The sequence below is a fragment of the Streptomyces lincolnensis genome, assembly GCF_021173675.1.
GTDB classification, from domain to species: domain Bacteria; phylum Actinomycetota; class Actinomycetes; order Streptomycetales; family Streptomycetaceae; genus Streptomyces; species Streptomyces lincolnensis_B.
On sequence record NZ_JAIHON010000009.1, the window covers coordinates 228586 to 286256 of the forward strand.

Genomic DNA, 57671 nt, shown 5'->3' on the forward strand with positions numbered 1-57671 from the left:
CAGGGGGGTCCGGGGGGACCGGCTCCTCGGTGGTGATGGGGATGTCCGACGACGTCCTGGCCACCGATCCCGCGTCCGGCTACGACCCCGGCTCCTGGCTGTTGTTCAACAACGTCTTCCAGTCCCTGCTCAGCTTCCCCAAGGGGAGCACCGAACCACAGCCCGAGCTGGCGAAGAAGTGCTCCTTCACGGACGCGCGGACCCAGGTCTACCAGTGCACCCTGAACGACGGCCTCAAGTTCAGCAACGGTGACACGCTCACCTCGAAGGACGTCAAGTTCTCCTTCGACCGCATGCTGAAGATCAACGACGACGCCGGTCCCGCGATCATGTTCCCGATGCTCGACAAGGTCGAGACACCGGACGCGAAGACGGTGGTCTTCCGCCTCAACACGCCCGACGCCACCTTCCCGAGCAAGATCGCCTCCGGTGCCGGCTCCATCGTGAACCACACCCAGTACGACGAGGACGGACTGCGCGAGGACGGCAGGGCGATCGGATCCGGCCCGTACAAGCTGGACTCCTTCGGCGACGACGAGGCCGTCTTCTCGGTCAACGAGAACTACGAGGGCACCGCCGACGTCCGCAACTCCGGCGTGACGCTGAAGTTCTTCCACGGCGACCAGAGCGCCCTGAAGAAGGCCCTGGTCGACAGCGAGGTCGACATCGCCTACCGCGGTCTCAGCGCGAACGACATCTCCGAGATCGAGAAGGGCGACACCAGCGCGGGCGTCGAACTCGTCGAGGGCAGCAGCGCCGAGGTCCAGCACCTCGTCTTCAACATGAAGGACCCGGTCGCAGGCCGGCTCGGCGTCCGCAAGGCCATGGCCTACCTGGTCGACCGCGACGCGCTGATCCACGAGGTCTACCAGGGCACCGCCACCGCGCTGTACTCGATCATCCCGGCCGGCATCTCCGGCCACAACACGGCCTTCTTCGACACCTACGGCGCCCGGCCCTCCAAGGCCAAGGCCGCCGAGGCCCTCCAGGCCGACGGCATCACCGACAAGGTGAAGCTGACCCTCTGGTCGACCCCGGCACGCTACGGCCCGGCCACCGACGCCCTGCTGAAGGGGATAGCCGAACAGCTCAACGCCAGCGGCCTGTTCGACGCCGACGTGAAGTCCGTGGCCTTCCCCGAGTACGAGAAGGACATCGCCACCGGCAAGTACGGCGTCTACGTCAAGGGCTGGGTGCCCGACTACCCGGACGCCGACAACTTCACGGCCCCCTTCTTCGGCGAGGGCAACGTGCTGGGCAACAACTACACCAACAGCGCGATCACCGGCACGCTGATCCCGCAGACCGCCGCCCAGTCCGACCGCTCCGCCACCGACGAGGACTACGGCAAGCTCCAGGACATCGTCGCCGACGACCTGCCCGTCCTGCCGCTCTGGCAGGCCAAGCAGTACGCGGTCACCCGCGAGGGTGTCTACGGCCTGGAGTACTGCCTGGACGCCTCGACCGTGTTCCGGTTCTGGGAGCTCAGCAAGGCCTGAGCGAGAACCCCGCACACGCGAGGAGGGCGCCCCCCGAAGGCAGGGGACGCCCTCCTCGTCGTAGCACGGCGTGCGCTGCGCCATAGCACGGCGTGCGCTGCGCTCACTGGGCGCCGGGGCGCACCAGACCGCTCTCGTACGCGTACACCGCGGCCTGCACCCGGTCGCGCAGCCCCAGTTTGGTCAGCACATGTCCCACGTGCGTCTTGACCGTGGTCTCGCTGACGAAGAGGTCGGCGGCGATCTCGGCGTTGGACAGCCCGCGCGCCACCAGCTTCAGCACCTCGACCTCGCGGTCGGTGAGCGTGTGCAGCGTGTCCGGGACCGGCTCGTCGCCGGACGGCAGATGCGTGGCGTACTTGTCCAGCAGCCGGCGCGTGATGCTCGGCGCGAGCATCGCCTCGCCCGCGGCCACCACCCGGATCGCCTGCACCAGCTCGTTGGCCGGGGCGTCCTTGAGCAGGAAGCCGCTGGCGCCCGCCCGCAGCGCCTCCACCACGTACTCGTCGAGATCGAAGGTGGTCAGCACCAGTACCTTGGCCGGGCCGTCCCGCCCGGGACCGGTGATCTGCCGGGTCGCCTCCACACCGTCCATCCGCGGCATACGGATGTCCATCAGAACCACATCGGGCTGAAGGGCCCGCACCTGGTCGAGAGCCTGAAGGCCGTCTCCGGCCTCGCCCACGACCGCGATGTCCTGCTCGGCCTCCAGAATCATCCGGAAGCCGGTGCGCAGCAGCGGCTGGTCGTCGACCAGTAGGACGCGGATGGCCACGTAAGTCTCCTTCGCTAGTCCGGCCCCATTCTGCCCTGCGGTACGCCGCCGGACTCGGCCGCCCTCACGGGAACCGCCTGTTCCGCACGGGGAACGACCCCCGGACCGCCCACCGGGTCCGGGCCGGCGCCCCGGACGGGCAGCGGATAGGGCGGGGGAGTGCCGCCGAACTCCGGGCAGTGCGCCTGGTGGTCGCACCAGCCGCACAGCTTGGTGGGCCGGGGCCGCCAGTCCCCGGTCTCGGTGGCTTCCCGGATCGCCTCCCACAGCGCGTGCAGCTTGCGCTCGACGCGCTCCAGGTCGGCGAGGACGGGGTCGTAGGTGAGGACGTCACCGCTGCCGAGATAGACGAGCTGGAGCCGGCGCGGGACCACGTTCTTCAGGCGCCACACGACCAGGGCGTAGAACTTCATCTGGAACAGGGCGCCCTCGGCGTACTCCGGGCGGGGCGCCTTGCCGGTCTTGTAGTCGACGATCCGTACCTCGCCGGTCGGCGCCACGTCGACGCGGTCGATGATCCCGCGCAGCTTCAGCCCCGAGTCCAGCACCGCCTCGACGAACAGCTCGCGCTCGACCGGCTCCAGCCGGGTCGGGTCCTCCAGTGTGAACCAGCGCTCCACGAGCTGCTCCGCCTCACCCAGCCAGCGCGCCAGCCGCTCGCCCTCCGGATCGTCCGCGAACAGGTCGACGACCTCGGGCCGCGTCTCCCTGAGCCGGTCCCACTGGCCCGGGACGAGCGACTTGGCGCGGGGCGCGGTCCGCTCGGCGGCCGGGGCGTCGAACAGCCGCTCCAGCACCGCGTGCACCAGCGTGCCCCGCGTCGCCGCCTCGCTCGGTTTCTCCGGCAGCCGGTCGATCACCCGGAACCGGTACAGCAACGGGCACTGCATGAAATCGCCCGCACGGGAGGGGGAGAGGGAGGCGGGCGGTATGGCGACGGGGCGCGGGGCTTCGGCCTCGGGCTTGGTCTCGGTCCCGGGCTGGGGGTCGGTCTCTGTCTCGGGCGCGGGTGTGGCTGGCGCGGCCCCCGCCGTGGTCGTGGGCCGCTCCGCCGTCGCCGGTTCGGCCGTGGTCGTCGGCTCGGCGGCGGACGGTGGATCCGCCTGCGCGGCGTCCGCGTCGGCAGGCTGTGCGACGCCCTCGGTGCTCGTCTCCATGACCACAGACCATACGGCCCGCCACTGACAGTGACCCAGCCACCGTCGTGACGGGTGCGACGGCTGTGGAAACACAGGGGGTGCCGGGGCGGAACGCGTCGCGACGGCCGCATACCATCGACCCGAGACCCTTCCGCCCGGCAGGCGCGGAAGACGCTTCGAACGAGGGGAAACCGTGGACGAGAGCGGCGGGAGCGGGCAGCCGCGGTCCGGCAACGACGAGCCGACCGAGCGCCACGCAGCACCTGCGACCCCGGCCACCGGCTCCGCACGCCCCGACCCGGCCCCCCGGGGCACCGACGAACCGACCATGGTCGTACGGAGGTTGGACGCTCCGTCGGATCCCCCGGACGACGGAACGAACGGGGGAGGGACGAGCGGACAGGAACCCTCCGAGGAGAAGACCGCACCCAAGGACTCCGAGGAGAAGGCCGCCCCCAAGGACAAGGCCGTGGAGGAGCCCACCGGGGAGAACACCCCGGCCACGAAACCCGACGTGACGAAGCCGGACGCCACGAAGCCCCCCGCCACCGGCCGGCACAGGCACGAAGCCCACACGGGCCACCCCGAGCACAACCCCGCCGACCCCCAGCACGCCGGCGACCGGACCCTCGCCCACAGCGGCCTCTCCAAGGGCCGTCCGCCCCGCAGGGAGCGCGGCCCCGGCGGCGGCCTGCTGATGGGCCGGCCCTTCGGCGTGCCCGTGTACGTCGCGCCCAGCTGGTTCCTCGTCGCGGCCCTGATCACCTGGGTGTTCGGCGGTCAGCTCGACCGGGTCCTGCCCGAGCTGGGTGCCGCCCGCTATCTCGTCTCCCTCTTCTTCGCGGTCGCCTTCTACGCCTCCGTCCTGGTCCACGAACTGGCCCACACGGTCGCCGCCCTCCGCTTCAAACTCCCGGTCCGCCGCATCCAGCTCCAGTTCTTCGGCGGCGTCTCCGAGATCGAGAAGGAGGCCGAGACCCCGGGCCGGGAGTTCTGGCTCGCCTTCGTCGGCCCGCTGCTCTCCCTGGCCCTCTCCGGCCTCTTCTACCTGGCCATGCAGCCGGTCGAGCCCGGCACGGTCCCCGGCGTCCTGCTGGCCGGTCTGATGATCTCCAACCTGATCGTCGCCGCCTTCAACCTGCTGCCCGGCCTGCCCCTCGACGGCGGCCGCATGCTCCGCGCGGTCATCTGGAAGATCACCGGCAAGCCCATGAGCGGCACCGTCGCCGCCGCCTGGGTCGGCCGCGCCCTCGCCGTCTCCGTCCTGATCGGCCTGCCGCTGCTCACCCAGTCCGGGGCGCTCGGCTCCAACGCCGAGGACAACGTCGGCATGGACACCGTCATGGACGCCCTGCTCGCCGCGATCCTCGCCGCGATCATCTGGACCGGCGCCGGGAACAGCCTGCGCATGGCCCGCCTGCGCGAACACCTGCCCGAGCTGCGCGCCCGCACGCTCACCCGCCGCGCGGTCCCCGTCGAGACCGACACCCCCCTCTCGGAGGCCCTGCGCCGCGCCAACGCCGCCGGGGCCCGCGCCCTGGTCGTCGTGGACGCCGACGGCCATCCCCTCTCCCTGGTCCGCGAGGCCGCCATCGTCGGCGTACCGGAACACCGCCGCCCCTGGGTCGCCGTCAGCGGCCTCGCCCAGGACCTGACCGACGGGATGCGCGTCTCGGCGGAACTGGCGGGGGAGGACCTTCTGGACGCCCTGCGCGCCACTCCGGCGACGGAGTACCTGGTGGTGGAGGAGACCGGCGAGATCTACGGCGTCCTGTCCGCGGCCGACGTGGAGCGCGCCTTCGTGAAGGCCATGGCCAGGCCGAACTGACACCCGCTCTCCCAAAGCGGTGCTCCTCCGGGTGGTCGGCGGCCCCCTCCGGGACCGGTAGGCTGGTCACATGTCCGAACCGACCGGTGCCGCCCGCAGGCGCGGGCCCTTCAAGGTCGGGGACCAGGTTCAGCTGACCGACCCCAAGGGCCGCCACTACACGTTCACGCTCGAAGCCGGGAAGAACTTCCACACCCACAAGGGTTCCTTCCCGCACGACGAACTGATCGGTGCTCCCGAGGGCAGCGTTGTCCGCACCACCGGGAACGTCGCCTACCTCGCGCTGCGCCCCCTGCTCCCCGACTACGTCCTGTCCATGCCCCGCGGGGCAGCCGTCGTGTACCCGAAGGACGCGGGGCACATCCTGGCCTTCGCCGACATCTTCCCCGGCGCCCGTGTCGTGGAGGCCGGCGTCGGCTCCGGCTCGCTCAGCAGCTTCCTGCTGCGGGCCATCGGCGACCAGGGCATGCTGCACAGCTACGAGCGCCGCGAGGACTTCGCCGACATCGCCCGGCAGAACGTGGAGCGCTACTTCGGCGGCCCGCACCCCGCCTGGCAGCTCACCGTCGGTGATCTCCAGGACAACCTGTCCGACGCCGACGTCGACCGCGTCATCCTCGACATGCTCGCCCCCTGGGAGTGCCTGGAGGCCGTCTCCAAGGCGCTCGTGCCCGGCGGCATCCTGTGCTGCTACGTCGCGACCACCACCCAGCTCGCGCGGACCGTGGAGTCCATCCGTGAGATCGGCTGCTTCAACGAGCCGACCTCCTGGGAGACGATGATCCGCAACTGGCACGTCGAGGGCCTGGCCGTCCGCCCGGACCACCGGATGATCGGCCACACCGGCTTCCTGCTCACCGCCCGCCGCCTCGCGGACGGCGTCGAGCCGCCCATGCGCCGCCGCCGCCCCGCCAAGGGCGCCTACGGCGAGGACTACACCGGCCCCAACGCCGACGGAGGATCCGGCCGCTGACGTCGGCTCTCCCCGGCTCTCCCTCTCCTCAACGCGGCGGCGCCGTGGCCGAGTTCCCCTCACCACCCGGAACTCGGCCACGGCGCCTTCTTGTTGAGAGCGGCCCGGCAGTCCTTGACACCCCGCCGGACTCCGTAAGCCTCCGCCCCCGGAACCCCACCCCGCCGTTCCGTCCCGGCCGTGACGTGTGGCACCATGCAGGCCATCCCACCGGCACAGCCCTCACAGGAGACACTTCCTAGTGCAGCACTCCGCCGTCCCGGAACTGGCACACACGCAGCCCCGCCCGATCCACTGGGTCGCCACCGCGACGGCCGTCGCGGGCGTGGTGGCCCTGTCCTCGGTGCTCCAGCCCGATCCGGCGACGGCGGCCCAGGCGGCCGGCCCGCAGAGCAGAACGGCTCCCGCCCCGGCCTTCACCACGCCCCCGGACCCCGCGAGTGCCGCGTTCCCGATCGACTGCGGCCCGGTCAAGGCCCTCGTCGTGAAGAAGGCCACCGGGGACCTCGACGGCGACGGCCGGCCGGAGACGGTGGCGGTGGTGCACTGCGACGCGCCGATGGGCACCCCGCCCGACGGCGTGTACGTCCTCACCCGGGCCAAGGAGACCGGCGCCCCGCGTGTGGTCGCCACCCTCGTCGACCCCAAGGACCGCCGTACGGTCACGGACTTCGCGCTGCGTGACGGAGCCGTCCTCGCGACACTCCTCGGCTACTCGACCTCCGACGTGCCCAGTTGCTGCCCCGACGTGAAGCAGAGCGCGAAGTGGCGCTGGAAGAACGGCTCGTTCATCCGCTCGGCACCGGCAGGCACCGGCAACGCCTGAGCCGGGTCACCGGCATCTGTGAGAAATCAGACAGTAGTGACGCCTCGTACCATCGTGGTCACTCGGCGTCAGGGCCGTAGACCTCGACCCTGTCCGAAACCCGACGTACGTGGATGCAGTCGCCCGGACATTCCTTGGCCGAGTCGACGACGTCCGTGAGAAGCGGCAGGGGCACGGGCGTTGTGGCGCCCTTGTCCTGGAGCAACTCGTCGTCCGAGCCCTTCACATAGGCGAGGCCGTCGATGTCCAGCTCGAACACCTCGGGCGCGTACTGGGCGCAGATGCCGTCACCGGTGCAGAGGTCCTGGTCGATCCAGACCTCCAGTGCCTCGCCGCCGGCCTCGGCCTCCTGCTGCACGGTCATGTCTCCTGCCGTTTGAACACAGAGCGTTCCGGGAATCCGGCCAGCTCTGACGGGTGTTGAACAGTTCGACCCTACCTCCGACGGCTTTCCAATCATGTTCGGTGGGTATTCCCCTGGCGTGAGGGAGAGCGCAAGGGTGAAGATCGGACACACCCCGACCGTCTTTGTGATCTAGGGGTTTCAATCGACACCCACCCAGGTAGGGTCTGGAAGCGTCCAGCTCCCCTTGGAGGAGGTGAGGACCGTGGCAGCCCACGACGACGACATGAACCGCGGCATCCGCCCGGGACGAGGGTCCGACGACCCTGCCGGGCAGATTGCCTACCTTGAGCAGGAGATCGCCGTCCTGCGACGCAAGCTCGCCGACTCTCCGCGACACACGAGGATTCTCGAAGAGCGGATCGTCGAGCTGCAGACCAATCTGGCCGGCGTGTCCGCGCAGAACGAGCGACTGGCGAACACGCTCCGTGAGGCCCGCGACCAGATCGTGGCCCTCAAGGAGGAGGTCGACCGGCTCGCACAGCCGCCGGCCGGCTTCGGTGTCTTCCTCGAAGCGAACGAGGACGGCACGGCCGACATCTTCACCGGCGGCCGCAAACTGCGGGTGAACGTCAGCCCGAGCGTCGAGCTCGAAGAGCTCAGGCGCGGCCAGGAAGTGATGCTCAACGAAGCTCTCAACGTGGTCGAGGCCATGGAGTACGAGAGCGTCGGCGACATCGTCACCCTCAAGGAGATCCTCGAGGACGGCGAGCGCGCCCTCGTGGTGGGGCACACCGACGAGGAGCGGGTGGTACGGCTCGCCGAGCCGCTGATGGACGTCACCATCCGCCCCGGCGACGCCCTGCTGCTCGAACCACGCTCCGGGTACGTCTACGAGGTCGTTCCCAAGAGCGAGGTCGAGGAGCTCGTCCTCGAAGAGGTACCCGACATCGGGTACGAGCAGATCGGTGGACTCGGTGGCCAGATCGAGGCCATCCGCGACGCCGTGGAGCTTCCGTACCTCTACCCCGACCTGTTCAAGGAGCACGAACTGCGGCCGCCCAAGGGCGTGCTGCTGTACGGGCCCCCCGGATGCGGCAAGACGCTCATCGCCAAGGCCGTCGCCAACTCGCTGGCCAAGAAGGTCGCCGAGGTCACCGGTCAGGCCACCGGCAAGAGCTTCTTCCTCAACATCAAGGGTCCCGAGCTCCTCAACAAGTACGTCGGCGAGACCGAGCGGCAGATCCGCCTGGTCTTCCAGCGTGCACGTGAGAAGGCCTCCGAGGGCACTCCGGTCATCGTCTTCTTCGACGAGATGGAGTCCCTGTTCCGCACCCGTGGCTCCGGTGTCAGCTCGGACGTGGAGAACACCATCGTCCCGCAGCTGCTCGCCGAGATCGACGGTGTGGAGGGCCTGCAGAACGTGGTCGTGATCGGCGCCTCCAACCGCGAGGACATGATCGACCCCGCCATCCTGCGCCCCGGCCGCCTGGACGTGAAGATCAAGATCGAGCGTCCCGACGCCGAGGCCGCCAAGGACATCTTCGGCAAGTACCTGACCGAGCGCCTCCCGCTGCACTCCGACGACCTCGGCGAGCACGGCGGCAGCAAGGCCACCACCGTCCAGAGCATGATCCAGACGGCCGTGGAACACATGTACGCCGAGTCCGAGGAGAACCGCTTCCTGGAAGTCACCTACGCCAACGGCGACAAGGAAGTCCTCTACTTCAAGGACTTCAATTCCGGTGCCATGATCGAGAACATCGTGGGCCGCGCCAAGAAGATGGCGATCAAGGACTTCCTCGACCACAACCAGAAGGGTCTGCGCGTCTCCCACCTCCTCCAGGCCTGCGTGGACGAGTTCAAGGAGAACGAGGACCTGCCGAACACCACCAACCCGGACGACTGGGCCCGCATCTCCGGAAAGAAGGGCGAGCGGATCGTCTACATCCGTACCCTGATCACCGGAAAGCAGGGCGCGGACACCGGACGCTCCATCGACACGGTGGCGAACACCGGTCAGTACCTGTAAGAAACAGGGCGGCTGCGGGTGCCCTCAGCGGGTACCCGCAGCCGACTGTTTTTCAGGCGAACGCTCGACCCCAAGGCAATGACGCAAATGATCTCCCCACCAGCGCAAAGCCGTTCTAGGCTCTTCGGTACCGCCGAGTCGCGCAGTGCGGGGACGGGCACCGCACACGCACCGGAGCGCCAGCGGTACTTGAGCGCCGCCCCCGACCGAGGGCGCCGCCGGGCAAGGAGGGCCGCATGACCGTACGGCGAGTAATGGGTATCGAGACGGAGTACGGGATCTCCGTCCCCGGCCACCCCAACGCCAATGCCATGCTCACCTCGTCCCAGATCGTCAACGCCTACGCGGCGGCGATGCACCGGGCCCGGCGGGCCCGCTGGGACTTCGAGGAGGAGAACCCGCTGCGGGACGCCCGAGGCTTCGACCTCGCCCGCGAGGCCGCCGACTCCAGCCAGCTCACCGACGAGGACATCGGCCTGGCCAATGTGATCCTCACCAACGGCGCGCGGCTCTACGTCGACCATGCCCACCCCGAGTACAGCGCCCCCGAGGTCACCAACCCGCGGGACGCCGTCCTGTGGGACAAGGCCGGTGAGCGTGTCATGGCGGAGGCGGCGGAGCGGGCGGCCCAGCTCCCCGGTGCCCAGCCGATCCACCTCTACAAGAACAACACCGACAACAAGGGCGCCTCCTACGGCACGCACGAGAACTACCTGATGAAGCGGGAGACCCCCTTCTCGGACATCGTGCGCCACCTGACGCCCTTCTTCGTCTCCCGCCAGGTCGTCACCGGCGCCGGTCGCGTCGGCATCGGCCAGGACGGGCACGAGCACGGCTTCCAGATCAGCCAGCGCGCGGACTACTTCGAGGTCGAGGTCGGCCTGGAGACCACGCTCAAGCGGCCGATCATCAACACCCGCGACGAGCCGCACGCCGACGCCGAGAAGTACCGCCGCCTGCACGTGATCATCGGCGACGCGAACCTCTCGGAGATCTCCACCTACCTCAAGCTGGGCACGACGGCGCTCGTCCTGTCCATGATCGAGGACGGCTTCATCGCCGTGGACCTGGCGGTGGACCAGCCCGTACGCACCCTCCACCAGGTCTCGCACGACCCGTCCCTCCAGCGGCTGATCACGCTCCGCAGCGGCCGCACACTCACCGCGGTCCAGCTTCAGATGGAGTACTACGAGCTGTCGCGCAAGTACGTGGAGGAGCGGTACGGCGCGGACGCCGACGAGCAGACCAAGGACGTCCTGGCCCGCTGGGAGGACACTCTCAACCGCCTGGAGAACGACCCGATGAGCCTGGCCGGCGAGCTGGACTGGGTCGCCAAGCGGGAGCTCATGGAGGGCTACCGGCGCCGGGACGACCTGGACTGGGACGCCGCCAAGCTCCACCTCCTCGACCTCCAGTACGCCGACGTACGCGCCGAGAAGGGCCTCTACAACCGTCTGGCGGCCCGCGGGCGCATCAAGCGGCTCCTGGACGAGGCCGACGTCGAGCGGGCCCGTACGAAGCCGCCGGAGGACACCCGCGCGTACTTCCGCGGCCGCTGCCTGGAGCAGTACGCCGACGACGTGGCGGCGGCCTCCTGGGACTCGGTCATCTTCGACCTGCCGGGGCGCGACTCCCTCCAGCGCGTCCCAACCCTGGAACCGCTACGCGGAACGCGAAATCACGTCAAGGAGCTCCTGGACCGCTGCCGCACGGCGGAAGACCTGGTCAGGGTCCTGTCGGGCGGCTGACGGGGTACTCGGGGCCGACTCGGTCCCACAGGGTGGAAAGCTCGCCGTCCGGGAATCATCGAGGTGGTCCCCGGACGTTGAGGGAACTGCGGGGCCGATGTCGGACCCTGCTTGTAGGGTCTGATCAAGAACGTCGAACCGAGCGGGGTGAGGGTTATGGCGACCAAGGACACCGGCGGCGGACAGCAGAAGGCGACGCGCTCCACGGAGGAGGTCGAGGAAGCGCCCGAGGCGCAGGCCTCCGAGGATCTCAAGGAGCGCCAGGAGAAGCTGAGCGACGACGTGGACTCCGTCCTGGACGAGATCGACGACGTCCTGGAGGAGAACGCCGAGGACTTCGTGCGCTCGTTCGTTCAAAAGGGTGGACAGTAAGTCACACTCGTGAACGACGGGGCAGGGAGAGGTGCTCGACGCGATGCGTCGGCGACCCACGGGCCGCCGACGCATGGCGGGTCCCGCGCGAGGAGTCGTACGCCTGCCAAGTGGGTGCGTGCCGCGGATGATTGTCGGTTCCGCCGCACATGTGGATCACTGCCGCAACACGGGTAGGGTCCGAGGCGTACCGTGCCTCGGCCGCGATGCGGCATCGGGGCAGTTCAAGGATCGGCCCGACGTCTTGGGGCGGGCTGCTGCTTATGTGGAAGGAAACGCGTGGAAGCCAACACTCGTAGCACCGGGCGTCTGCCGGCCGCCTTCCTGACGCCTGGGTCGTCGTCCTTCATGGATTTCCTGTCGGAGCACCAGCCGGACATGCTGCCGGGCAACCGGCAACTGCCGCCCACCCAGGGCGTGATCGAGGCGCCGCACGGCACCACGATCGTGGCCGTGACGTTCCCCGGCGGCGTCGTGCTCGCCGGTGACCGGCGGGCCACGATGGGGAATGTCATCGCGCAGCGGGACATCGAGAAGGTGTTCCCGGCCGACGAGTACTCGGCGGTGGGCATCGCCGGTACCGCCGGTCTGGCCGTGGAGATGGTCAAGCTCTTCCAGCTGGAGCTGGAGCACTTCGAGAAGGTCGAGGGCGCCCAGCTGTCGCTGGAGGGCAAGGCGAACCGGCTGTCGACCATGATCCGTTCCAACCTCGGCATGGCGATGCAGGGCCTGGCCGTGGTCCCGCTCTTCGCCGGCTACGACGTGGACCGCGAGCGGGGCCGGATCTTCTCCTACGACGTCACCGGCGGACGCTCCGAGGAGCACAACTTCGCCGCCACCGGCTCCGGCTCGATCTTCGCGCGCGGGGCCATGAAGAAGCTCTTCCACGACTCCCTGACCGAGGAGCAGGCCACGACGCTCGTGGTGCAGGCCCTCTACGACGCGGCAGACGACGACTCGGCGACCGGTGGTCCCGATGTCGCCCGCCGGATCTACCCGATCGTCACCGTGATCACCGAGGACGGCTTCCGCCGTCTCACCGACGAGGAGTCCTCCGAGATCGCCCGCGCGATCCTGGAGCGGCGCCTGGAGCAGCCCGACGGCCCCCGGGCCGCCCTGCTGTAGCCGACGGCCTCGGTTCTTGTGAAGGTGATCCAGTGACTCCGACAGAAAGGGACGGATAACCGGTGTCGACGCCGTTCTATGTCTCCCCCCAGCAGGCCATGGCCGACCGGGCGGAGTACGCCCGCAAGGGCATCGCCCGTGGCCGCAGCCTGGTCGTGCTGCAGTACGCCGACGGCATCGTCTTCGTCGGCGAGAACCCGTCCCGCGCGCTGCACAAGTTCAGCGAGATCTACGACCGGATCGGCTTCGCGGCCGCCGGCAAGTACAACGAGTACGAGAACCTGCGGATCGGCGGTGTGCGCTACGCGGACCTGCGCGGCTACACCTACGACCGCGACGACGTCACCGCCCGCGGTCTCGCCAACGTCTACGCCCAGACGCTGGGCACCATCTTCTCCTCGGCCGGCGAGAAGCCGTACGAGGTGGAGCTGGTCGTGGCCGAGGTCGGGGAGACGCCGGACGGCGACCAGATCTACCGGCTGCCGCACGACGGTTCGATCGTGGACGAGCACGGCTCGGTCGCGGTCGGCGGCAACGCCGAGTTGATCAGCAGCTATCTGGACCAGCGCCACCAGGACGGCATGAGCCTGGCCGAGGCGCTGCAACTGGCCGTCCAGGCCCTGTCCCGCGAGTCGAACGGCTCGCAGCGGGAGATCCCCGCGGAGCGTCTGGAGGTCGCGGTGCTGGACCGGACGCGTCCGCAGCAGCGCAAGTTCAAGCGCATCGTCGGCCGCCAGCTCGGTCGCCTGCTGGAGGCGGGCGGCGCGACGACCGAGGCGGAGAGCTCCGACGAGGAGTGACCCCGCCCCACCCGGCGAACCCCGCTGTGCCCCGGCCGTCGACTCGGCCGGGGCACAGGGCGTTCAGGAGGCGCTCGGCGGTGCCGTGGAGGCCCGTACGACCAACTCGACGGGAATGTCCCCCGCCTCGGGCGCGCGGCCCTCCAGGACGGCCAGCAGGGCCCGCATGCCGCGTTCGCCGAACAGCTCGGCGTCCAGCCGCACGGTGGTCAGCTCCGGGTCGATGGCGGTGGCCAGGGCCAGATCGTCCAGGCCCGTGACGGAGACGTCGTCGGGCACCCGCAGACCGAGCCGCCGTACGGCCTTGTAGGCGCCGGCCGCGAGCTTGTCGTCGTCGCAGACCAGGGCGGTGGGCCGGGGGCCGGGGGCGGCCAGGGCGGCTTCGGCGGCGGTCAGGGCGCCCTCGATGGAGATCGGCGCGCGGGCGGTGCGCACGGAGGCGCCCGGGACGGCCCCGACGCGGGCCGCCAGCTCGCGCCCGCGGATCTCGAAGGTCCAGGACGGCACGTCCGCCGCGAGGTGCAGGAAACGGCGGTGGCCGAGGCCCAGCAGGTGCTCGGCGACCTGGCGTACGCCGTCGGTGATGTCCAGGTTGACCGTGGCCGCGCCGAGGCTGCCCGAGGGATCGCTGTCGAGCATCACCAGCGGCAGTTGGTCGCCGCGGATCGCGCTGAGGGCGTCGGCGGCCATGGAGGAGGCGATGACGCCGTCCAGGGCGGCCTGGGCGGAGGCGAAGGGGTCGCGGGCGGGGCCGACGCCCTCGGGGGAGGGGTAGAGGACGACTCCGAAGCCGTGGTCGGCGGCGACCCGGGCGGCGCCGGTGTAGACGCCGGCGAAGAACTCGGTGGTCAGGGCCGGGACCACCAGGAGCACCGTGCGGGTGCGGCCCAGGCGCAGGTTGCGGGCGGCGAGGTTGGGCCGGTAGCCGAGGTCGCGCGCGGCCTGCCGTACGCGCTCCACGGTGGCCTCGGACACCCGCCCGCGCCACTTGTCGCCGAGCACCAGGGAGACCGCGGCCTGGGAGACTCCCGCGGCCTGGGCGACGTCACGGCTGGTGGGGCGGGTGCTGCTGCGTGCCACAGCGGATCCGCTCCCCTCTGTCTGGTCGTGCGCATGGACGGGTGAACAGCGCACATGGTACGTATGAGAGCGGACGTTATACGTAACACTTGGAGGCGGGGCATGGCCGTGGGATACCTGGAGATCCTCAGGGCGCGACACGCGGCACGCCTGCTGGCGGGCACGCTGGTGGGGCGGCTGCCGAACGCCACCGCCGCGATCGCGGTCATGCTGTTCGTCCGGGCCGAGGGCGGTTCGTACAGCCTGGCCGGTGCCCTCGTGGCCGCGTACGCCGTGGCCAACGCCGTGGGGCAGCCCGTGCTCGGGCGGCTGGTGGACCTGCACGGGCAGCCGCGGGTCCAGCTGCCCGCGGCGGTGCTGTCGGCCCTGGCGATGGCCGTGTTCGCCTTCACCGGTATCGATCCGCTGCCCCTCGCCTACGTCTCCGTCGCCGCCGCGGGACTCCTCACACCGCCCCTGGAGGGCGGACTGCGGGCGCTGTGGTCCTCCGTCCTGCACAGGGAGGACCAGGTGCACAGGGCGTACGCGATGGACGCCGTGGCGCAGGAAGTCATGTTCGCGGTGGGGCCGTTGCTGGTGACCGCGTGCGTGGCCGTGTGGTCGGAGCAGGCGGCGCTGCTCGTGCTGCACGCCGTCGGCGTGCTGGGCGCGCTCTGGGTGGTCGTCTCGCCGCCCTCGCGCGCGTGGCGCTCGGCACCGCGCGAGGCCCACTGGCTGGGCGCGCTGCGCTCGCCCGGACTGCTCGCCATGCTGAGCGCCTTCCTGTTCGTCGGCATCGCGCTCGGCTCCATCACGGTGGCATCCGTGGCATACGCGGACGACAACGGCGGGGACGCCGTCTACGGCTGGCTGATGGCCGCCCTGGGCATCGGCGCCCTCATCGGCGGCGTGTTGTACGGGGCGCGGCAGTGGGCCGGCGATCCGGCGCGGCGACTGCGGGTCCTGGTGGCGCTTCTGGCGGTGTGTTACCTGCCGCTGACGCTGCTGCCGGGCCCGGTCGCCATGACGCTGCTCACCGTCCTCGCCGGCGTCTTCCTGGCACCTGTCATCGCCTGCTCGTTCGTCCTGGTCGACCGGCACGCCCCGCGCGGGACGGTCACCGAGGCGTTCTCCTGGCTCGTGACGACCTTCACGGTCGGCACGGCCGCCGGAACGGGCCTCACGGGCCCGGTCGTCGAGGCGGGCGGGGCCCAGTGGGGCTTCGTCGTCCCGGGGGCCGCGGGGGCCGTCTCCCTGCTCGTCCTGCTGGCCACGGGAGGGGTCCTGGCGACTTCCGCGCGGGGCGCCGTGGTTGCTTCTTCATCGGAAAATGATCCAAACCGTGCGGCCGAACCCCGTTTCAGCTCGGGGGATCGGGCGTAATGTTCAGTCATGGACCGCCGCATTTTCGGGCTGGAGAACGAGTACGGCGTCACGTGTACGTTCAGGGGACAGCGCCGCCTGTCTCCCGACGAGGTGGCGCGGTACCTCTTCCGCCGTGTCGTGTCATGGGGCCGCAGCAGCAATGTCTTTCTGCGAAACGGCGCCCGCCTCTATCTCGACGTGGGATCGCATCCGGAATACGCGACACCCGAATGTGACAACGTGACCGAACTGGTCACCCACGACAAGGCCGGCGAGCGCATTCTCGAAGGACTCCTGGTGGACGCCGAACGACGCCTGCACGAGGAAGGAATCGCGGGCGACGTCTACCTCTTCAAGAACAACACCGACTCGGCGGGCAACTCCTACGGCTGCCACGAGAACTATCTCGTCGCACGCCACGGCGAGTTCTCCCGTCTCGCGGACATCCTCATTCCGTTCCTCGTCACGAGGCAGCTGCTGTGCGGCGCCGGCAAGGTGCTGCAGACCCCGCGCGGCGCGGTCTACTGCGTCAGCCAGCGCGCCGAGCACATCTGGGAGGGCGTCTCCTCGGCGACGACCCGCTCCCGGCCGATCATCAACACCCGCGACGAACCGCACGCCGACGCCGAGCGCTACCGCCGCCTGCACGTCATCGTGGGCGACTCCAACATGTCCGAGACGACCATGCTGCTCAAGGTCGGCGCCACCGACCTGGTGCTGCGCATGATCGAGGCGGGCACCGTCATGCGCGACCTGACCCTGGAGAACCCGATCCGGGCGATCCGCGAGGTCAGCCACGACATCACCGGCCGGCGCAAGGTGCGCCTGGCCAGCGGCCGCGAGGCCTCCGCGCTGGAGGTGCAGCGCGAGTACTACGAGAAGGCCGTGGACTTCTGCGAGCGCCGCGGCATCCGCACCGGCACCGTCGAGCAGGTCCTGGAGCTGTGGGGCCGCACACTGGACGCGATCGAGGCCGAGGACCTCGACCGGATCGGCACCGAGATCGACTGGGTGATGAAGTACCAGCTCATCGAGCGGTACCGGGCCAAGCACAACATGACCATGTCCCACCCGCGGGTCGCGCAGATAGACCTCGCGTACCACGACATCCACCGCCGTCGTGGCCTGTACTACCTGCTGGAGAAGAAGGGCCAAGCCGCCCGGATCTGCAACGACTTGAAGATCTTCGAGGGCAAGTCGGTTCCCCCGCAGACCACTCGGGCGCGCCTGCGCGGCGACTTCATCCGGCGGGCGCAGGAACAGCGCCGTGACTTCACGGTCGACTGGGTCCATCTCAAGCTCAACGACCAGGCACAACGCACCGTGTTGTGCAAGGACCCGTTCCGTTCGGTGGACGACCGGGTCGAGAAGCTGATCGCCGGAATGTGAGCAGGGGCGTTTCCGGAGAGACATTCGGAACGCAACACGGGCGCCGTACGTTTCACGTACGGCGCCCTTCTCACGCCGTAGAGTTGCGCGCACGCCATCACAAGATCGACCGATTACGAGGCCCCCACCGTGCGCCGACGCTCACTTCTCATCGCCGTGCCCGCAGGACTTGCCACGCTCTCCGCATGCGGTGACGACAAGTCCGACTCGAGTAAGGCGAGCGACAGCGCGTCGCCCTCGCCCTCGGCGTCGGCCGGGGCGTCCGCGGCGCCGCCGAAGATCGTCGACGGGCCGCTGCCGGCCGTCACCGCGGGCGCGAAGTTCGACCAGAAGCCGACCGTCGCCAAGGGCAGCGGCGAGCCCTCGAAGGACCTCGCGGTCAAGACCCTCGTCGCGGGCAGCGGCACCACGGTCGCCGAGAACGACTACATCCAGGCCCACTACCTCGGTCAGATCTGGGACACCGCGAAGGTCTTCGACAACTCCTACGACCGCAAGGCGCCACTGCTCATCCAGCTCGCCGCGGGCAGCATCATCGACGGCTGGCGGTACGCGCTGGCGGGCAAGAAGACGGGCAGCCGCGTCGAGTTCTCCGTGCCGCCCACCTGGGGGTACGGCGAGCAGGGCCAGGCGCAGGCCGGCATCAAGGGCACCGACACGCTGGTCTTCGTCGTGGACCTGAAGGAGACGTTCAACTCCAAGAGCTCCGCCAAGGGCACGGACGTCGCCCAGGACAACGCGGACCTGCCCAAGGTCGGCACCAACACCGACGGCAAGGCGCCCTCCATCGAGGTCCCCAAGGCCGACGCGCCGACGAAGCTGGTGGCGAACTACGTCATCGAGGGCGACGGCGAGGAGGTCGCCGCGACCAGCACCGTGCTCGTGCAGTACAAGGGCGTGCTGTGGGAGGGCGGCAAGGAGTTCGACTCGTCGTACAAGAGCGGCTCGCTGACGTCGTTCTCCCTCCAGCAGGTCGTCAAGGGCTGGGCGCAGGGACTGACCGGCAAGAAGGTGGGCAGCCGTGTCCTCATCACCATCCCGCCGAGCCTCGGCTACGGCGACAACCCGCCCGCCGACAGTGGCATCAAGAAGGACTCGACCCTGGTCTTCTCGGTCGACATCCTGGCGAAGATGTGACCCCGCCGAGATGTAAGACTGTGCCCGTTGCCTTTCCGTACACAAGCAGGAGCTAGAGACGTGAGCATCGACAAGCCCGAGATCGACTTCCCGGGCGGCGAGCCCCCGGCGGACCTGGAGATCAAGGACATCTGGGAGGGCGACGGCGCCGTGGCGCAGGCGGGCCAGACCGTCACCGTCCACTACGTGGGCGTCGCCTTCAGCACCGGCGAGGAGTTCGACGCCAGCTGGAACCGCGGTCAGCCGTTCCGCTTCCCGCTCGGTGGCGGCCGCGTCATCAAGGGCTGGGACCAGGGCGTGCAGGGCATGAAGGTCGGCGGCCGCCGCCAGCTGACCATCCCGGCCCACCTCGCCTACGGCAACCAGAGCCCGACCCCGGCGATCAAGCCCGGCGAGACGCTGATCTTCGTGGTCGACCTTCTCGGCGTCTGATCGTCGGCATCCGACCGGACCCGATCACCTGGGGCCCATGCCTGTCCGGGCATGGGCCCTCGGCTTTTGCCACGCCACTTCGGGGCGGTACGGTCATCGTTCGTAAGCACCATAGGGAGGCGAAGGGCGTCGATGGCCATTGCCAAGGCCGAGCGGCTGATGAACCTGGCGCTGTGTCTGCTGGGTACGCGGCGGCCACTGAGCAAGCGTGAGCTGCGGGAGTCCATCGAGGCCTACCTCGAAGCCAGCTCCGACGACTCCTTCAACCGGATGTTCGAGCGCGACAAGGACGATCTGCGCGAACTCGGCCTGGTCATCGAGACCGTGGAAAACCTCGACGGCGAGGTCGGCTACCTGGCCCGTCGCGACAGCAACCGCCTGCCGCCCATCACCCTGGACGCCGAGGAGGCCGCGGCCCTGGGTCTGGCCGCCAAGGTGTGGCAGCAGGCCCGCCTCGCCGGCGCGGCCAGCGGCGCCCTGCAGAAGCTGCGCGCGGCCGGACTGCCCGAGGACGTCGACCCCTACGAGGCGCACGGCGCGCTGGAGCCGCGCATCCCGGTGCACGAGGCCGCGTTCGAGCCGCTGATGCTGGCCTGCCGGGACCGCCGCCCGGTCGTCTTCGACTACCGCAAGGCCACCGCCGCCCACCCCGAGCCCCGGCATGTCGAGCCGTGGGCGCTGGAGTGCTGGCGGGGCCACTGGTACCTGGCCGGATTCGACCGGGACCGGGGCGCCGAGCGGGTGTTCCGGCTGTCCCGGATCACCGGCCGGGTGCGCTCGCGCGGCAGCCGCTTCACCGCACCGGTGCCCGACGTCGTCACCGTGCGCGAGACCGTCGCGAGCTGGGCCGGCGAGACCGCCGACCGCTCCGCGCTGATCCGGCTGCGCACGGACGCGGGGTACCCCTTGCGGGCGAAGGCCACCGAGGTGCGGGAACTGGGCGACGGCTGGGACGAGTTGGAGATTCCGTACGGCCACGGCCTGGACGCCTGGCTGGTGGAGTTCGGTCCTGACGTGGTGGTCCTGGAACCCGCCGAGCTGCGGGCAGACGTGGTGGACCGGCTGCGTGCCGTGGCCAAGGGCTGAGGGAGAGCGGAAGAGAACTGTGGCAGGCAAACCGGCCAGGCCCGTGAACGCGATCGACCAGACCAGGCGGATGCTCTCCCTGGTGACGTACCTGAAGGAGCGCCCCGGCGCCCGCGTCGAGGACGTCGCCCGCGCCTTCGGGATCACCGAGGACGAACTCGTCTCCGACCTCGACGTACTGCCCATGTGCGGCACCAGCTTCCGCGGCGGTGACCTGCTCGACATCGACACCGACGGCGAGCGGATCTGGTGGCACAATCCCGCCGCCCTCGGCGAGGAGACGGCCGAGCCGCTCCGGCTCGCCGCCGACGAGGCCACCGCGCTGCTGGTCGCCGCCCGTGCCGTGTCCACCCTGCCCGGCCTGCGCGAGAGCGACCGGCAGGCCCTGCTGCGGGCCACGGCCAAGGTGGAGACCGCCGCCGGTGAGCAGGCGGGGGCCAGCGCCCGGCTGTCGGTGACCTTCGAGTCGGAGGGCGGTGTCTTCGCGGACGTCGACCGGGCGATCTCCGAGCGGCGCCGCCTGTGGATCCGCTACTACTCGCCCGCCCGGGACGAGGTCACCGAGCGCGAGATCGACCCCATCCGGCTGGTCAGCGTGGGGCACACCTATGTGGAGGCCTGGTGCCGCCGCTCGGAGGCGCGCCGCACCTTCCGCCTCGACCGGGTCGCCGAGATCAAGATCCTGGACGAGCCGTCCGCGCCGCCCGAGATCGAGCTGCGGGACCTGTCCGAGGGCCTGGTGCAGCCGGCCGCGGAGGACCCCGAGGTCGTCGTCGAGGTCGGTCCCGGCGGGCGCTGGGTGGCGGAGTACTACCCGCACGACAGTGCGGATGAGCTTCCGGACGGGGGCCTGCGTATCACCCTGCGCACCCCGGATCCCACGTCCCTGCGGCGGCTGGCGCTGCGGCTCGGGCGGGACGGCCGGATCGTCTCGCCGCGGGACCTGGCCGACAGCGCCCGTGAGGCCGCCCGTGAGGCCCTGGCGGCGTACGACGGGGTCGAGGCACACGGCGACCACGGGGCGCGCACGGTTCAGGACAGCCGGTACGACGGGCAGCACGACAGGCAGGAGCAGGAGCTTTGAGCGAGTCGTCGACGTCTGATGTGCAGGACAGGGATGTGCGGGACATGACGGTGGCCGCCGCCTTCGCCGGGATGAGAAGCGTGACCCCGGTGACCTTCAGGGCCGGCTGCCCCGACTGCCGGGGCCGCTTCGAGCTGGCCGCGAGCGCCCTGCGTCTGGCCATCGGCGCCACGAGCCGTACCACCTTCTACTCCTTCACCTGCCCCGACTGCGGCACCTCCGTCCGCAAGCCGGCGGGGGAGCGGATCGTCGAGCTGCTGACCGGCGGCGGGGTCCGGACCCTGCGGCTGCACTCCACCCTCTAGGCTCGCCCTCATGTTCTGGCCGATGTTCGCGGTAGCTGTGGGTTTCGTGGGTCTCGCCGTCCTCGGCGTGCTCGCCGTACGGGTCTTCCTGGAGGCGCAGCGGCTGGGCAGGCAGGTCACCGACTCCGCCCGGCGCATCAACCGCGCCGCGGAGGACCTGGAGCGCGCATCCATGAGCGCGGCCCGGGCCGTGGACACGCTGTGAGAGGCCTCGTGCGGCGCCTGTGAGTTCCGCGAGTGGTGCGCTTTGGGTCACTTCGCCCTGTCACTTGGGTGGCCCCGACAGGTACGCTGCTGCTCGCGGTCCGGAGAACGAGGCGCGGATCGCGAACCGGGAGTACGCACAGGGATTGCCAGTCGTTCACCCCTGAGCGTTACGATCGCTGTCAGCACGATCGTTCGGACACCTGTCCGACCGGTCGGACAGCATCCCACTCAAGCCGCCTCGGTGAGAAGGTAAAGACTTATGTTCGGAAGGCTCGGCGCCCCCGAGATCATTCTCATCCTCGTCGTCATCATCCTGCTGTTCGGCGCGAAGAAGCTTCCGGACATGGCGCGCTCGCTCGGCAAGTCCGCGCGCATCCTCAAGAGCGAGGCCAAGGCGATGAAGTCCGAGGGCCAGGACAACGCCTCCGCTCCCGCGGCCCCGCCGCAGGACGACCAGCAGACCCCGGCGCAGCGCACCATCCAGGCCGCCCCGGGCGACGTCACCAGCTCGCGCCCGGTCTCCGAGCCGACGGACACGACCAAGCGCTGACGCAGGGCCGGTGACCTCCGGCCCGCTGCACGAGATGGGAACGTGGGTTGCTGAAGTCTGCCCGCAAAGAGGAGAAGGATCCCGAGGGGCGGATGCCCCTCGCGGAACACCTGCGTGAGCTTCGCAACCGGCTCGCGAAGGCGCTGCTTGCCATCGTCGTCGTGACGGTCGTCGCAGCCTTCTTCTACAACGACATCATCAACTTCCTGACGAAGCCGATCCTGGACTCGATCGGTTGCGATAAGACCTTCGAGCAGCTCGCCAGTTCGTCCGAGGCCTCGGAGAAGTGCGCCCGGATCACCATCAACGGCCTGCTCGCACCCTTCACGCTGGCCCTGCAGGTCTCGCTGACCGCGGGCATCGTGCTGGCCTCGCCGGTCTGGCTGTACCAGCTGTGGGCGTTCATCGCCCCCGGCCTGCACCGGCACGAGAAGAAGTACGCCTACGCCTTCGTCTTCACCGGCGCCCCGTTGTTCATCGGCGGCGCCTACTTCGCGTACTCGGTGCTTCCCACCACCGCGAAGGTGCTGATCGACTTCACACCGAGCGGCAGCATCGACAACCTGCTGCCCCTTGACGATCTGCTCCAGCTCGTCACCCGCATGGTGATCGTCTTCGGTCTCTCCTTCGAACTGCCCCTGCTGCTGGTCATGCTCAACCTCACCGGGATGATCACCGGTAAGCGGATGCTCGGCTGGTGGCGGGCGATGATCATGGGCATCACCGTGTTCGCCGCCGTGGCGACGCCGAGCACGGACCCGCTGAGCATGCTGGCGCTGGCCGGCCCCATCTGGGTGCTGTACTTCGTCGCGACACTCTTCTCCCTGGTCAACGACCGGCGCCGGCGCCGCCGCGAGGCCCTCGGCCCCGACGACGACGAGGCCTCCGAGCTGGACCTCACCCCCGAGGACGTCGGTGAGGTCGAGACCGTCTCCGCCAGCCGGGCGCTGCCCGAGCAGTCGAGCACGGAACGGGTCAACGGGTACGACGACGTGACCTGACCTGCCCTGATCTTCCGCACAGCGTGCGAGGGGCCCGCCGGGACGAACCGGCGGGCCCCTGTCGTCGTTCTGGGATGCGGGACGGTCGATAAAGATCGAGTGGACTGTCAGTGGTGGCGGGTAGTCTCGTAGACAAGATGACAGAGGACCTCTCCCCGGCCGAGCGGTACGCGGCAGCACGCAGGCGCGCTGTCGAGCAGGCCACCGCGCTCGCCTCCTTCCGCGAGATGTACGACTTCGGCCTCGACCCCTTCCAGATCGAGGCCTGTCAGGCACTCGAGGCGGGCAAGGGCGTACTGGTGGCCGCGCCCACCGGCTCCGGCAAGACGATCGTCGGCGAGTTCGCCGTCCACCTCGCCCTCCAGCAGGGCAAGAAGTGTTTCTACACGACACCCATCAAGGCGCTGTCGAACCAGAAGTACGCCGACCTGTGCCGCCGTTACGGCGCCGAGAAGGTGGGCCTGCTCACCGGCGACAACAGCGTCAACTCCGATGCCCCGGTGGTCGTGATGACCACCGAGGTGCTGCGGAACATGCTGTACGCGGGCTCGCAGACCCTGCTCGGCCTCGGATACGTGGTCATGGACGAGGTGCACTACCTCTCCGACCGCTTCCGCGGTGCCGTATGGGAAGAGGTGATCATTCACCTCCCCGAGTCGGTCACCCTGGTCTCGCTCTCGGCGACCGTGTCCAACGCCGAGGAGTTCGGCGACTGGCTCGACACCGTCCGCGGCGACACCCAGGTGATCGTCTCCGAGCACCGGCCCGTGCCGCTGTTCCAGCATGTGCTGGCCGGACGGCGGATGTACGACCTGTTCGAGGAGGGCGAGGGCAGCAAGAAGGCCGTCAACCCCGACCTCACCCGGCTGGCCCGGATGGAGGCCCAGCGTCCGTCGTACCAGGACCGCAGACGCGGCCGGGCGATGCGCGAGGCCGACCGGGAGCGGGAGCGCCGCCAGCGTTCGCGGGTGTGGACGCCGAGCCGGCCCGAGGTCATCGAACGACTCGACGCCGAGGGGCTGCTGCCCGCCATCACGTTCATCTTCAGCCGCGCGGCCTGCGAGGCCGCGGTCCAGCAGTGCCTGTACGCGGGGCTGCGGCTCAACGACGACGAGGCGCGCGAGCGCGTGCGGTCCCTGGTGGAGGAGCGCACCGCCTCCATCCCCACCGAGGACCTGCACGTCCTCGGGTACTACGAATGGCTGGAGGGCCTGGAGCGCGGTATCGCCGCCCACCACGCGGGCATGCTGCCGACGTTCAAGGAGGTCGTCGAGGAACTCTTCGTACGCGGCCTGGTCAAGGCCGTGTTCGCGACCGAGACGCTCGCGCTGGGCATCAACATGCCCGCCCGCTCGGTGGTGTTGGAGAAGCTCGTCAAGTGGAACGGCGAGCAGCACGCCGACATCACGCCCGGTGAGTACACCCAGCTGACGGGGCGCGCGGGCCGGCGCGGCATCGATGTCGAGGGCCACGCCGTCGTGCTGTGGCAGCGCGGCAGCAGCCCCGAGCACCTCGCGGGACTGGCCGGCACACGCACGTATCCGCTGCGGTCCAGCTTCAAGCCGTCGTACAACATGGCCGTCAACCTGGTCGAGCAGTTCGGGCGGCACCGCTCGCGGGAGCTGCTGGAGACGTCCTTCGCGCAGTTCCAGGCGGACAAGTCGGTCGTCGGGATCTCGCGCCAGGTACAGCGCAACGAGGAGGGTCTTGAGGGCTACAAGGACTCCATGACCTGCCACCTCGGTGACTTCGAGGAGTACGCGCGGCTGCGGCGTGAACTGAAGGACCGGGAGACCGAGTTGGCCCGGCAGGGCGCCAACCAGCGGCGCGCCGAGGCCGCCGTGGCGCTGGAGAGGCTCAAGCCGGGTGACGTCATCCATGTGCCGACCGGCAAGTACGCCGGCCTGGCGCTGGTGCTGGACCCCGGGCTGCCGGCCGGGCGGTCCAACGGCCACCGCGGCTTCGAGCACCACGACGGGCCCCGGCCGCTGGTCCTGACCGCCGAGCGGCAGGTCAAGCGGCTCGCCTCGATGGACTTCCCGGTGCCCGTCGAGGCGCTGGAGCGGATGCGGATCCCCAAGTCCTTCAACCCGCGCTCCCCGCAGTCCCGTCGGGATCTCGCCTCCGCGCTGCGCACCAAGGCGGGGCACATTCCGCCCGAGCGGGCCCGCAAGAGGCGGTCGGAGGCCGCCGACGACCGGGAGATCGCCCGGCTGCGCACGGCGATCCGCGCGCACCCGTGCCATGGGTGCGACGACCGGGAGGACCACGCCCGGTGGGCCGAGCGCTATCACCGGCTGCTGCGCGACACCTCGCAGTTGGAGCGGCGCATCGAGGGGCGCACGAACACCATCGCGCGCACCTTCGACCGGATCGTCGCGCTGCTGACCGAGCTGGACTATCTGCGCGGCGACGAGGTCACCGAGCACGGCAAGCGGCTGGCCCGGTTGTACGGCGAGCTCGACCTGTTGGCCAGCGAGTGCCTGCGGGAGGGCGTCTGGGAGGGACTGGCCCCGGCCGAACTGGCCGCCTGTGTCTCGGCGCTGGTGTACGAGTCGCGGGTCGGCGACGACGCGATGGCGCCGAAGCTGCCGTCCGGCAAGGCCAAGGCCGCGCTCAGTGAGATGGTGCGGATCTGGGGGCGGCTGGATGCTCTGGAGGAAGACTTCCGGATCAGCCAGACCGAGGGTGTCGGGCAGCGGGAGCCGGATCTCGGGTTCGCCTGGGCCGCGTACATGTGGGCGTCCGGGAAGGGGCTCGACGAGGTCCTGCGGGAGGCGGAGATGCCGGCGGGGGATTTTGTGCGGTGGTGCAAGCAGGTGATCGATGTGCTGGGGCAGATTTCCGCGGCGGCGCCTGTGTCCGGGGGCGAGGGGTCGACTGTGGCCAAGGCCGCGCGCAAGGCGGTTGATCAGTTGCTGCGGGGGGTTGTGGCCTACTCGTCTGTGGGGTGATCTTGCCGGGTGGCTGCGCGCCGGTCGTGGCTGGTCGCGCAGTTCCCCGCGCCCCTTAGGACGTTGGCCTTTCCCCGTGCTTCAAATAGTTCCGCCAGCCTCTGTGTTCCGTGATGTCCTCGGCCTCCGTCAGGGCGGCCGGCTCGCACAGGAACCCCGGAACCTGGGTGCCGTCCGCCAGTTCCACCCTGCCCAAGGTCATCGGGCGGGGGAGCGAGGCCAGGAGGCGGCCCAGGCCCTCCGCCGGGAGGCGCCAGATCTCCGTCTCGATCTCCGCGCCTCCCTCGCCGACGTGGACCAGGCCCGGCTTGGGCGGCTCCGTCGCCAGGGCGTGCAGGCGGTACACCGGGGCCGTCGTGGTCGTGCGGTCGAGGCGGGCGCCCAGGGACAGGAGTTGGGGGTTCAGGGGCTGGCCCGTGAGGTGGGCGCCGACCACCGCCAGGTAGGTCTCCGGCTGGAGTAGGGCCGCGATCCTGGCCAGGCGTTCGTCCGTGAAGGTTGGACCGATCAGCATGACGCCGAAGGGAAGGCCGTCGACCTCCCCGGCCGGGACGGCGACCGCCGCCAGGTCGAAGAGGTTGGTGGAGTTGGTGAAGCGGCCCAGGCGGGCGTTGGCGCCGAGGGGATCGGCGGCCACGTCGGCGAGAGTGGGGTGGCCGGGGGTGGTCGGCAGCAACAGGGCGTCGGCGTCGGCCAGTTCCGCCAGCGCGCGGGTGCGCAGGGTCGCCAGGTGGGCGGTGTCGGCGTAGAGCTGATGGGCGGGGATGTCACGGGCGCGGGTGATGATGCCGGCCACGGTGGGGTCGAGGGAGTCGTCACCCTCGGCTGTTGCCTTGTCGACAAAGCTTCCCACCGCTGTGTAGCGCTCGGCGACGAACGCGCCCTGGTAAAGCATCGCGGCGGCCTCGACGAACGGGCTGAGGTCGATCTCCCGCACCGACGCGCCCGCCGCGGCCAGCCGGGCGACGGCGTCGTCGTAGGCCTCCGCCCAGCCCTCGTCCAGCTCGCCGAGCTGTTCGTGCGAGGCGACCGCGATGCGCCAGGGGCCCGGGGCGCGCTGGGGGAGGGGCGGGAGGTCGCGGTCGGGCGGGGACGCCATGTACGCGAGGGCCTGCTCGGCCTCCGGCAGGGTGCGGGCGAAGACGGTCACGCAGTCGATCGAGGCGCAGGCCGGGACGACACCCGCCGTGGGGACCAGGCCCCGGGTGGGCTTGAGGCCGACGATGCCGTTGAAGGCGGCCGGGACGCGGCCCGAGCCCGCGGTGTCGGTGCCGAGGGCGAAGTCCACGATGCCGAGGGCCACGGCGACCGCCGACCCGGCACTGGAGCCGCCGCTCACCCGCGAGGGATCGTGGGCGCTGCGGACCGCGCCGTACGGAGACCGGGTTCCCACCAGGCCCGTCGCGAACTGGTCCAGGTTCGTGGTGCCCAGCACGATCGCGCCGGCGGCACGCAGACGGGCGACGACCGGCGCGTCCGCCTCGGGGGCGTAGGCGTAGGACGGGCAGCCCGCGGTGGTGGGCAGGCCGGCCACGTCGATGTTGCCCTTGGCGGCGAACAGGCGGCCGGCGAGGGGGAGGTGCTCGCCCGCGGCGACCCGCTCGTCGACCGTACGGGCCTCCGCCTCGACCTCCGGCGCCGGGCGCAGGTCGATCCAGATCTCGGGGCGGTCCACGGCCTCGATGCGGGCGTAGGCGGCGCGAACGCGGGTGAGGGTGCCGGACATGTGCTGCTCCTGTCTCACTGATCCTGTCTCACTGAGGGGCGGGGGCCAGGACGACCAGGGCCGTTCCCGCCTCGACCTGGTCACCCGGTCCGGCCAGGATCTCCGCGACCACGCCGCCGACCGGCGCGGGCACCCTGGACTCCATCTTCATGGCCTCCAGGGTGAGCAGCGGTTGTCCGGCCGTGACGGTGTCACCGGGCTCGACGTTCACCTGCCATACGGAGGCCGCGAACTCGGCCTCCACCAGGCGTCCGCCCGCGGGGATCTCGATGTCCTTCGGGGGCGTGGCCGGTGCGGCCGCGGCTTCGGCGCGGGTGAACTCGCCCGCGGCCTCCCAGGCGTCCCGTTCCGCCGAGAAGGCGGTCTGCTGGCGGGACCTGAACTCCGCGATGGACCCGGCGTGTTCGGCCAGGAAGGCCTGGTACTCGGCGAGCGAGAAGGTGCCCTCCTCGATGCGCGGGACGAAGCGGCCGGAGATGATGTCGGCGCGCAGCTGAAGGAGTTCGTCCGCGTCCACCGGGTACCACTTGATCCGGTCGAAGAAGCGCAGCAGCCAGGGCGAGCCCGGCTCGAACGCGCCGCGCTGCTGCCAGGGCGACCACACCTGGGTCGTCCGGCCCACGAACTGGTAGCCGCCGGGGCCCTCCATGCCGTAGACGCACAGGTACGCGCCGCCGATGCCGACGGAGTTCTCGGCCGTCCAGGTGCGGGCCGGGTTGTACTTGGTGGTGACCAGGCGGTGCCGCGGGTCGAGCGGGGTGGCCACGGGGGCGCCCAGGTAGACGTCGCCCAGGCCCAGGACGAGGTACTCGGCGTCGAAGACCGTGCGGTGGACGTCGTCGACCGACTCCAGGCCGTTGACGCGGCGGATGAACTCGATGTTCCACGGGCACCAGGGCGCGTCGTCGCGGACGCCGGCCATGTAGCGGGCGATCGCCTCGCGGGTGGCCGGGTCGTCCCAGGAGAGCGGGAGGTGGATGGTGCGGGAGGGGACCACCAGCTGGTCGCTCGGGGGCAGCGAGGCGGTGATCTCCCGGACGGCCGCGAGGAGTTCGGACTGCGGGAGACGGGCCGGGTTCGTCTGGATCTGGAGGGAGCGGATGCCGGGGGTGAGGTCGGTGATGCCGTCCGGGCCCCGCTCGGCCACCGCCTCCATCAGGGCGTGGACGCGCATGCGCAGGGCCAGGTCCAGCTGCATGGGTCCGAACTCGACCAGCAGGTTGTCGTCGCCGCTGCGGCGGTAGGTCACATCGCCGTCGCGGGCGAGGATGCCGCCGTCCACGACGGCCGGGCGGGCCGAGCCGTCGACCCGCACCGGGACGAATCTCACCGTGTCGCCGGGCCGCAGCTGGCCCAGCTTCCAGCGTTCCCACGAAGCGACCGTCGCCGGGCACACGAACCCGCCGAGCGAGGGGCCGTCCGGGCCGAGCAGCACCGGCATGTCGCCCGTGTAGTCGACGGCGCCGACCGAGTAGGGGGTGTCGTGGATGTTGGAGGGGTGCAGGCCCGCCTCGCCGCCGTCGGCGCGCGCCCAGCGCGGCTTCGGGCCGACCAGGCGGACGCCGGTGCGCGCCGAGTTGAAGTGGACCTTCCAGTCGGCGGCGTAGAAGTCGTGGATGTCGTCCTCGGTGAAGAACTCCGGGGCGGCGTGCGGGCCTTCGACGGCGCCGATGTGCCAGGTCGAGTCGAAGGAGGGGATGTGGGAGGGGATGTCGGTGACCGGCGTCCCCTCGGCCATGCCGCCGCCGTGCAACACGTCCCCCGTGCGCAGCGCCCTGCCCCCGTGCCCGCCGAACCGGCCGAGCGTGAAGGTGCTCGCGCTGCCCAGGAAGGCGGGCACGTCGAGTCCGCCGGCGAACAGCACGTAGGTGCGCAGGCCGTGTTCGGTGGGGGCGCCGATCTCCAGCAGGGCTCCCGCCGGAACCGTCACCGGCTCCCACCGCGCGACCGGCGCGCCGTCCACGGCGACCGGGGCCGGGGCGCCCGTCACGCACACGGTCGTCGGGTGCGTGAACCGCAGTGACGGGCCCTGGAGGGTGCATTCGAGGCCCGGTGCGCCCTCGTCGTTGCCGAGCGCGCGGTTGCCGAGCCGGAAAGAGCGGTCGTCCATCGGGCCGCTCGGCGGCACACCGACCTGCCAGTGGCCGACGCGGCCCGGCCAGTCCTGCACGGTGGTGAGCGTGCCCCCGGAGACGACCTCGATCCGGGGCGTCGGGTCGCGCACCTCGTCCAGGGTGGCCGTCGAATGGGTCGCCGAGGCGAAGCGGGAGTCGGCGAGCGCCGCCCGCACCAGACCCAGGTTGGTCTCGATGCCGTCGACGCGGGTGCGCGCCAGGGCCTCGTCCAGCCGCTCCAGCGCGCGCCGCCGGTCCGGGCCGTACGCGATGATCTTCGCGAGCATGGGGTCGTACGACGTCGTCACCTCGGTGCCGGTCTCCACCCAGCCGTCGACCCGGACGCCCTGCGGGAACTCCACCCGGGTCAGCAGGCCGGCGCCGGGACGGTGGTCGCGGGAGGGGTCCTCGGCGTACACGCGGGCCTCGACGGCGTGGCCGCGCGGCGGGCTCGGGGCGCGGACGACGTGCCGCTCGCCGCGGGCGAGGCGGAGCATCCACGCGACCAGGTCGACGCCGTAGATCTCCTCGGTGACCGGATGCTCCACCTGGAGGCGGGTGTTGACCTCCAGGAACCAGGCCTCCTCGCGGGCGGCGTCGTAGACGAACTCGACGGTTCCGGCGGAGCGGTAGTCGACGGACGCGCACAGATCGCGTGCGGCGACGGTCAGTTGTTCGCGGACGTGGGTGGGCAGGCCGGGGGCCGGGGCCTCCTCCAGCACTTTCTGGTTGCGGCGCTGGAGGCTGCAGTCGCGGTCCCCGAAGGTGACCACGGTGCCGTCGCCGTCGCCGAAGACCTGCACCTCGACATGGCGGGCGTGCTCCACCAGCCGCTCCAGGAAGACGCCGGCCGTGGAGAAGGAGGCGGCGGCCACGCGCTGCACGCGCTCCCAGGCGTCCGCGAGCTCGTCGGCGGAGCCGCAGGCCGACATGCCGATGCCGCCGCCCCCGCCGGTCGCCTTCAGCATCACGGGGTAGCCGACGGCCTCCGCTGCGGCCAGTGCCTCGTCCAGCGAGCCCAGCAGCCCGGTCCCCGGTGCCAATGGCACTCCGGCCGCCTCGGCCGCCGCCCGCGCGGTGTGCTTGGCGCCGAACAGCTCCAGCTGGTCCGGCGTGGGGCCCACGAAGACGATCCCGGCCTCCTCGCACCGGCGCGCGAACACGGCGTCCTCGGACAGGAAGCCGTAGCCGGGATGGATGGCGCCCGCGCCCGTGTCCTTGGCCGCCCTCAGCACCAGGTCGGCGTCGAGGTACGACTCCTTCGCGGGCGCCGGGCCGAGCCGCACCGCCTCGTCGGCGAGCCGGACGTGCGGGGCGGAGCGGTCGGCGTCGGAGTACACCGCCACGGTCCTCAGGCCCAGTTCGCGGGCGGTGCGGATGATCCGGACCGCTATCTCGCCCCGGTTGGCCACCAGCAGGGTGTCGAAGCTCATGCGGTGATCCCCCGGTCGTCCGCCCCGGTGATCGTCATCTCCACCGCCGTCGGCTCGAAGCCGTTGCACGGGTTGTTGATCTGGGGGCAGTTGGAGACCAGGACGAGGACGTCCCGTTCGGCGCGCAGGGTCAGGGACAGTCCGGGCGCGGAGATGCCGTCGACGATGCCGAGGGTGCCGTCCTTCTCGACCGGCACGTTCATGTACCAGTTGATGTTGGAGACGAGGTCGCGCTTGCCGAGGCCGTGCTTGGCGCCCTCGGCCAGGAAGTTGTCCACGCAGGCGTGCTGCGACCAGGTGTGGTGACCGTAGCGCAGGGTGTTGGACTCCTTGGAGCAGGCGCCGCCGACCGTGTCGTGCCGGCCCACGTCGTCGGCGACCACCGTCATCAGCGGGGTGTACTCGTTCGACATCAGCACGCTGCCCGTGGTCAGGAAGATCCCGCCCTGGGCGTGGACGGTGTCGGGGGCGCTGTAGCGGACCGCGGTGTCCTGGGCGTCGTAGACGAGGAAGTCGACGGCCTGGTTGCCGTGCAGGTCGGTGATGGTCAGCGTCTGGCCGGTGCGGACGACGGCGGACCAGGCGGCGCGGGCGGGGACGACGGTCTTTGTGGGAGCGGTCGTCGTCACAGGGGTGGTGGTCGTCATGGGAGCCGCGGTGTTCGCGGGAGTGGAGGTGTTCACGCGAGCCCCCTCGCGGCGAGGAATTCGGCGGTGTTGAGGAAGGCGCGGCGGCCTTCGGGGGTGGCGTCCCACAGCGGGTCGCCGGGGCGGGTGGCCTCGGCGCGCCAGGCGAGGACCTCCAGCGGGGTGCTGACGTACTCGGGGCGCGGGTCGGACGGATGCGGGACGTTGGCGATCAGGACCGTGACGTCCTGCTCGGCGCGCAGGGTGACGTGGGCGCCGGGTCCGGCGGAGCCGGTGAAGTCCAGGGCGCCGTCCTCGCGGACCTCCACGCCCTGGAAGAAGGAGAGGGAGGGCGGTAGATCGCGGGGTTCGAGGCCGTTCTTCGCGGCCGCCAGCTTGAACAGCTCGCGGCCCGCGGGGGAGGGGCCCTGGGGCGTGCCGTCGCCGTAGCGTCCGGTGTTGCGGGCCAGGGTGGAGGTGCCGCACAGGGCGTCGTGCCGGCCGGAGCTGTCGGCGACGACCGAGGCGAGGACACGGCCCTGGTCGGAGAGCAGCAGCTGCCCCGCGCCGAGGTAGGCGTTCCACTGGACCTTCACCGTGTCGGCGACGTTCAGCCGCTCCCAGGGGCGGTCGGCCACGTACAGCAGGACGTGGGCGCAGGCGTCGCCGCGCAGGTCGGTCAGGCGCAGCTCGGTGCCGCGGGCCAGCACCCGGTGGGTGTAGTTGCCGCCCGCGACGGTCTCGGCCCACACCAGGCGGTCCGCCTCGCAGGGCGGTTCGGGCCAGTCCCGGGCCGGGACGACGGGCATCGCCTCGGCGCGGGCGCCCTCCTGGGCACGCGCGTGGTCGCGGGCTCCGTACGTGGTCTCTGTCGCCATACCGGCACCTCCGGCTGTCGGTCTGTGGCCTGCTGCGCTGTGGCCTGCGTCTCTGGGGACTGCTTCGCCGCTGTCGCTCCTGGTGCTATTTCTGTCGCTCGACAGAAATTAGGCACAGGGCGCGTCACCTGCGTTGCCGTGGCGTTGCCGCCCCGTTACCGGGCCCTCACGAAGATCGCTCAGAGGGCCGGTGTGCGAGGATCGAACGCATGGGAGCAGCACGGACAGGGGCGGGCCGCCGGGTCGGCAGGCCGCGCGCCGCGCAGCGGCCGGACAGCGGCCTGGAGCCGCGCGAGGAACTCCTCGCCGCCGCCGCGGAGTTGTTCACCACCCTCGGCTACGCGGCCACCTCCACCCGGGCCGTCGCCGAGCGCGCCGGGATGCGCCAGGCGTCCATGTACCACTACGTCTCCGGCAAGGAGGAGCTGCTCGCCCTGCTCCTGGAGTCCACGGTCACCCCCTCGCTGGCCTACGCCCGTGACCTCCTCGCCGACGACACGACCCCGGCCGAGCGGCGGCTGTGGGAGCTGTGCCGGGCGGACGTCGGGGTCCTGTGCGGCGGGGCGCACAACCTCGGCGTGCTGTACCTGCTGCCCGAGGTGCGCGACGAGCGGTTCGCCGGTTTCCATGCCGTGCGGGCCGAACTCAAGGGCGCCTACCGGCAGTTGATCGCCGCGACGGCGGCGGGGGGCGCGCTTCCCGAGGGTGCGCTCGATCTGCGGACGGACCTGGTCTTCGGGCTCATCGAGGGGGTCATCCTGGTCCGCCGGTCCGATCCGGAGCGGTCGGTGTCGGTGTCCGTGTTCGCGGAGGCGACGGCGGATGCCGCGCTGCGCGTCGTGGGGGTCTGAGGCGGGGCGCGAGAGGGCTGAGCTCGGCCGGTGAGGGGGGCTTGCGGCCCCGGCCCGCAGGGGCACGTCGCTCATCGCGGTGACTGTTTTCGCATGCCTGTACGCCGTGACGCACCGTGTTCGAACGAAGCCGCAGCGTGTAAATGGAGTCGAGCGTACTCCTCCCGCATGCCCGTTTTCAGGTGCTTGCTGAATATGACACGGCGATGATCCGGTCGGACTAAGCTCGCCCGCAGCGCACCGAGTTGATGTGTATTCGTGCGCTTGTTCCCTATATGTGCGACTCCCCGTCGATATGTCTCAGAGGGCCCACATGGTGAGTGTTCAATCCCCCCCAGGACGCCGTGAACTGCCGTATGCGCGCGTGCTGTTGCTCCCCGCCATAGTCATGGCCGCGGCGACCGGGGCCGCCGTCGCGGCAGTGCAGCAGCCCGCACGGGTCGCCGTCGGCTTGTGCGGTGCCATCGCCACGCTGCTGGTGATCGCGGTGGCGGCGGAAGCGGTCCGGCGCGGTCGTGAACTGCGGGACCAGCGCCGCGAGCACGAGCGGCGCACCGCTCATCTCCAGCAGCGCGTCGCCGAGCACGACAAGGACCTGATCCGGTTCGCCAAGGAGATCGCGCCCACCGCGCTGGACCTTCTGCGCCGCGGAAGTTCCCCCACAGAGGTGATTCGTCGACTCGGTGACACCGACCCCGCGTGGGGGAGGCTGCCCGACGCGCAGATCCACCTCCTGGAGACGGTGCTCAAGATCGTCGACACCGAGGACATCATGCGCGACGCCGCGCAGCGCTCCTTCGTGAACATCGCCCGCCGCGTCCAGGCCATCGTCCACCAGCAGGCCAACGAACTGCGGGAGATGGAGGAGGACCACGGGCGCAACCCCGAGGTCTTCGACGACCTCCTGCGCATCGACCACGGCACCGCGCTGATCGGCCGCCTCGCCGACTCCATCTCCGTCCTCGGCGGCGGCCGCCCCGGCCGTCAGTGGCCCGAGCCCGTCGCGCTGTACAGCGTGCTGCGCGGCGCCATGTCCCGGATCCTGGAGTACCGGCGCATCGACCTGTCGTCCATCGCCAAGGTCAACGTCAAGGGCACGGCCGTCGAGCCCGTGATCCACGCCGCGGCCGAGCTCCTCGACAACGCCACGCGGTACTCCCCGCCGCAGAGCAAGGTGCACGTCACCGCCACCGAGGTGCAGACCGGCGTCTGCATCGAGATCGAGGACGCCGGCGTCAGCCTCAGCGAGGAGGCGCGCCTGAGGGCCGAGGGCATGCTGGAGCGCGCCAAGGCGGGCGTCGACCTCCAGGACCTCGGCGAGTCCCCGCGCCTCGGCCTCGCCGTCGTGGGCCGGCTCTGCAAGACGTACGACATGCAGGTCTCCCTGCGTGCCTCCGCGTACGGCGGTGTCCGCGCCATCCTCGTCGTGCCCAGCGACATGCTCACCGACGAGCCCGGTGTCGGACTCGCCCACGGCATCGGCGCCACCGCCGTGCCCAAGGCCGAACTCGGTGCCCTGCCCGGCCCCAAGCGCACGGTCAAGAGGCGCCGTCCCACCAGCCCCAAGTTCACGACGCCGATCTCCATGGAGGACGACGTCCCCGAGGTCACCGAGTGGACGGCGGGCGGGCTGCCGCAGCGCCGCAGCCGGGTCAAGACCCCGCTCAGCCAGCGCTACGCCGAGCAGGCCGAGATCGAGCGCGCCGAGCGGGAGGGCCGGCCGACCATCTGGTCGACGGCCGCGCGCGAACCGGAACCCGAGCAGAAGCCGGACGACACCCCGCCGGGCCTGTGGGTCCAGGCGTTCATGGACGGCCTCAAGCGCCCCACCTCTTCCGCAGAAACCCAGCCGACCGACGAACCGGCCCGTACAGAGGCCGAAGACGAGGGGAACCTCAAGTGATCCAGCAGCGAGGCAACTTCGACTGGATGCTCCAGGACCTCGCCAAAGGCGTACCGGGCATCGAGATGATCGTGGTGCTCTCCGCCGACGGCCTGCGCATCGCCCGGCACGGCGGAGACCCCGACACCGCCGACCGTGTCGCCGCCGCCTGTGCCGGGCTCCAGAGCCTGGCGGGCGCCGTCGCCCAGGAGATCCCCGGCAGCGACGGCAAGATGAAGATGGTCCTCATCGAGATCCACGGGGGCTACTTCTACCTGATGGCCGCGGGCCCCAACGCCTACCTCGCGGTGCTCTCCGACATCATCACCGAGCCCGGCCACATGAGCGCCCGCATGAGCGACCTGGTCGTCCGCATCGGCGCGCACCTCACCAGTCCGCCCAGGCGCAACGGGCAGACCGTATGACTCCTCCGCAACGCCGACGGCGATATCCCAAGGCCACTCCGGAACCGACACCACAACCCGCGAAGGAGGGCCAGAACCCACCCGAGGGACCGAAGAAGAACCCCGAGCGCCTGTACGTCATCACCGGCCCCGACGGAGCCGAGCGCTCGGAGCTCGACCTGGTCACGTTAATCGTGGCGCACGCCGACCCACCGCCCTCCGCCACGCCCGAGCAGGCGGCGCTGCTCAGGCTCTGCACGGCCCCCCTCTCCGTGGCCGAGCTGTCCGCCTATCTCAGCCTCCCGTTCAGCGTGGTGACCGTCCTGCTCACCGAGCTGCTGACGGCCGAACTGGTGACGGCGCGCGCCCCGATCATCCGCCAGGCGCTGGCCGACCGTTCCCTCCTCGAAGCGGTGATGCATGGACTTCAAAAGCTCTGACACCATCCCCGGTCCGCGAACCGAGGACCACCTCCCGCACACCGCCGAGGCCGCGGTCAAGATCGTCATCGTCGGCGGCTTCGGCGTCGGCAAGACGACCATGGTCGGCTCGGTCAGCGAGATCAAACCGCTGACCACCGAGGAGACCATGACCCAGGCCGGTGTCGGGGTCGACGACAACTACGGCTCCGAGACCAAGACGGCCACCACCGTGGCCATGGACTTCGGCCGCATCAGCATCACCGAACAGCTGGTGCTCTACCTCTTCGGCACCCCGGGCCAGGAGCGCTTCTGGTTCCTGTGGAACGGCCTGTTCGAAGGCGCGCTCGGCGCGGTGGTCCTGGTGGACACCCGCCGCCTCGAAGTCAGCTTCGACGTCATGGGCCGTCTGGAAGAGCGCGGAGTGCCGTTCGTCGTCGCCGTCAACACCTTCCCCGACGGCCCCCGCCACTCCATCGACGACCTCCGCACCGCGCTCGACCTCAGCGAGGACATCCCCATCGTCGAGTGCGACGCCCGCCGACGGGCCTCCAGCCGGGACGTGCTGATGACGCTGCTGCAGTTCCTCCACTCGCTGGCGGTGGAGAAGGCTCCGGTGTGACCCCCGGACGACCTTTCCGCGCTCCCGGTTCCGCCCGGACCGGGGCAGCCCCCACTTCCCTCAGTACAGATCGACCTCAGCTTCGGAGCGATCATCGTGACGCCTGAATCCTTTTCCCCGGCCGGTACGGAAGACCTGACGGCCGGCCCGCCCCCCGGCTGCCCCGCACACGGCCTCGGCCCCGGCAGGCTGCGACGGCTGTACGGCCCCGACGCGGAGGACCTGGGAGCCGTGTACGAGGAGCTGCGCGCCGAGCACGGACCGGTGGCCCCCGCGCTGCTCCACGACGACGTGCCGATCTGGGTGGTGCTCGGACACAGCGAGAACATGCACATGGTGCGCACTCCCACCCACTTCTGCCGTGACCCCCGGCAGTGGAGCGCACTCCAGGACGGCACGATCAAGCCCGATCACCCCCTTATGCCGCACTTCGCCTGGCAGCCCATCTGCTGCCACGCCGAGGGCGACGAACACCGCCGGCTGCGCGGCGCGGTGACCGGGGCCATGTCGACGATCGACCATCGGGGGATTCGCCGCTACGCCAATCGCGCGACCCAGCTGCTCGTCAACAAGTTCTGCGAGAAGGGCAGTGCCGACCTGGTCAGCCAGTTCGCCGAGCACCTGCCCATGGCGGTGATGTGCGAGATCCTGGGCATGCCCGAGGAGTACAACGAACGCATCGTCGAGGCCGCCCGTGACATGCTCAAGGGCACCGAGACCGCCATCGCCAGCAACGCGTACATCATGGACGCCCTGACGCGGCTCACCGTCCGCCGCCGAGCCGAACCCAAGGAAGACTTCACCAGCCACCTGATCAACCATCCGGCGCGGCTCAGCGACATGGAGATCAGCCAACATCTGCGCGTGGTCCTGATCGCCGCGTACGAGACCACCGCCAACCTTCTCGCCAACGTACTGCGGGTGGTGCTCACCGACCCGCGGTTCCGCGCGCAGCTCAACGGCGGTCAGATGACGGTGCCCGAGGCCGTCGAACAGTCCCTGTGGGACGAACCGCCCTTCAGCACCATCCTGCCCTACGTGGCCAAGCAGGACACCGAGTTGGGTGGTCAGCGGGTCCGCCGGGGCGACGCTCTCCTCTTCGGTATCGCGCCGGGCAACGTCGACCCACGCGTGCGCCCCGAACCGAACGCCAATATGCAGGGCAACCGCTCCCACCTCGCCTTCGGCGGCGGACCCCACGAATGCCCGGGCCAGGACATCGGCCGTGCCATCGCCGATGTCGGCGTCGACGCGCTGCTGACCCGCATCCCGGACGTCCAGCTCGCCTGCGATGAGCACGAACTGAACTGGCGGTCGTTCATCCTGAACCGGCACCTGGTGGAGCTGCCGGTGAGGTTCGAACCGAAGGTCCAGCAGGACGTCTCGCAGCGTCCCGCCCTCAACCCGGAGTCGCCGCAGCGTGCGGACGACTGGCAGGTCGGCACGGTGTACACGCGGTCCGCTGCTCCGCAGCCCCCGGCTGCCGAGCCCGTAGCCGCCGAGACACCTGCGACGGCAGCCGCGCCGACCGCTCGACCGAACGTATTCCGGCGCCTTCTGAGCTGGTGGCGCGGAGAGTGAGCCGACCGGAAGCCGCGGCTACCTCGCCCAGTCGTCGTACGACGACCAGGCCCGCAACACGCGTGGACTGACGAATCGGTGTTCGCGCCCCGTGATCGGATCGGTGAACTCCAGCATCCGCGCCAACAGTTGGAGTGGACGCCGGAAGTCACCGGCCGGCACGGGGCCGGTCACCACCGGATAGAGCGGATCGCCGAGGATCGGCACCCCCAACGCACTCATGTGCACCCTCAGCTGATGCGTCTGCCCGGTACGCGGTGTCAACCGGTACCGGGCACGCCCGTCCCGGTGCTCCAGCAACTCGACCCGGCTGACGGCGTTGGGCTCACCCTCGACCTCGCGAGCCGCCATGACGCCGCGCTCCTTGAGGATGCGGCTGCACACGGTGCGAGGCAGCTCCAGTGCGGGGTCGTACGGGGCCACGGCCTCGTACACCTTCGCGACCTGTCTGTCGCGGAACAGCGACTGGTACGCGCCGCGCTCCTCGGGTCGTCCGACGAACAACACGAGCCCGGCCGTCAGCCGGTCCAGCCGGTGTGCCGCACCCAGCGTCGGGACGCCGAGCTCTCGTCGCAGCCGTGCCAGGGCTGTCTCGGCGACATGGCTGCCGCGCGGGGTGGTGGCCAGAAAATGCGGCTTGTCGGCCACCACCACATGCGCGTCGCGGTAGACGACCTCGACCGCGAAGGGCACCCGCTCCTCGTCGGGCAGGTCTCGATGGAACCACACGAACATTCCCGGGACGTATGCGGTGGCCCGCGACACCGGACGCCCCGTGATGTCCACGAACCGTCCCGCGTCAAGCATGTCGTCGATCTCTCCGGCTGCGGGCGCCAGCCGTGCCACCAGATGATCCCGTACGGTCGCCCAGGTCTCGTCGGCCGGCAGTTTCAGGCGCACTGGATCCACCCCGTCGTGCTGCGGCAGGGGAGAGGGCGGGGGTGGCGTGCGACGTCTCATCACGATCAAGGGTAAGAGGGGACACTGACAGCGTGGCGTGAAGGCCTGAGTGGCCGAGAAGTGCGGCGTGAGGCGCAACCTGATCCTTTTCCACACTTCTACGCGCCGGTCCCGAGCTACGGGCTCCGGCGCTCGGGCTCGTTCAACGGTGCATGAGGTAAACCGGTCGGTCGGCGTGATTGCGTGGTCACTTTCGCACCCCCATACGCCCCCACTCGATCACTTGTAGCCGTGTGACGGTCTTGCGTCTACTGGGAGGCGTCCGCGTAGCCCCATGGCCTGCAGAAGCCGTTGTCCTGATGACGTGGACCTCGTGGGAGCCGCCATGGTCACCGTTCAGCTGCCAGCCTTCCTTCTCGATCTCGAACGGATTCGCCCGGTGCCGTGGGACCTCGGTCGGTACGCGGTCGACGGCAGCGGGGACAGGGGCCGCCACCACGCATCGGACGGATGGTGGCGGTGGCCTGTTCCTTCGCGCCGACTTGACACAGGGCGATGTCGCGGACGCCTTCGCTGCCCGTTCGAGGACCTGCACTGCCGTTGCGTTGTTGACCTGCCACCCCGCCTGACCCCCCATCAGCTGAGCGGGCGTCCTGCCTGACGATCGTTCAGGCGCCCATAGTCCTCGCGACTCGATCGATGGCGCCCACTTCCGGTCAGGATCGAACTGCGATGTGATGAAAGGGCGCACGACCGCACGACCGAAGGAAGCGCGTTCTTCGTGCGCCATCACGGAAGGGGGAGCCCGTGCCGTCGCCTGCCGCGGTCACCGTTGTCCAGGCCGTCTTCAGGAGCGTCCGTGAACCGGCGCGTCCACCGTGCGGACGGAGAAAGCCTCACACGACTCGGTGAGGCACCGCTCGTCCATCAACTCCTCGGTTTCTCGCGGCGAGTGAGGGCCGAAGACCTGCCCACATCCGGCCCGCCTCAGCCGACACCGGGGCCACACACATGGAGGATCCCGTGCTCGCCATGATCCCGACGTATGCGGAGCCCACACCTCCGGCCGTAAGCCCGTACACCCAGAGGATCGAGGAACACGTCCGGTCACTCGGATGGAGCCTCGGACTGACAGAGACACAGGGTGGCCAGGAGCGGCTGGAGGCCGGCTACGGGCGCTTCGTTGCCTGGACCTATCCGGAAGCGTCGTTCCGCGATCTCTGTCTCTGTGCGGAGTGGCTCTTCTTCACCTTCATCCTGGACGACCTGCACACCTTGAAGGTGTATGACGCTCCCGAAGCCTGGATACCGGTCCACCGCCGCCTGATGGACATCATCAACAACGGAAAGGACCCCGCGCCCCCACGAGAACGAACTCCCTTCACCAAGGCGCTCACGAACCTGTCGATCCGTACTCGTGAAAGGCTCTCGCCAGGGCTTCGTGGGCGGCTGAACCGGCACTTGGACCTGTTTTTCCAGGGGTTCGCCGAGGAATCCGCGAACCGGTTCCGCGGCACTCCTCCCGGGATCGACAGTTTTACCCATACCAGGCGATTGTCCGTGGGCATGGAGTTCGGCTTCGACCTTGTTGAACTCAGTCTGGGCGTGGAGGTGCCCGCAGACATATACGAGACGAGCCTGTTCAGGGAGATCGTCGAAGCCGCGAGCGATGTGGTCGCCTGGCAGAATGACCTGCACTCGATTCACCTGGACCAGCAGCGCGGAGATTTCCACAACGTCGTCATCGTGATGCAGCATGCCGATGGAATCTCGCTGGAGGAAGCCATCGACTCGACCGTGGCCAAGGTGCAGGAGCGAGTGGCCGACTTCCTGGAGGCCGAAGAGCGACTCGTGCCCTACCTGGAAAGTCGCGGAGTGCCGCCCGGTACCTGTGAAGAGATTCTGAAGGTCACGGCCGGAATGCGGCAGTGGACGAACGGATGTCTGCATTGGTATCGGAACACCACTCGCTACGCGATCCCCGCCACTCCGGGCGAACTGGATCAGCAGCATGATCACCTGCAGGTACTGCTCCCGAGCCTGGACGGTGCGTCCCGGCAGAGTTGCGGTTGACCAGTGGCCCCACTGCCCCTCCGACGTCCTGGATCGAGAAGAAGGGGAACAACACGCTATGGCGAAGAACCACGGCGGCATCACCCACGCTCCCGGGGCACTGCCGATCATCGGGCATCTGCTTCCCCTGCTCCGTGACCCGCTGCATTTCCTGAGCACCCTTCCCGCATACGGGGATTTAGTGCAGATACGGCTCGGTCCGCAAACAGCCGTCGTGGTCTGCCGGCCTGAACTCGTCCAGCAGGTTCTGCTGAACGACCGAATATACGACAAGGGCGGACCCATTATCGAGCGGGTCGGAAATGCGCTCGGAGACGGCATCGCCTCTTGCCCGCACAGCGCTCACCGGCGGCAACGACGCAGCTTGCAGCCGGCCTTCTCGCGCACTTGCCTGCGTGAATACGCCACGATCATGACCGGCCGGATCGACGCGCTCACCACCGGCTGGAGCGATGGACAGACCGTCGAAGTGGGCGCGCAGATGTACGGTCTCGCGAGCGACACCATTGCCCGAACGTTGTTCACGGCCGAAGCCGCGGCACCCGCGGTGGAAGCCGTGACCGCCAGCCTCCCGGACATCTTCCGCGGCATCTACCAGCAGGCCGTCCTCCCGCCTTTGCTGCGCCGTCTGCCCCTCCCGCCGAACGTGCGTTATGAACGGGCTCGCAACCGGGCGTGGGCTGCGGTCAGCAAGACCATCAGTTCGTACCGGCAGGACGGTGGACCCCACGGCGATGTGCTCTCGATGCTGCTCAAGACGCAGGACGACGCGGGAGAACCTCTCAGTGACGCCGAGATCCACGCTCAGATCATGACTCTGCTCGTGGCCGGCATCGACACCACCGCGGTGGCCCTCACCTGGGCCGTCCACCTCCTGTGCCAATACCCGGATGTCCAGGAGCGGTTGCGTATCGAGACAACCGAGGTCCTCGGCACCCGAACTGCCACGTGGGAGGATCTCCCCCGACTGGACCTGGCGCGCAGGGTCATCACGGAGACACTGCGTCTCTATCCCCCTGGGTGGATCTTCACGCGGACAACAAGCGCCGAAGCCCGGTTGGCGGATGCCGTGATCCCTCCTGACACCACTCTGGTCTACAGCCCCTATCTCATCCACCGCGATCCGCGATTCAATGCGCGGCCCGATGTCTTCGACCCCGATCGATGGCTTCCGGAGCGTGAACACACGCGCGGCACTCTCATCCCGTTCGGGGGAGGCGCGCGCAAGTGCCTCGGCGACAACTATGCGATGACCCTGGCGACCCTGGCCCTGTCCACGATCGTGGCTCAATGGCGACTCTCGCACGGTGGCCTTCCGATCCCGGCCGTCGAACCCCGTATGACCTTGGCGCCTCACAAGGTTCAGGTCCGAGTGGAGAGTCTGGAGAGCGAGCCCTTGGCCGACAGCATCCGACAGTAGGCCAGGGGCCGGGTGACGCGCGGAGCCGTACTTACCGCTGCGGCTAGGGGACCGGCGCCGGGGGTGGCGCGGGGAGCGCCGTCTCCGGCGTGGCATGCCCCCGTCGTGCCCGCCACAGCCGGAACAGGGCCCCGAGCCCCACCGTGCCCCCCAAGAACAACACCGTGAACCACTGGAAGTACCAGTGCCCACCCGCCGGGTCGTACACCGCCGCCCGGGGCCACGCCAGGTTGACGGTCATGAGGAGGCCGTAGAGGAGGGCGAGGGCGTTGACGGGGGTGCCCCAGCGGCCGAGGGAGAAGAGGGGGCGGCCTGTTTCGTCCGTGCCGGTGAGGGTGAAGTCGCCGCGCAGGCGGCGGATCAGGAGGGGGCCGGTGACCATCGCGTACGCCAGGTACAGCATCACGATGCAGGTGGTGCCGATGGCGAGGAAGGCCTCGGGGGAGGCGAAGTTGAGCAGGAGGACGGACGCCGCGAGGGCGCCGACGACCAGGGCGGGGGCGATCGGCATGCCCGTGCGGGGGTTCACGCGGGCGAGACGGCCGGCGAAGGGGAGCTGGCCGTCTCGGGCCATGGAGAAGAGCATGCGGCAGGCCGCCGTCTGGATGGCGAGGGTGGCCACCGTGATCGCCACCACCACGTCGGCCAGCAGGGCCTTGCCCACTCCGTCGCCCAGGCTGCTGGTGAGGACGTAGCTCAGCCCGTCGACGCCCAGGCGGCCGTCGGTGAGGCTGGGCGCGGCGAGGATGCCGCCGAGGACGATCAGTCCGCCGAGCACGCCGGCCGAGCCGAGGGCGGTGAGGATCGTGCGGGGCGCGGTGCGGCGGGGGTCGCGGGTCTCCTCGCTCATCTCGCCCGCGCTGTCGAAACCGATCATGACGTACGCCGCCGTGAACGAGCCCACCAGCAGCGCGCCCAGCAGACCGGACTGGGCGGCGCCCTCGGTGTGGAAGGTGATGCTCGGTGTGCGCTCGGAGTGGGTCAGCAGGAGCACGATGATCAGGACCGCGCCGATGATCTCTGCGGTGACGCCTACGCGGTTGACCACGGACAGCACGCGGTTGTCGAGGATGTTCACCAGGGTCGTCAGCGCCAGCAGGATCACTCCGAGGACGGCCGCGTTGGCCGCGCCGTCCGCCGAGGTGGGCGCCGGGTCGGTGCCGATCAGCTGGAAGCCGGACCAGATCGCGGGGAGCACCATCTGGAGTGCCAGCGCGGCCGCGGCGACCACCACGATCTGCCCGATCACCATGATCCACCCGGCGAACCAGCCGAAGGTGAGGTTCGACAGCCGCGACGACCACTGGTAGATCGCCCCCGAGATCGGGTAGCGCGCCGCCAGTTCGGCGAAGCAGGCGGCCACCAGCAGCTGCCCGACGAGCACCACCGGCCAGGCCCAGAAGAAGACGGGACCGCCGAACGCGTACCCGAAGGCGAAGAACTGGAAGACGGTCGTCAGGACGGAGATGAAGGAGAACCCGGCCGCGAACGACGCGTACCGGCCCAGGCTGCGGTGCAGCTCCTGGCGGTAGCCGAACTCCGCGAGGGAGCCGTCGTCGGAGGAGTGCGGGGGATCGGGGCGTACGTCGGAGGGGGCGGTCGTCGTCACGGCGGCACCTGCCTTGGGCGCGGAATTCCTGTCGGGCGACAGAAATTAGGCAGGGGCTGTTTCGGGTGCATGACACGGGCATGTCTGAGCTGGTCCCAAGTCCTCACGCCCTTGCGTCGGTCCGCCGTACGCGATATATCGTGTCTATTGACGAGTCTCGGGGATCGCGATATGTTCGGTCCCGGATATTCTGATGCAAGGTGGGCGCGAGGCTGAAGCGCGAGGGTGGGTGCGAGGTGGAAATGCAGCGTCGCCGCAAGCTCCGCAACCCCCTGGCGCTCGCCGTGCTGGCGATGCTGTGGCAGAAGCCGATGCATCCCTACGAGATCGCCCAGACCCTGCGCCGCCAGGGCAAGGACTCCAGTACGAAGATCAACTACGGCTCGCTGTACACGGTCGTACAGAGCCTGGAGAAGCACGGCTTCGTCGAGGTCACGGACGTGGAGCGACAGGGCAACCGCCCCGAGCGGACCGTCTACGGCATCACCGCCGACGGCCGGCAGGAGACCACCGAGTGGATGTCGGACCTGGTCGCCTTCCCGGCCAAGGAGTTCCCGGTCTTCGAGACCGCGCTCTCGCTGCTCGCGGTACTGCCCCCCGACGACGTGGCGCGGCTGCTGGAGGAACGGCTCAAGGCCCTCGAAGTGAAGGCGGCGAGCGGGCGAGGAGCACTGGAGAAGCTGTACGAGACACTGCCCCGCCTCTTCCTCGTGGAGAGCGAGTACGAGCTCCACATGGTCGAGGCGGAGGCGGAGTGGGTGCGCGGTTTCCTCGCCGAACTCCGCGAGGGCGCACTGCCCGGCATCGAGGAGTGGAAGGCGTTCCACATGCCGTGACCCGAACAAGAACAGGCCCCGGCGCGGCTGTTGCAGCAGCGGTGCCGGGGCCTCGAACCCCGAGCTGAATCCGCCGTGAGGCACATCCGGGCGATCGAGGTGCGGCACACCCAGAATAGCCCGGTGCTCCTCCAGCGGATCAGTCGTCGTCCGCTCACTCAGGAGGGCACCTGCCATGACCATCTCCGCGCCCGCGATCGAGGCGCGCCACCTGATCAAGACCTACGCCGGTGACGTCACCGCCCTGAACGGCATGGACCTCACCGTCGAGCCCGGCACGGTCTTCGGGCTGCTCGGCCCCAACGGCGCCGGAAAGTCCACCACCGTCAAGATCCTCACCACCCTGGCCCGCCCCGACTCGGGCGAGGCCACCGTGGCCGGTCACGACGTGCTGCGCCACCCGGACCGGGTGCGGCGCGCGATCGGCGTGGTCGCCCAGAACTCCGGCGCCGACCCGGCCGCCACCGGCCGCGAGAACCTCCGCCTGCAGGGCCGGCTGCACGGCCTGAAGGGCGCCGCGCTCGGCCGCCGGGTCGACGAGTTGCTGGAGCGCTTCACGCTCACCGAGGCCGCCGAACGCCCGGTCAAGGGGTACTCCGGCGGCATGCGGCGCCGTCTCGACGTGGCCCTCGGTCTGGTGCACCGGCCGGAGGTGCTCTTCCTCGACGAGCCCACCACCGGCCTCGACCCGCAGGCCCGCAGCGCGATGTGGGAGGAGATCGGCCGGCTCGCCGGAGAGGAGGGCCTCACCATCCTGCTCACCACGCACTACCTCGAAGAGGCCGACCGGCTCGCCGAGCGCGTCGCCATCGTCGACCGCGGCCGGGTCGTCGTGGCGGGCACGCCCGACGCCCTGAAGGGCGAACTCCGCGGCGACGCCGTCCACATGGAGCTGCGCCAGGCGGTCGGCGACGCCGGGCGCACGCTGCTGACCGGCGCCCTGCGCGCCCTTCCGGGGGTGCACGAGGTCCTGGTCGACGGCACCCGGATCAGCGTCCGCTCCGACGACGGGGCGGCCTCGGTGCCCGCGTTGCTGGCGGCTTTGGAGCAGGCCGGCGTCGGTGTCGCCACCGCGACCGTCGCCCGCCCCTCCCTGGACGACGTCTACCTCCGCTACGCCGGCCGCCGTTACTCCGAGGCCGCCGGCCCCGCCCTGGTGGGAGGTGTCCGATGAGCACCGCCGTCTCCCAGACCTGGTACATGACGCAACGTCAACTCATGGTCTTCGTACGGCAGCCCGCGTACGCGATCATCACCCTGATCCAGCCGGTGATCTGGCTGTTCCTGTTCGGGAACCTCTTCAAGGGGGTCGTCGAGCTGGGCGGCTTCGGTACCACCTCGTACCTGGACTACCTGGTCCCGGGCGTGGTCGTGATGAGCGCCCTCAGCGCCAACATGTGGGCGGGGATGACCACGCTGGACGAGATCCAGCGCGGCACGATCGACCGCTTCCTGACCACCCCGGTCAGCCGGGCCGCGCTGATGAACGGCAATGTCGTCAACAACGGCCTGGTCACCGCCCTGCAGTCGGTGATCATCGTGCTGCTCGGACTGCTGGGCGGGGCCGAGTACCCGGGCGGGATCGGAGGCGTCGCCGTCCTGGTCCTGGCCGCGGTGCTGCTCGGCACGGTGTTCGGCGCGCTGTCCAACGCGCTGGGGATGCTGGTGCGCGAGCGGGAGTCGATCATCGGCATCAACACCTTCCTGCTGCTGCCGCTGACCTTCCTCTCCAGTGCCTTCATGGCGCCCGCGCAGATGCCGTCCTGGATGCGGCACATCGCCGACTTCAACCCGCTCGACTGGGCGATGGTGGCGGGGCGTTCGGCGATGGCGGGGGATCCGGACTGGGATGCCGTGCTGGTGCGTGGGGGAGGTTTGCTCGCGCTGGCGGTGGCGGCGGTGTGGCTGTCGATCCGTACCTTCCGCTCCTACCAGCGGTCCGTCTGAGGTCGAGGGGTCCCAGGGATCAGCGAGGGGCTCCAGGGATCAGCGAGGGCTCCAGGGGTCAGGAGGACGACACCGCGCTCTCCTGCTCCGCCTCGATCCGGGCGTTCCACTCCGGCTTGGACGCCTGCCAGCCGTCCTCGTTGTGGCCGAGCCGCCAGTAGCCGGAGATCGACAGGTCCTCGCGCGCGAGACCGCGCTCCACCCGGAGCAGCTGGCGCAGCTCCTTCACGAAGTGCGCCTCGCCGTGCACGAACGCGTGCACCCGGCCCTCGGGGAAGTCCAGCGCGCGGACCGCCTCGGTCAGCGCCTCGCCGACGGGCCGGTCGCCGCGGTGCAGCCAGACCACCTCCACGTCGGAGTCGATCTTCTGCTCCTCCTCGGGACCGGAGACCTCGACGAAGGCGTGGGTCCGGGCGCCGGCCGGCAGTCCCTCCAGGGAACGGGCGATCGCGGGCAGCGCGCTCTCGTCCCCGACGAGCAGATGCCAGTCGGCATCCGCGTCGGGGGCGTAGGCGCCGCCGGGGCCCATGAAGCGCACGGTCTCCCCGGGCTGGACACGCAGCGCCCAGGGGCCCGCGAGGCCCTCGTCGCCGTGGATCACGAAGTCCAGGGTCAGCTCGCGGTGTTCGGCGTCCCAGTAGCGCACGGTGTACGTCCGGGTCACCGGCCACTGCTCGCGCGGCAGTTCCTCGCGGATTCGCTCCAGGTCGAAGGGCTCCGGGTAGGTCACGCCCTCCGCGGGCGGGAAGAGCAGCTTCACATAGTGATCGGTGCAGGTGTCCGCGGCGAATCCGGCCAGGCTGTCACCGCCGAGGACCACGCGCTGCATGTGGGGAGTCAGCCGTTCGGTGCGGATGACCTGCGCGGTGTGGGGCTTCCGTGGCCTGCGTGCCGGTCGTTCTGCCATGACGGCCTCCCTGATCCCTATGGTTAGGCTTGCCTAAGTTAACATCTCCCCCCGGTGAATGTCCCCTGTATGAGAAGTCTTGGACCTCTTGTGGCGAAGTCTGTACTCACTCTCCGGCTGTCCCGCTCATCAGAACGAGACCTTTGCTCACGCCACCAGAGTCGCCAGCAGTCGCTGCAGTGATCCGCCCAGCCCCCAGTGGGAGGCCAGCGCGTCCAGCGCGGCCGAATCGCGCGGGGTGCGCGGCAGCAACGTCTCCACGTCCGGCAGCGGGACGTCGTCGGCGACCTTGACGACCTTCGGCGCCACCTCCACGTACGGCCGGGACTCGTCCAGGCGCTTGCGCTGCGACGGTGTGAGCTTCGCCTTCGGGTCGTCGACCGCCGCCATGATGCCGGCCAGGTCCCCGAACTCGGCGAGCAGCTTGGCGGCCGTCTTCTCGCCGATGCCGGGCACACCCGGCAGGCCGTCGCTCGGGTCGCCGCGCAGCAGCGCGAGATCCGCGTACCCGCGCCCGTCCACCCCATACTTCTCGCGCAGCCACGCCTCGTCCGTCAGCTGGAGCGTGCCGACGCCCTTGAGGGGGTACAGCACGCGCACCCCGCGCGCGTCGTCCACCAGCTGATACAGGTCGCGGTCGCCGGTGACGATGTCGACCGGGCCCTTCGCCCGCGCGGTGAACGTGCCGATCACGTCGTCCGCCTCGTACCCCGCGACGCCCACGCGCGCGATGCCGAGCGCGTCGAGGACGGCCTCGATCACCGGCACCTGCGGGGAGAGGGTGTCCGGTACCTGCTCCTCGTCCGGGCCCGTCTCGTGCTCCTCGGCGACCCGGTGCGCCTTGTAGGAGGGGATCAGATCGACCCGCCACTGGGGGCGCCAGTCGGCGTCCATGCAGGCCACCAGATGGGTGGGCCGGTGGTCCTTGACCAGGCGGTCGATGAACTCCAGCAGGCCGCGCACGGCGTTCACCGGCGTGCCGTCCGGGGCCTTCACGGACTCCGGGACGCCGAAGTAGGCGCGGAAGTAGAGGGAGGCGGTGTCGAGGAGCATCAGTCGTCCGGTCACGCTCGCATCATGCCGTACGCCACCGACAAAGGCCGCCGATGGTAACCCCGTTGGCAGACGCCGGAACAGACGTACGCGCACTGTGAACTGGGCCACGCGTGTGTTTGAGCCACAGGGGTTCGGGCAGGCGCCGCCCCGGAGCGATGCCGGTTGCGTATTCAACTGTCCGTGGCGGCTCGTCTCCCTTTCCGCCGCCGAGACGAGAGGTACGCGTTGTCATCCAGACTTGAGGCCGAAGGGCTCTACAAGGTGTTCGGCAGACGACCGGAGGAGGCCGTCGAACGGCTGCGCTCCGGCGCCGACCGGGAGGAACTGCGCGCCGACGGCACCACCGCCGCCGTGATCGACGCCTCCTTCACCGTGGAACCGGGTCACATCTTCGTCGTCATGGGCCTGTCCGGCTCCGGCAAGTCCACGCTGCTGCGCATGCTCAACGGCCTCCTGGAACCGACCGCCGGGCACGTCCGCTTCGACGGCCAGGACCTGACCGCGCTGAGCGACCGCGAGCTGCGCGAGGTCCGCGCCCGGAAGATCAGCATGGTCTTCCAGCACTTCGCGCTCTTCCCGCACCGCAGCGTCCTGGAGAACGCCGCCTACGGCCTCGCCGTCCAGGGAGTGTCCCGCCCCGAGCGCGAGAAGCGCGCCGCCGAGGCGCTCGCCCTGTGCGGTCTCGCCGGGTGGGAGAAGTCCTGGCCGGACGAGCTGTCCGGCGGTATGCAGCAGCGCGTCGGGCTGGCCCGTGCCCTGGCCACCGACGCCGACCTGCTGCTCATGGACGAGTCGTTCAGCGCGCTCGACCCGCTGATCCGCCGTGACATGCAGGACCAGCTCCTGGATCTCCAGAAGACCCTGAGGAAGACCATCGTCTTCATCACCCACGACCTCAACGAGGCCATGCGCCTGGGCGACCGGATCGCCGTCATGCGCGACGGACGCATCGTCCAGAACGGCACCGCCGAGGACATCCTGGTCCGGCCCGCCGACGACTACGTGGCCTCCTTCATCCAGGACGTCGACCGCTCCCGCGTCCTGACCGCCTCCGCCGTCATGGACACCGACCTCCGCGGCGACGAGGCCGACTGCGGGTGCGAGACCGCGACGCCCGACACGCCGTTCGTCGAGCTCTGCGCGATCAGCGCCCGCCTGACGCACCCCGTGGCGGTGCTCGACGCGGGGCGCCGGCTCGTCGGGGTGGTCCCCAGGCAGCGCCTGGTCGGTCTTCTCGGCGACGAGCCGGCCGACCCCGCGGCCTGCGACTCCCCGCGCGACAAGGGCGGCGACAAGGCGGTGGCCCGTGCCTAGGATTCCGCTCGGCGACTGGGTCAACGACACCGTCGACTGGTTGCTCACCCATCTGACCTGGCTCTTCGACTTCCTCAAGAGTGTCTTCACGGGCACCTTCGACGGCATCGACGCCGTCCTCCAGGCGCCCGAACCCCTGCTGCTCGCCGGGATCTTCGCCGTGATCGCCTTCTGGCTGCGCGGCACGGCGGCCGGGCTGCTCACCTTCGTGGGATTCGCGTTCATCGACTCCCTCGAACTGTGGGAGGACGCGATGACGACCCTGTCGCTCGTCCTCGTCGCCACCATCATCGCGCTGGTGATCTCCGTGCCGGTGGGCATCTGGGCGGCACGCTCGAACCGGGTCAGCGGCCTCGTCCGCCCGGTGCTGGACTTCATGCAGACGCTGCCCGCGATGGTCTACCTCATCCCGGCGATCCTGTTCTTCGGCAGCGGCGCCTCCGCGGGCATCGTCGCCACCCTGATCTTCGCGCTCCCGCCGGGCGTGCGCATGACCGAGCTGGGCATCCGCCAGGTCGACAAGGAACTGGTCGAGGCGGCCGAGGCGTTCGGCACCACCCCGCGCGACACCCTGCTGCGCGTCCAGCTGCCGCTCGCGCTGCCCACCGTCATGGCCGGCGTCAACCAGGTCATCATGCTGGGCCTGTCCATGGCGGCGATCGCCGGCATGGTCGGCACCGGCGGCCTCGGCGGCCGCGTCAACGAGGCCATCGGCCAGCTCGACGTGGGCCTCGGCTCCGAGGCCGGTGTCGCCATCGTGATCCTCGCGATCTACCTGGACCGCATGACCAGCTCCCTGGGCACCCAGGTCTCCCCGCTGGGCCGCCGCGCCGCCGCCAAGGCCCGCGCCGCCACCGGGCTGAGGATCTGGTCGTACCGCCCCCGCCCGCAGATCGCCATGATCGGTGTGGTGGTCCTCGCCCTCGTGGCGGGCGGCATGGGCGTCTTCGGCGGCAACGGCGGCACCACCGCCCCCGTGGCCTCCGGCAACGACGTCGGCCAGGGCAAGAAGGTCACCATCGGCTACATCCCGTGGGACGAGGGCGTCGCCTCCACCTTCCTCTGGAAGGAGCTCCTGGAGGAGCGCGGCTACCAGGTCGACGCCAAGCAGTTCGAGGCCGGCCCGCTCTACACCTCCCTGGCCTCGGGCAGCGTCGACTTCCAGACCGACGCCTGGCTGCCGACCACCCACGAGCAGTACTGGAAGCAGTACGGGAGCAAGCTCGACGACCTCGGCTCCTGGTACGGCCCCACCTCCCTGGAGCTGAGCGTCCCCTCGTACATGAAGGGCGTCGACTCCCTGGCGGACCTCAAGGGCAAGGCGGCCACGTTCGGCGGGAAGATCACCGGCATCGAGCCGAGCGCCGGAATGATGTCCCTGCTCAAGAGCAAGGTCCTCAAGCAGTACGGCCTCGACAAGGAGTACAAGGTCGTCGACAGCTCCACGCCGGCGATGCTGGCCGAGCTCAAGCGCGCCTACGCCAAGAAGGCCCCGATCGTCGTCACGCTCTGGTCGCCGCACTGGGCGTACAGCGACTACGACCTGAAGAAGCTCAAGGACCCCAAGGGCGCCTGGGGCAAGGGCGACGGCGTGCACACCGTGGCCCGCAAGGGCTTCGCGGCCGAGAACCCGGTCGTCGCCCAGTGGCTGAAGGACTTCAAGCTGGACGAGAAGCAGCTCACCGGCCTGGAGTCCGCGATCAACAAGGCGGGCAAGGGCAAGCAGCAGGAAGCCGTGCGCACCTGGCTGAAGGCCGACCCCGGCCTGATCGACAAGCTGGCCCCGGTCCAGGACACCACCGTCCCCGCCGAGGCGAAGCGGCCCGTCGACGTGGCCTGGTTCCCCTGGGACGAGGACATCGCCGTCACCTATCTCTGGAAGAACGTCCTGGAGAGGCGCGGCTACAAGCTGAACCTCAAGCAGATGGACGTGGGCCCGGTCTACACCGGTCTCGCCTCCGGCGACCTCGATCTCAACTTCGACGCCTGGCTGCCGTACGCGCAGGCCAACTACTGGGACAAGAACAAGGACAGACTCACCGACCTCGGCACCTGGTACGAACCGACCTCCCTGGAGGTCGCCGTGCCCTCCTACGTCAAGGGCGTGAAGTCCTACGAGGACCTCAAGGGCAAGGCCGACCTCTTCGACGGGAAGATCATCGGCATCGAACCGGGCACCGGCGAGATGAACCTCCTCAAGACGAAGGTCCTGCCCGGCTACGGCCTCGACAAGGAGTACGACGTCGTCGACGGCTCCACGCCGGCGATGCTGGCCGAGCTCAAGCGCGCCTACGCCAAGAAGCAGCCGGTCGCGGTCGTGCTGTGGTCCCCGCACTGGGCGTACAGCCAGTACGACCTGACCAAGCTGAAGGACGACAAGAAGCTCTTCGGCGAGGGCAACACGATCCGGACCATCGCCAACGAGAAGTTCCCCGCGCAGTATCCGCAGCTCACCAAGTGGATCAAGGGGTTCCGGATGAGCGAGGAGGAGCTCGGCAGCCTGGAGGCCGAGATCAACAAGCGCGGCCAGGGCAAGGAGGAGCAGGCGGTCGCCGCCTGGCTCACGGAGCACCCGGGCATGGTCGACCGCATGACACCGCGGTAGCGGCCGTAGCACCGCCTCCCGAGGGGCGGGTCTCCCCACGCGTCCTGACAGCGTGTGGTGCGGCCCGCCCCTCGGGTCATGTCGGAGCACGCCCCGCGCCCACGGGACGTTTCCGGCCAACCACGGAGGGCTATCTCCTCGCCCGAACTTCGGCGCCGACGGGACGACTTCGGCGGCTGTGGGCCCGGGAGCCCGCCGTGGGACGGCGGCAGGGGCTCTCACCGGGGCGTACGGGGACCGAAACACTGGCGAGAACCGGGAGGTCGGATCGCACGCCGTGTGACAGGGATGTGGCGGGCACATGAAACGGTTTGCCGAACCTGCGTAGGGTGCAGACAACTCATCAGGAGCGGTGCGTGCGCACTGCGACGCGACAGACGGCGGACCGACGAGCCGAGGAGGGAGCCGGAGCGATGGGCGACCACAAAGAACAGCCCCTGCGGGTGGGTGCCGCCGTGCGCCGTCGGCGTCGGGCGCTGGAGCTCACCCTCGCCGTCGTGGCCGAACGCAGCGGTCTGTCGGTGCCCTTCCTGAGCCAGATCGAGAACGACCGGGCCCGGCCCAGCACCGGCTCCCTGGAGAAGGTCGCCGACGCCCTGCGCACCACCGCCGTCGAACTCCTCGCGGCCGCCGACCCGGCGTGCAGCGTCGATGTCGTGCGCGCGGAGGCGCCGGATCCGGCGTACGAACCCCAGGTGCGTTCCCTGGTCCGCGGTCACCACCAGATGCATGCCTCGGAGTTCACCGGGGACCATGACGCGGGCCGTGAGTTCCAGTACCGCAACGACCAGTTGATGTACGTCGCCGACGGCGCCGTGGAGATCGAGGCCGAGGGCCGGGCCTACCGGCTGGGGCGCGGCGACACCCTGTACCTCACCGGCGGTGTGCGGCACCGCTGGCGGGCGACCGTGTCGGACACCCGGGTGGTCGTCGTCGCCGTGGCCGAGCACATCGAGGCGGTCCAGGACCGGCCACGCCGGTGAGGATCGTCTCGCTGGTCCCGTCGCTCACGGAGGCGGTGGCCGCGACGCTCCCCGGTGCGCTGGTCGGCGCGACGGACTGGTGCACCCACCCGGCGGACCTCGCCGTCACTCGTGTCGGCGGCACCAAGAACCCCAAGACCGACCGGATCGTCGCGCTCGCCCCCGACCTGGTGATCGCCAACGAGGAGGAGAACCGGCGGCCGGACCTCGACGCCCTGCGCGCGGCCGGCATCGAGGTGCTCGTGACCGAGGTGCGGGACGTCCCGCAGGCCTTCCGGGAGCTGGACCGGGTGCTGCGGGCCTGCGGCGCGGCGACCCGGCCACGCTGGCTGGACGAGGCGGAGACGGCCTGGGCGTCGCCGGTCGCGGCGATCGGTCCGCGCCGCACGGCCGTCGTACCGATCTGGCGGCGGCCCTGGATGGTCCTCGGGCGCGACACCTTCGCCGGGGACGTGCTGGCCCGGCTGGGCGTCGACCACCTGTACGCCGAGCACGCCGAGCGCTATCCCCGGATCCCGGTCGAGGAGCTCCGGGCCGCGCGCCCCGACCTCGTGGTGCTGCCGGACGAGCCCTACCGCTTCACCGCCGACGACGGCCCCGAGGCGTTTGCCGGCCTGTCCTGCGCGCTGGTCAGCGGCCGGCATCTGACGTGGTACGGCCCGTCCCTCGCCGAGGCGCCCCGGATCCTGGACGAGGCGCTGCGAGCAGCTCGCCGCTGACCAGGCCGCGCACGGTGTGCACGGCCGCGGTGGCCCAGGCGGCGACGAGCACGACGTACAGCCCGATCGCGATCCCGTCGTAGGCGAGCAGTCCGGTGTGCCGGGCCAGCGCCTCGGCACCGGTGACGCAGGTGCCCACCGGGAAGGTGAACGCCCACCAGGTCATCGCGAAGCGCATGCCGTGCCGTCGGGCCCGTACGACATGGGCGGTGGCGAGCCCCAGCCACAGCAGCGCGAAACCCATCACGGGCACGCCGTACAGGACCGCCAGGACGTCGAAGCCCCGGCTGTAGGGGGCCGCCACCACCCCGGGCGCCACGTCCGCGAACTTGCCGACCGCGGTGGTCGACTGACCGAGCGGACCCAGCACCAGGAACAGCGTCGGCGTCAGCGCGAGCGGCAGCGGCCCGGCGGTGAGCAGCCGGCCGAAGACCATCGGCAGCATGACCAGCGTGGCGAGCAGACTCAGCCCGAACATCGCGAAACAGGCCAGCAGCAGGGTCTCGCGCGGCTGCCCGGGCGGCAGGTGCGGCACCAGCGGCGGCCCGAGCGCCGCCGACACCATCGGCGCCACGACCGGCAGCAGCCACACCGGCGACGCCTGCCCGGCCCCGACCCGATGGCGTACGGCCATCAGGTACGGCACGGCCACGGCGACCGTCAGTCCTACGACCGTCCCGGCGCCGAAGAGCACGGCGTCGAGGGCGACGGCCGCGCCCGTGCCGATCCAGTCCGCGCCGACGGTGAGCGCACCGCCGCCGACCGCGAGCAGGGCCATCGCCAGGCAGCCGTAGAAAGGGGCGACGGCCGGGTCGAGGAGGTGGGCGCGGGCCTGGTCGCGGTGGTGCCGCCAGTGCAGGGCCCGGGCGGCGAGCAGAGCGAGCAGCAGGAGCAGGGAGAGCGCCCAGACGGCCGTGCACGCGGTGCGCAGGCCGGGCGGGCGCACCGGGAGCGCGGCGCCGGCGGTGGCGACGATCGCGGTGCCCATGACGGTGGCGTACCAGTTCGGTCCGAGGTGACGGACGGCGGTGGCGCGCGGGAGGTGTGCGGTGGCACGGGGGAGGGGGTGGGGCGGACGGGCTGCGGTGAGCATGTGTCCACCGTCTCGTCCGCGACTGGCCCCTACCAGGGAGTATGACTCTATGAGGGCATAAGCTGTCTTTATGAGCAGCGTGGAGGGGCAGCAGGGGCGGAACGGTTCCCGGGCGGCCGCGGGCGGCGGCTCGGTGGCGCACAGAGTGCCCGATCTCGGGGCGCTGGAGCTGCTGCTGGCGGTGGCCCGGCTCGGGAGTCTGGGCGCGGCGGCGCGCGAGACGGGCATCACCCAGCCCGCGGCCAGCAGCCGGATCCGCTCCATGGAACGGCAGCTGGGCGTCGCGCTGGTCGACCGTTCGCCGCGCGGCTCCCGGCTCACCGACGCCGGTGCCCTGGTCACCGACTGGGCGCGGCGGATCGTCGAGGCGGCGGAGGCCTTCGATGCGGGGGCGCAGGCGCTGCGCGACCGGCGGGACTCGCGGCTGCGGGTGGCGGCGAGCATGACGATCGCCGAGTACCTGCTGCCGGGGTGGCTGCTCGCGCTGCGTGCCCAGCGGCCGGACACGGCGGTCTCGCTGCTCGCGGGGAACTCCGCGGCCGTGGCCGAGCGGCTGCTCGCCGACGAGGCGGATCTCGGGTTCGTGGAGGGGGTGTCCGTGCCGACCGGGCTGGACTCCGTCGTCATCGCCCATGATCGGCTCATCGTGGTGACCGCGCCTCGGCATCCCTGGGCGCGGCGGGGGCGGCCGCTGGAGGGGGCCGAGCTGGCGGCCACGCCGTTGATTCTTCGGGAGAAGGGGTCGGGGACGCGGCAGGTTCTCGATGCGGCGCTGGGTGGGTTGGCTCGGCCGCTGATCGAGTTGTCCTCGACCACGGCGGTGAAGGCGGCTGCGGTGAGTGGGGCCGGGCCTGCGGTGCTCAGTGAGTTGGCGGTGGGGGAGGAGCTTGCTGTGCGGCGGCTTGTGCGGGTGCCGGTGCAAGGGGTGTCGCTGGCGCGGGACTTGCGGGCGGTGTGGCCTACGGGGCACCGGCCGGTGGGGCCTGCTCGGGAGTTGTTGTCGTTGACGCGGGGGTAGGTGGGGGTGGGTGCCTTTGGGGTTCGCCCCCGCCGCCCCTACCCGTCCCATCCCTGGGGGCTGCAGCCCCCAGACCCCCGCTGTCGGCCCTCAAGGGGCCTCGTCCTCAAACGCCGGACGGGCTGAGAGTGCCTGGGCGGTGTTGAGGCGTGCCGCCTCGACCAGTGCCCTCATCACCCGCTCGTCCTCGCCCATCTCCGGATGCCACTGGACTCCCAACACCCAGGAGTCGCCGGGGAGTTCGATGGCCTCTACCGTGCCGTCGGGTGCGTGGGCGGAGGGGAGGAGGCCGGTGCCGAGGTGGTCGACGGACTGGTGGTGGTAGGTGGGGACGGAGGTCTCCTCGGGGACGGCGTCGGCGTAGCGGGTGCCCGGTACCGGCTTGACCGGGTGGTGGCCGAAGACGCCGACCACTTCGGCGTGGCCGTCGAGGTGCTGGACGAGGGTGCCGCCGAGGGCGACGTTCAGGAGCTGCATGCCGCGGCAGATGCCGAGCAGGGGTATGTCCGCGTCGAGGGCCGCAAGGATCAGGGCGAGTTCCCAGGCGTCGCGTTCGCGGGCCGGCGGGCCGGTGCGTGGGTCGCGTTCGGCGCCGTAGTGGACCGGCTCGACGTCCGGGCCGCCCG

At 70.3% G+C, this 57671-nt stretch carries 51 protein-coding genes (2 of these 51 only partly in view); 37 read left to right on the forward strand and 14 right to left on the reverse strand.

Translation table 11 applies throughout. The annotated features are described in order from the left end of the window. Positions 1-1499, forward strand: partial view of an ABC transporter substrate-binding protein gene (locus K4B79_RS27475; RefSeq protein WP_232029616.1) — the 3' portion only. It extends 82 nt beyond the left edge of the window; only the last 1499 of its 1581 coding nucleotides appear in the window; the start codon falls outside the window, past its left edge; its stop codon occupies positions 1497-1499. Positions 1500-1602: 103 nt separating this feature from the next. Here K4B79_RS27475 and K4B79_RS27480 read toward each other — a convergent pair whose 3' ends face one another. Further along, positions 1603-2274 (reverse strand): response regulator, encoded by a 672-nt coding sequence (locus tag K4B79_RS27480; protein ID WP_020141342.1) that lies wholly within the window; start codon positions 2272-2274, stop codon positions 1603-1605. A 14-nt stretch (positions 2275-2288) separates the two neighbouring features. Beyond that, a complete protein-coding gene (locus tag K4B79_RS27485; protein ID WP_232029617.1) occupies positions 2289-3431 on the reverse strand; it encodes a RecB family exonuclease in 1143 nt (380 codons plus the stop codon). Between the two features lie 175 nt (positions 3432-3606). On the opposite strand from K4B79_RS27485, the gene K4B79_RS27490 reads away from it, so the two are divergent. The 3 genes from K4B79_RS27490 (at position 3607) to K4B79_RS27500 (ending at position 7040) form a co-directional block, all read left to right on the forward strand. Continuing rightward, the gene (locus K4B79_RS27490; protein ID WP_232029618.1) at positions 3607-5241 is read left to right on the forward strand and encodes a site-2 protease family protein; all 1635 of its coding nucleotides are present in this window, start codon (positions 3607-3609) and stop codon (positions 5239-5241) included. Between the two features lie 70 nt (positions 5242-5311). Continuing rightward, the gene (locus tag K4B79_RS27495) at positions 5312-6214 is read left to right on the forward strand and encodes a tRNA (adenine-N1)-methyltransferase (protein ID WP_232029619.1); all 903 of its coding nucleotides are present in this window, start codon (positions 5312-5314) and stop codon (positions 6212-6214) included. A gap of 241 nt (positions 6215-6455) precedes the next feature. Then, entirely contained in the window at positions 6456-7040 is a 585-nt protein-coding gene (locus tag K4B79_RS27500; RefSeq protein ID WP_232029620.1) for a hypothetical protein, read from the forward strand. A 58-nt stretch (positions 7041-7098) separates the two neighbouring features. On the opposite strand, the gene K4B79_RS27505 is transcribed toward K4B79_RS27500, so the two are convergent. Further along, entirely contained in the window at positions 7099-7404 is a 306-nt protein-coding gene (locus K4B79_RS27505) for a ferredoxin (RefSeq protein ID WP_232029621.1), read from the reverse strand. A gap of 244 nt (positions 7405-7648) precedes the next feature. On the opposite strand from K4B79_RS27505, the gene arc reads away from it, so the two are divergent. The 6 genes from arc to prcA all read left to right on the forward strand — a co-directional run bounded on the left by arc (position 7649) and on the right by prcA (position 13460). Further along, a complete protein-coding gene (arc, locus tag K4B79_RS27510) occupies positions 7649-9415 on the forward strand; it encodes a proteasome ATPase (RefSeq protein WP_232029622.1) in 1767 nt (588 codons plus the stop codon). A gap of 236 nt (positions 9416-9651) precedes the next feature. Then, a complete protein-coding gene (dop, locus tag K4B79_RS27515; protein ID WP_349256040.1) occupies positions 9652-11163 on the forward strand; it encodes a depupylase/deamidase Dop in 1512 nt (503 codons plus the stop codon). Positions 11164-11319: 156 nt separating this feature from the next. Next, the gene (locus tag K4B79_RS27520) at positions 11320-11535 is read left to right on the forward strand and encodes a ubiquitin-like protein Pup (protein WP_030606474.1); all 216 of its coding nucleotides are present in this window, start codon (positions 11320-11322) and stop codon (positions 11533-11535) included. 127 nt (positions 11536-11662) lie between these two features. After that, positions 11663-11863: an endonuclease domain-containing protein gene (locus K4B79_RS27525; protein ID WP_308280517.1), complete on the forward strand. Its 201-nt coding sequence runs from the start codon at positions 11663-11665 to the stop codon at positions 11861-11863. Beyond that, on the forward strand, positions 11815-12660 hold the full coding sequence (prcB, locus tag K4B79_RS27530) for a proteasome subunit beta (RefSeq protein ID WP_232029623.1): 846 nt from the start codon (positions 11815-11817) through the stop codon (positions 12658-12660). The genes K4B79_RS27525 and prcB overlap by 49 nt, the downstream gene beginning before the upstream one ends. Positions 12661-12722: 62 nt before the next feature. Continuing rightward, positions 12723-13460 carry a proteasome subunit alpha gene (gene prcA / locus K4B79_RS27535; protein ID WP_232029624.1) on the forward strand — a complete coding sequence of 246 codons (738 nt, stop codon included), beginning with the start codon at positions 12723-12725 and terminating at the stop codon, positions 13458-13460. Positions 13461-13523: 63 nt separating this feature from the next. Here the strand turns inward: prcA and K4B79_RS27540 are convergent, their stop codons facing one another. Next, positions 13524-14540 (reverse strand): LacI family DNA-binding transcriptional regulator, encoded by a 1017-nt coding sequence (locus K4B79_RS27540; RefSeq protein WP_232029625.1) that lies wholly within the window; start codon positions 14538-14540, stop codon positions 13524-13526. A 102-nt stretch (positions 14541-14642) separates the two neighbouring features. Here K4B79_RS27540 and K4B79_RS27545 point away from each other — a divergent pair, with 102 nt between their 5' ends. The 11 genes from K4B79_RS27545 (at position 14643) to K4B79_RS27595 (ending at position 26029) form a co-directional block, all read left to right on the forward strand. Then, positions 14643-15902: an MFS transporter gene (locus tag K4B79_RS27545; RefSeq protein WP_232029626.1), complete on the forward strand. Its 1260-nt coding sequence runs from the start codon at positions 14643-14645 to the stop codon at positions 15900-15902. 9 nt (positions 15903-15911) lie between these two features. Beyond that, positions 15912-17273 (forward strand): Pup--protein ligase, encoded by a 1362-nt coding sequence (gene pafA, locus K4B79_RS27550; RefSeq protein ID WP_067429457.1) that lies wholly within the window; start codon positions 15912-15914, stop codon positions 17271-17273. A 129-nt stretch (positions 17274-17402) separates the two neighbouring features. After that, positions 17403-18410, forward strand: coding sequence for an FKBP-type peptidyl-prolyl cis-trans isomerase (locus K4B79_RS27555; RefSeq protein WP_232029627.1), 1008 nt, complete (start codon positions 17403-17405; stop codon positions 18408-18410). A 60-nt stretch (positions 18411-18470) separates the two neighbouring features. After that, complete coding sequence (locus K4B79_RS27560; protein ID WP_030672441.1) at positions 18471-18842, forward strand: FKBP-type peptidyl-prolyl cis-trans isomerase; 372 nt, start codon at positions 18471-18473, stop codon at positions 18840-18842. Positions 18843-18974: 132 nt separating this feature from the next. Continuing rightward, the gene (locus K4B79_RS27565) at positions 18975-19928 is read left to right on the forward strand and encodes a helix-turn-helix transcriptional regulator (RefSeq protein ID WP_232029628.1); all 954 of its coding nucleotides are present in this window, start codon (positions 18975-18977) and stop codon (positions 19926-19928) included. A 19-nt stretch (positions 19929-19947) separates the two neighbouring features. Further along, entirely contained in the window at positions 19948-21012 is a 1065-nt protein-coding gene (locus tag K4B79_RS27570; RefSeq protein WP_232029629.1) for a helix-turn-helix transcriptional regulator, read from the forward strand. Positions 21013-21056: 44 nt separating this feature from the next. Next, complete coding sequence (locus K4B79_RS27575; RefSeq protein WP_232029630.1) at positions 21057-21317, forward strand: phage terminase large subunit family protein; 261 nt, start codon at positions 21057-21059, stop codon at positions 21315-21317. Between the two features lie 10 nt (positions 21318-21327). Next, on the forward strand, positions 21328-21522 hold the full coding sequence (locus tag K4B79_RS27580; RefSeq protein WP_232029631.1) for a hypothetical protein: 195 nt from the start codon (positions 21328-21330) through the stop codon (positions 21520-21522). A gap of 261 nt (positions 21523-21783) precedes the next feature. Then, positions 21784-22074, forward strand: coding sequence for a Sec-independent protein translocase subunit TatA (gene tatA / locus K4B79_RS27585; protein WP_232029632.1), 291 nt, complete (start codon positions 21784-21786; stop codon positions 22072-22074). A gap of 47 nt (positions 22075-22121) precedes the next feature. After that, the gene (gene tatC / locus K4B79_RS27590) at positions 22122-23075 is read left to right on the forward strand and encodes a twin-arginine translocase subunit TatC (protein WP_232029633.1); all 954 of its coding nucleotides are present in this window, start codon (positions 22122-22124) and stop codon (positions 23073-23075) included. A 137-nt stretch (positions 23076-23212) separates the two neighbouring features. Then, positions 23213-26029, forward strand: coding sequence for a DEAD/DEAH box helicase (locus K4B79_RS27595; protein WP_232029634.1), 2817 nt, complete (start codon positions 23213-23215; stop codon positions 26027-26029). A 55-nt stretch (positions 26030-26084) separates the two neighbouring features. Here the strand turns inward: K4B79_RS27595 and atzF are convergent, their stop codons facing one another. From atzF to K4B79_RS27615, 4 genes are read right to left on the reverse strand one after another with little or no spacing between them, the layout of a single operon-like run. Next, entirely contained in the window at positions 26085-27755 is a 1671-nt protein-coding gene (gene atzF, locus K4B79_RS27600; protein ID WP_232029635.1) for an allophanate hydrolase, read from the reverse strand. Positions 27756-27783: 28 nt separating this feature from the next. Continuing rightward, positions 27784-31302 carry a 5-oxoprolinase/urea amidolyase family protein gene (locus K4B79_RS27605; RefSeq protein ID WP_232029636.1) on the reverse strand — a complete coding sequence of 1173 codons (3519 nt, stop codon included), beginning with the start codon at positions 31300-31302 and terminating at the stop codon, positions 27784-27786. Further along, a complete protein-coding gene (locus K4B79_RS27610) occupies positions 31299-31949 on the reverse strand; it encodes an urea amidolyase associated protein UAAP2 (protein WP_232029637.1) in 651 nt (216 codons plus the stop codon). The genes K4B79_RS27605 and K4B79_RS27610 overlap by 4 nt, the downstream gene beginning before the upstream one ends. A 32-nt stretch (positions 31950-31981) precedes the next feature. Beyond that, entirely contained in the window at positions 31982-32806 is an 825-nt protein-coding gene (locus tag K4B79_RS27615) for an urea amidolyase associated protein UAAP1 (protein WP_232029638.1), read from the reverse strand. A 209-nt stretch (positions 32807-33015) separates the two neighbouring features. On the opposite strand from K4B79_RS27615, the gene K4B79_RS27620 reads away from it, so the two are divergent. From K4B79_RS27620 to K4B79_RS27645, 6 genes are all read left to right on the forward strand, one after another. After that, on the forward strand, positions 33016-33657 hold the full coding sequence (locus tag K4B79_RS27620; protein WP_232029639.1) for a TetR/AcrR family transcriptional regulator: 642 nt from the start codon (positions 33016-33018) through the stop codon (positions 33655-33657). A gap of 313 nt (positions 33658-33970) precedes the next feature. Beyond that, positions 33971-35560, forward strand: a complete 1590-nt coding sequence (locus K4B79_RS27625) for a sensor histidine kinase (RefSeq protein ID WP_232029640.1) — start codon at positions 33971-33973, stop codon at positions 35558-35560. Then, on the forward strand, positions 35557-35964 hold the full coding sequence (locus tag K4B79_RS27630; protein WP_067429409.1) for a roadblock/LC7 domain-containing protein: 408 nt from the start codon (positions 35557-35559) through the stop codon (positions 35962-35964). The genes K4B79_RS27625 and K4B79_RS27630 overlap by 4 nt, the downstream gene beginning before the upstream one ends. Continuing rightward, a complete protein-coding gene (locus K4B79_RS27635; protein WP_232029641.1) occupies positions 35961-36383 on the forward strand; it encodes a DUF742 domain-containing protein in 423 nt (140 codons plus the stop codon). Before K4B79_RS27630 ends, K4B79_RS27635 begins: the two co-directional genes overlap by 4 nt. After that, positions 36364-36984: a GTP-binding protein gene (locus K4B79_RS27640; protein ID WP_232029642.1), complete on the forward strand. Its 621-nt coding sequence runs from the start codon at positions 36364-36366 to the stop codon at positions 36982-36984. The genes K4B79_RS27635 and K4B79_RS27640 overlap by 20 nt, the downstream gene beginning before the upstream one ends. Before the next feature lie 96 nt (positions 36985-37080). After that, positions 37081-38565: a cytochrome P450 gene (locus K4B79_RS27645; protein WP_232029643.1), complete on the forward strand. Its 1485-nt coding sequence runs from the start codon at positions 37081-37083 to the stop codon at positions 38563-38565. Between the two features lie 18 nt (positions 38566-38583). On the opposite strand, the gene K4B79_RS27650 is transcribed toward K4B79_RS27645, so the two are convergent. After that, a complete protein-coding gene (locus K4B79_RS27650) occupies positions 38584-39525 on the reverse strand; it encodes an RluA family pseudouridine synthase (protein ID WP_232029644.1) in 942 nt (313 codons plus the stop codon). Between the two features lie 972 nt (positions 39526-40497). Between K4B79_RS27650 and K4B79_RS27655 the strand changes: the two genes are divergently transcribed. Together K4B79_RS27655 and K4B79_RS27660 are read left to right on the forward strand one after the other, a co-directional pair. Then, the gene (locus tag K4B79_RS27655; protein ID WP_232029889.1) at positions 40498-41538 is read left to right on the forward strand and encodes a terpene synthase family protein; all 1041 of its coding nucleotides are present in this window, start codon (positions 40498-40500) and stop codon (positions 41536-41538) included. Positions 41539-41596: 58 nt separating this feature from the next. After that, positions 41597-42958 (forward strand): cytochrome P450, encoded by a 1362-nt coding sequence (locus K4B79_RS27660; protein ID WP_232029645.1) that lies wholly within the window; start codon positions 41597-41599, stop codon positions 42956-42958. A 43-nt stretch (positions 42959-43001) separates the two neighbouring features. Here the strand turns inward: K4B79_RS27660 and K4B79_RS27665 are convergent, their stop codons facing one another. Continuing rightward, positions 43002-44567 carry an amino acid permease gene (locus K4B79_RS27665; protein ID WP_232029646.1) on the reverse strand — a complete coding sequence of 522 codons (1566 nt, stop codon included), beginning with the start codon at positions 44565-44567 and terminating at the stop codon, positions 43002-43004. A 242-nt stretch (positions 44568-44809) separates the two neighbouring features. Here K4B79_RS27665 and K4B79_RS27670 point away from each other — a divergent pair, with 242 nt between their 5' ends. The 3 genes from K4B79_RS27670 (at position 44810) to K4B79_RS27680 (ending at position 47350) form a co-directional block, all read left to right on the forward strand. After that, entirely contained in the window at positions 44810-45403 is a 594-nt protein-coding gene (locus tag K4B79_RS27670; RefSeq protein ID WP_232029890.1) for a PadR family transcriptional regulator, read from the forward strand. Between the two features lie 175 nt (positions 45404-45578). After that, a complete protein-coding gene (locus K4B79_RS27675; protein ID WP_232029647.1) occupies positions 45579-46577 on the forward strand; it encodes an ATP-binding cassette domain-containing protein in 999 nt (332 codons plus the stop codon). Beyond that, on the forward strand, positions 46574-47350 hold the full coding sequence (locus K4B79_RS27680; protein ID WP_232029648.1) for an ABC transporter permease: 777 nt from the start codon (positions 46574-46576) through the stop codon (positions 47348-47350). The genes K4B79_RS27675 and K4B79_RS27680 overlap by 4 nt, the downstream gene beginning before the upstream one ends. Before the next feature lie 58 nt (positions 47351-47408). On the opposite strand, the gene K4B79_RS27685 is transcribed toward K4B79_RS27680, so the two are convergent. Both K4B79_RS27685 and K4B79_RS27690 read right to left on the reverse strand, forming a co-directional pair. Next, on the reverse strand, positions 47409-48257 hold the full coding sequence (locus tag K4B79_RS27685; RefSeq protein WP_232029649.1) for a siderophore-interacting protein: 849 nt from the start codon (positions 48255-48257) through the stop codon (positions 47409-47411). A 147-nt stretch (positions 48258-48404) separates the two neighbouring features. Then, positions 48405-49325, reverse strand: a complete 921-nt coding sequence (locus tag K4B79_RS27690; RefSeq protein WP_232029650.1) for a 5'-3' exonuclease — start codon at positions 49323-49325, stop codon at positions 48405-48407. 213 nt (positions 49326-49538) lie between these two features. Here K4B79_RS27690 and K4B79_RS27695 point away from each other — a divergent pair, with 213 nt between their 5' ends. The 4 genes from K4B79_RS27695 to K4B79_RS27710 all read left to right on the forward strand — a co-directional run bounded on the left by K4B79_RS27695 (position 49539) and on the right by K4B79_RS27710 (position 54934). After that, positions 49539-50627: a quaternary amine ABC transporter ATP-binding protein gene (locus K4B79_RS27695; RefSeq protein ID WP_232029651.1), complete on the forward strand. Its 1089-nt coding sequence runs from the start codon at positions 49539-49541 to the stop codon at positions 50625-50627. Continuing rightward, positions 50620-53232: an ABC transporter permease/substrate binding protein gene (locus K4B79_RS27700; protein WP_232029652.1), complete on the forward strand. Its 2613-nt coding sequence runs from the start codon at positions 50620-50622 to the stop codon at positions 53230-53232. The genes K4B79_RS27695 and K4B79_RS27700 overlap by 8 nt, the downstream gene beginning before the upstream one ends. 413 nt (positions 53233-53645) lie before the next feature. After that, positions 53646-54215 carry a helix-turn-helix domain-containing protein gene (locus tag K4B79_RS27705; protein WP_232029653.1) on the forward strand — a complete coding sequence of 190 codons (570 nt, stop codon included), beginning with the start codon at positions 53646-53648 and terminating at the stop codon, positions 54213-54215. Continuing rightward, positions 54212-54934 carry a helical backbone metal receptor gene (locus K4B79_RS27710; protein WP_232029654.1) on the forward strand — a complete coding sequence of 241 codons (723 nt, stop codon included), beginning with the start codon at positions 54212-54214 and terminating at the stop codon, positions 54932-54934. Before K4B79_RS27705 ends, K4B79_RS27710 begins: the two co-directional genes overlap by 4 nt. On the opposite strand, the gene K4B79_RS27715 is transcribed toward K4B79_RS27710, so the two are convergent. Beyond that, positions 54846-56027 (reverse strand): TDT family transporter, encoded by a 1182-nt coding sequence (locus K4B79_RS27715; protein ID WP_232029655.1) that lies wholly within the window; start codon positions 56025-56027, stop codon positions 54846-54848. The two genes, K4B79_RS27710 and K4B79_RS27715, sit on opposite strands and share 89 nt — an antisense overlap. Before the next feature lie 70 nt (positions 56028-56097). Here K4B79_RS27715 and K4B79_RS27720 point away from each other — a divergent pair, with 70 nt between their 5' ends. Beyond that, the gene (locus K4B79_RS27720; RefSeq protein WP_232029656.1) at positions 56098-57045 is read left to right on the forward strand and encodes a LysR family transcriptional regulator; all 948 of its coding nucleotides are present in this window, start codon (positions 56098-56100) and stop codon (positions 57043-57045) included. Positions 57046-57135: 90 nt separating this feature from the next. Here the strand turns inward: K4B79_RS27720 and K4B79_RS27725 are convergent, their stop codons facing one another. Beyond that, positions 57136-57671 carry the 3' portion of a gamma-glutamyl-gamma-aminobutyrate hydrolase family protein gene (locus K4B79_RS27725; protein ID WP_232029657.1) on the reverse strand. The gene runs 202 nt beyond the window's last position, so the window shows 536 of its 738 coding nt (coding positions 203-738); its start codon lies beyond the right edge, outside the window; it ends in the stop codon at positions 57136-57138.

Bases quoted from the DNA above. Each gene is read 5' to 3' on its own strand.
- K4B79_RS27655 (WP_232029889.1), top strand. From the start codon at position 40,498: ATGATCCCGACGTATGCGGAGCCCACACCTCCGGCCGTAAGCCCGTAC.
- K4B79_RS27685 (WP_232029649.1), bottom strand. From the start codon at position 48,257: ATGGCAGAACGACCGGCACGCAGGCCACGGAAGCCCCACACCGCGCAG.
- K4B79_RS27605 (WP_232029636.1), bottom strand. From the start codon at position 31,302: ATGAGCTTCGACACCCTGCTGGTGGCCAACCGGGGCGAGATAGCGGTC.
- K4B79_RS27620 (WP_232029639.1), top strand. From the start codon at position 33,016: ATGGGAGCAGCACGGACAGGGGCGGGCCGCCGGGTCGGCAGGCCGCGC.
- K4B79_RS27640 (WP_232029642.1), top strand. From the start codon at position 36,364: ATGGACTTCAAAAGCTCTGACACCATCCCCGGTCCGCGAACCGAGGAC.
- K4B79_RS27720 (WP_232029656.1), top strand. From the start codon at position 56,098: ATGAGCAGCGTGGAGGGGCAGCAGGGGCGGAACGGTTCCCGGGCGGCC.
- K4B79_RS27625 (WP_232029640.1), top strand. From the start codon at position 33,971: ATGGTGAGTGTTCAATCCCCCCCAGGACGCCGTGAACTGCCGTATGCG.
- K4B79_RS27520 (WP_030606474.1), top strand. From the start codon at position 11,320: ATGGCGACCAAGGACACCGGCGGCGGACAGCAGAAGGCGACGCGCTCC.
- atzF (WP_232029635.1), bottom strand. From the start codon at position 27,755: ATGTCCGGCACCCTCACCCGCGTTCGCGCCGCCTACGCCCGCATCGAG.
- K4B79_RS27580 (WP_232029631.1), top strand. From the start codon at position 21,328: ATGTTCTGGCCGATGTTCGCGGTAGCTGTGGGTTTCGTGGGTCTCGCC.
- K4B79_RS27545 (WP_232029626.1), top strand. From the start codon at position 14,643: ATGGCCGTGGGATACCTGGAGATCCTCAGGGCGCGACACGCGGCACGC.
- K4B79_RS27610 (WP_232029637.1), bottom strand. From the start codon at position 31,949: ATGACGACCACCACCCCTGTGACGACGACCGCTCCCACAAAGACCGTC.
- K4B79_RS27650 (WP_232029644.1), bottom strand. From the start codon at position 39,525: ATGAGACGTCGCACGCCACCCCCGCCCTCTCCCCTGCCGCAGCACGAC.
- K4B79_RS27635 (WP_232029641.1), top strand. From the start codon at position 35,961: ATGACTCCTCCGCAACGCCGACGGCGATATCCCAAGGCCACTCCGGAA.
- pafA (WP_067429457.1), top strand. From the start codon at position 15,912: ATGGACCGCCGCATTTTCGGGCTGGAGAACGAGTACGGCGTCACGTGT.
- K4B79_RS27715 (WP_232029655.1), bottom strand. From the start codon at position 56,027: ATGCTCACCGCAGCCCGTCCGCCCCACCCCCTCCCCCGTGCCACCGCA.
- dop (WP_349256040.1), top strand. From the start codon at position 9,652: ATGACCGTACGGCGAGTAATGGGTATCGAGACGGAGTACGGGATCTCC.
- K4B79_RS27675 (WP_232029647.1), top strand. From the start codon at position 45,579: ATGACCATCTCCGCGCCCGCGATCGAGGCGCGCCACCTGATCAAGACC.
- K4B79_RS27495 (WP_232029619.1), top strand. From the start codon at position 5,312: ATGTCCGAACCGACCGGTGCCGCCCGCAGGCGCGGGCCCTTCAAGGTC.
- K4B79_RS27565 (WP_232029628.1), top strand. From the start codon at position 18,975: ATGGCCATTGCCAAGGCCGAGCGGCTGATGAACCTGGCGCTGTGTCTG.
- K4B79_RS27575 (WP_232029630.1), top strand. From the start codon at position 21,057: ATGACGGTGGCCGCCGCCTTCGCCGGGATGAGAAGCGTGACCCCGGTG.
- K4B79_RS27505 (WP_232029621.1), bottom strand. From the start codon at position 7,404: ATGACCGTGCAGCAGGAGGCCGAGGCCGGCGGCGAGGCACTGGAGGTC.
- K4B79_RS27670 (WP_232029890.1), top strand. From the start codon at position 44,810: ATGCAGCGTCGCCGCAAGCTCCGCAACCCCCTGGCGCTCGCCGTGCTG.
- K4B79_RS27680 (WP_232029648.1), top strand. From the start codon at position 46,574: ATGAGCACCGCCGTCTCCCAGACCTGGTACATGACGCAACGTCAACTC.
- K4B79_RS27485 (WP_232029617.1), bottom strand. From the start codon at position 3,431: ATGGAGACGAGCACCGAGGGCGTCGCACAGCCTGCCGACGCGGACGCC.
- tatA (WP_232029632.1), top strand. From the start codon at position 21,784: ATGTTCGGAAGGCTCGGCGCCCCCGAGATCATTCTCATCCTCGTCGTC.
- K4B79_RS27525 (WP_308280517.1), top strand. From the start codon at position 11,663: ATGATTGTCGGTTCCGCCGCACATGTGGATCACTGCCGCAACACGGGT.
- K4B79_RS27615 (WP_232029638.1), bottom strand. From the start codon at position 32,806: ATGGCGACAGAGACCACGTACGGAGCCCGCGACCACGCGCGTGCCCAG.
- K4B79_RS27705 (WP_232029653.1), top strand. From the start codon at position 53,646: ATGGGCGACCACAAAGAACAGCCCCTGCGGGTGGGTGCCGCCGTGCGC.
- K4B79_RS27660 (WP_232029645.1), top strand. From the start codon at position 41,597: ATGGCGAAGAACCACGGCGGCATCACCCACGCTCCCGGGGCACTGCCG.
- K4B79_RS27595 (WP_232029634.1), top strand. From the start codon at position 23,213: ATGACAGAGGACCTCTCCCCGGCCGAGCGGTACGCGGCAGCACGCAGG.